Raw genomic sequence first — 57671 nt, 5'->3', positions numbered from 1 at the left:
ACTTACCAAACTTATCTTGAAAAAGCTGCTAAGCTAACAGAAGTAGAACAATAAAAAATAACAGAGTTGGATTTCAGTCCAGCTCTGTTTTTAAATAGCTTAGTGTTTCTTCAATATTTTCTAAAGGAACTTTTGCAAAGTGATAGGGACAAGACTCTATGTAGGATGATTCGAAAAAGTCGAGTCCTAGAGGACTGTGTTTAAGACTAGCGATGCTAGGATAGTTCCTGAGATCAAGCAAAAGCCCATCATGAAGTGGATAGCACGGTAGGGAAATGGGATAGCTTTGCAAGAGTTGTTGGATGTGCTTCTGACTTTTTTCCTGCAGTGCCAATCGTGCTAGTCTGTTTTTTTCAAAGAGTTGACTATCAATATAGAGTGATAGAGCCTTTTGCATGATAAGGTTGTTGTCATAGTCGAGAATGTTTTTATAGGTTACAAAAGCTTCCTTGATCGCATTAGGAAGAAGTAGGGCAGTAATCCGGAGGGCAGGAAATAGACTCGTAGAAAAGGACTTGATATAGATGACCAAATCATGTTGGTCTAAATAATGAAAGGTTTGTCCCATTTTAGGATCCAAGTCACCCAGGTAGTCATCCTCAACGATATAAATCTGATATTTTGCAGCTAGGTCAAGGATAGCAAGTTTTTCCTCTTCAGAATAAGAATGCCCCAGAGGATAGTGGAAACGGGGAATGGTATAGAAGAACTTAATCTTTCTACTTTTAAAATGCTCCTCAAGTTCTTTCAAGTCGATGCCGTCTACTCGACGTTCAATGGTTTGAAAGGGAAGATTTTGAGCTAGTAGCAGCTGGTTCATTCGATGATAGGTCGGTTGTTCGACCAGTATTTCCTGAGCTTGACCTGGAAAATCGATCTGAGAAAGAATAAACAGTGCCTGCTGGGTTCCAGACGTCATGACCAACTGGTCTGCCTTACTATAAATGGCTTGATCAAAGAGCAAAGTCTGAACAGACTCTCGTAATTCTTCTAAGCCTTCTTGGTGTTCATAGTAGTTGTAGAGATAGTTTTCTCGCCCAATCAAGCTCTCATTGACGCAAAGACGAAAATCATCATAGGCAGCTGCGTGTTCATCATTGACTGAGATAATTAGATCTTCATGACTGGTTTGTTGCTCCAATACATAATAACCACTTTGAGGTTTGGAGTAGATATATTTCTCGTATCGGAGTTCTAAGAGTGCGCGCTGTATGGTGTCTTTGCTACAGTGAAAATCTTGACTGAGTTTTCGGATAGATGGTAGGCGACTTCCAGTGGGAAATCTACCTGATTCTATCTCATTTTTTAGATAGTGAACGACTTGTTCATATTTGCTTTCTTGCTTCATCCCAGACCTCTCATGATTTTGTTACATTGTACCTTTTTTTTAGAAGTTTGGCAATGTTATACTCTTCGAAAATCTCTTCAAACCGCGTCAACGTCGCCTTGCCGTATGTGTAGGATACTGACTACGTCAGTTCCATCTACAACCTCAAAGCAGTGCTTTGAGCTGATTTCGTCAGTTCTATCCACAACCTCAAAACAGTGTTTTGAGCTGACTTCGTCAGTTCTATCCATAACCTCAAAGCAGTGCTTTGAGCTGACTTCGTCAGTTCTATCCATAACCTCAAAACAGTGTTTTGAGCTGACTACGTCAGTTCTATCCACAACCTCAAAACAGTGTTTTGAGCTGACTACGTCAGTTCCATCTACAACCTCAAAGCAGTGCTTTGAGCAACCTGCGGCTAGTTTCCTAGTTTGCTCTTTGATTTTCATTGAGTATTAAAAGGCAGTCTAGCATTCAATTCTAATCAGAAATGTGATATACTTAGTAAGTAAAATTTTCAAAGAAGAGTGAGATGATGAAGGTGCAAGAACCAGTTAAATTATTCCAATACAATACTTTGGGAGCCTTGATGGCGGGACTTTACGGTGGAACCATGACAGTTGGTGAATTGCTTGAACATGGTGATTTAGGATTAGGAACCCTGGATTCTATCGATGGAGAATTGATTGTCTTAGATGGGAAAGCTTATCAGGCCAAGGGTTCAGGTGAGAAACCTGAAATTGTGGAAGTTTCACCAGATGCCTTGATCCCCTATGCAGCAGTTGTACCCCACCAGGCAGAAGTTATTTTCCGCCAGCGTTTTGAAATGACTGATCAGGAACTTGAAAAACGTATTGAGTCCTATTATGATGGAGAGAATCTTTTCCGTTCCATCAAGATTCATGGTGATTTCAAGAACATGCATGTGCGCATGATTCCTAAGTCAACCTCTGAAACGAAGTTTGCAGAAGTAGCAACACATCAGCCAGAGTATAGTCGCGAAAATGTTTCAGGAACCATCGTCGGCTTTTGGACCCCAGAGATTTTCCATGGAGTTAGTGTTGCTGGTTACCATCTACACTTTATCTCAGATGACCTAACCTTTGGTGGTCACGTTATGGACTTTGTCATCAAGGAAGGTATTGTAGAAGTGGGTGCAGTTGACCAGTTGGATCAACGTTTTCCTGTTCAGGATCGTCAATATCTATTTGCTAAATTTAATGTTGACGAGATGAAAAAAGATATCGATAAGTCAGAATAAAAGGAGTCGAATATGAAAATTCATGTAATAATAACGATGCTGGCCTTGTTTGCCGTCCTCATTGCAGCAGTTTGGTACGCAAGAAAGAAATACAAGATTAATTTTGCAGTTTTGGGACTTGGTGCAGTTGCATTTTTTGCCTCATCACAGGTTTTAGAAAAAATCGTTCATTTGCTGGTTCTTCGACCTCAGAGAGATGGAACTATTACTCTCATGACAGAGAATCCCCTTCTCTATGTGATTTATGGAATCTGTATGGCTGCCTTATTCGAAGAAACAGCCCGACTAATCTTTTTCAAATGGTTGAACAAAAAAAGAGAGATGGAAGATTCAGATGCCCTCGCCTATGGTCTTGGTCATGGTGGGCTAGAAATGATTTATATCGGAATTGCTGGTTTACTCAATCTCTTTATCCTATTTTCAGCAGTTGAATCGCAAAATCCAGCTATCATGGAACTCTTACCTGAGAGTACACTTGCAACCATTCATAATTTAGCAGCTTGGCAGATTTATCTTTTGGGAGTCGAAAGAATTCTTGCCTTGATTCTTCAAGTTGGATTGACCTTCTGGGTTTTCCAAGCTGTTCGCCAAAAAAAATGGATTTATCTAGTAGCAGCTTACGGTCTGCATGCTTTATTTGATCTGGCACCGAGCCTTTCTCAAGTTGGCTGGATCTCAAATCCTCTGGTGGTAGAGGGAATCTTAGCAGTAGAAGTTTTGGCTTTCGTTTTCCTAACAAAATCAATCTTTTACAAGAAGTAGTAATATCAAGGAGGCCTAGCCTCTTTTTTGTATTGTCTCTGGTAAAAGGTGACATAATCATCGAAAAAAATCGCTAAAAATGGTATAATGGAATGAATTTCATAAAAGGATTAGAAAAATGACTGTATCAGATAAATTAAAAGAAACCTTAGAAGGAATCGATATTCGTTTCGACGAACCTTTAAAATCCTATACTTATACAAAAGTTGGAGGAAAGGCAGATTATTTAGTTTTTCCACGCAATCGCTATGAGATGGCTCGTGTGGTCAAGTTTGCCAATCAGGAAAACATTCCTTGGATGGTTCTTGGAAATGCAAGTAACATTATCGTCCGTGAAGGTGGAGTTCGTGGCTTTGTAATCATGTGTGACAAGCTCAATAATGTTTCGGTTGATGGTTATACCATTGAGGCAGAAGCTGGAGCTAACTTGATTGAAACCACTCGTATTGCCCTACGTCATAGTTTGACGGGCTTTGAGTTTGCTTGTGGTATTCCAGGAAGCGTCGGTGGTGCTGTCTTTATGAATGCTGGCGCTTATGGTGGTGAGATTGCTCATGTTCTCCAGTCTTGTCAAATCTTGACTAAGGAAGGTGCAATCGAAACCTTGTCTGCTAAAGACTTGACCTTTGGTTACCGTCATTCAGCTATTCAAGCATCAGGGGCAGTAGTCCTTTCTGCTAAGTTCGCCCTAGCTCCAGGTAATCACCAAGTCATCAAACAGGAGATGGACCGCTTGACTCACCTTCGTGAACTCAAGCAACCTTTAGAGTATCCTTCATGTGGATCAGTTTTTAAACGTCCAGTGGATCATTTTGCAGGTCAATTGATTGCAGAAGCAGGCTTGAAAGGTTATCGTATCGGTGGGGTCGAAGTCTCAGAAAAGCATGCAGGCTTTATGGTCAATATTGCTGATGGAACTGCTAGAGATTATGAAGACTTGATTGAATCTGTCATTGAAAAGGTTAAAGAACACTCAGGTGTTACTCTCGAGCGAGAAGTTCGTATCTTGGGTGAACATGAGTAAATAGTAGAAATAGCTTAGCTGCTACTAACTAGAATGTAAAGGGGGTGAAAGCCTATCGGTAGCGAAGATATATGCAGGTGGTCTAACTCCCTGCAAGAGGTAGTAGCGGCCTGACAGAGCCCTGATCTGTTAATCTATGAAAAAGAAGGAATTTATGCCAATTGAAAAAACCAATTATCGAATTCAGAAACGTTTCTAAAGTTTTTGAAGATAGCAACACCAAGGTTCTCAAGGATATTAACTTTGAGTTGGAAGAAGGAAAGTTCTACACACTTCTCGGTGCCTCAGGATCTGGTAAATCAACCATCCTCAATATCATTGCAGGTTTGCTGGATGCAACAACTGGTGATATCATGCTAGACGGTGTCCGTATCAATGACATCCCGACCAATAAACGTGATGTTCATACGGTCTTCCAGTCTTACGCCTTGTTCCCACATATGAATGTGTTTGAAAATGTTGCTTTTCCATTGCGATTACGTAAGGTCGATAAAAAAGAAATCGAAAAACGTGTATTAGAAGTTCTCAAGATGGTTCAGCTTGAAGGATATGAAAAGCGTTCTATCCGTAGGTTATCTGGAGGACAACGTCAGCGTGTAGCTATTGCGCGTGCGATTATCAATCAGCCTCGTGTGGTGCTCTTGGATGAGCCTTTATCAGCACTTGACTTGAAGTTGCGGACAGACATGCAGTATGAACTGCGTGAACTACAACAACGCTTGGGTATTACCTTTGTCTTTGTTACTCACGATCAGGAAGAAGCTCTCGCCATGAGTGACTGGATCTTCGTTATGAATGACGGTGAAATTGTTCAGTCAGGAACACCAGTTGACATCTACGACGAGCCAATCAACCACTTTGTTGCAACCTTCATCGGTGAATCAAACATCTTGCCAGGAACTATGATTGAGGACTACTTGGTTGAGTTCAATGGCAAACGCTTTGAAGCTGTTGACGGAGGTATGAAGCCAAATGAGCCAGTCGAAGTTGTGATTCGCCCAGAGGACTTGCGCATAACACTTCCAGAAGAAGGCAAGCTCCAAGTTAAGGTCGATACTCAGCTCTTTCGTGGAGTTCACTATGAGATTATAGCCTATGATGAACTTGGCAATGAATGGATGATTCACTCGACTCGCAAAGCTATTGTGGGCGAGGAAATCGGTCTGGACTTTGAACCAGAAGACATCCACATCATGCGTCTTAATGAAACAGAAGAAGAATTCGATGCTCGTATTGAGGAATATGTAGAAATCGAAGAGCAAGAAGCAGGTTTGATTAACGCTATTGAGGAGGAAAGAGATGAAGAAAACAACCTCTAAACTCTTTGTAGTGCCCTACATGCTTTGGATTGCACTCTTTGTATTGGCACCCTTGGTCTTGATTTTTGGACAATCCTTTTTCAACATCGAAGGCCAGTTCAGTTTAGAAAACTATAAATCCTATTTTGCGTCACAAAATTTGACCTATCTCAAAATGAGCTTCAACTCTGTTCTCTATGCTGGGATTGTGACTCTAGTGACGCTTCTTATCAGTTATCCAACAGCCCTCTTTTTGACTCGTCTCAAACACCGTCAACTATGGCTCATGCTAATCATTTTGCCAACCTGGATCAACCTTCTCCTTAAGGCCTATGCCTTTATCGGGATTTTTGGTCAAAATGGTTCTATCAACCAATTCCTAGAATTTATTGGGATCGGTTCTCAGCAGTTGCTCTTTACGGACTTCTCATTTATCTTTGTCGCAAGCTATATCGAGCTTCCATTTATGATTTTGCCCATCTTCAATGTTTTGGATGATATGGATAACAATCTCATCAATGCCAGCTATGACCTTGGTGCAACCAAGTGGGAAACCTTCCGTCATGTCATCTTCCCTCTGTCTATGAATGGGGTGCGAAGCGGCGTTCAATCTGTCTTTATCCCAAGTTTGAGTCTCTTCATGCTGACTCGTTTGATTGGTGGGAATCGAGTGATTACTTTGGGGACTGCTATCGAGCAAAACTTCCTGACCAATGACAACTACGGTATGGGTTCAACTATCGGTGTTGTTCTTATCCTGACCATGTTTATCACTATGTGGGTGACTAAGGAAAGGAGAGAACGATGAAAAAAATTGCCAATCTCTACCTAGCCTTTGTCTTTATTGTCCTTTATTTGCCAATCTTTTACTTGATCGGCTATGCCTTTAATGCAGGCGATGATATGAATAGCTTTACAGGCTTTAGCTGGACTCACTTTGAAACCATGTTTGGTGATGGGAGACTCATGCTGATTTTGGTTCAGACCTTTTTCTTAGCCTTCCTATCAGCCTTGATTGCGACTGTTATTGGGACTTTCGGTGCTATCTATATCTACCAATCACGCAAAAAATACCAAGAAGCCTTTTTATCGCTCAATAATATTTTGATGGTTGCGCCAGATGTTATGATTGGTGCCAGCTTCTTGATTCTCTTTACACAACTCAAGTTTTCTCTTGGCTTTCTGACTGTTCTGTCTAGTCACGTGGCCTTCTCCATTCCTATCGTAGTGCTTATGGTCTTGCCTCGATTAAAAGAGATGAATGGAGATATGATTCATGCGGCCTATGACCTTGGAGCTAGCCAGTTCCAAATGTTTAAGGAAATTATGCTTCCTTATTTAACGCCGTCTATCATCGCAGGTTACTTTATGGCTTTCACCTATTCCCTAGATGACTTTGCTGTGACCTTCTTTGTAACGGGAAATGGTTTTTCAACTCTCTCAGTTGAGATCTACTCTCGAGCTCGTAAGGGAATTTCGCTTGAAATCAATGCTCTTTCAGCCTTGGTCTTCCTCTTTAGTATTATCCTAGTTGTCGGATATTACTTCATTTCACGTGAGAAGGAGGAGCAAGCATGAAACGACTCTATTCATTTTTAGCAGGAATTCTAGCGATTATCCTTGTTTTGTGGGGAATTTCTTATCATCTTGACAGTAAAATCAATAGCCGTGATAGTCAAAAATTGGTTATCTACAACTGGGGAGACTATATCGCCCCTGAACTTCTCGAGAAATTTACAGAAGAAACAGGAATCCAAGTCCAGTATGAGACCTTTGACTCCAACGAAGCCATGTACACGAAAATCAAGCAGGGTGGGACAACCTATGATATTGCCATCCCAAGTGAGTACATGATAAACAAGATGAAGGATGAAGACCTTCTAGTTTCACTGGATTATAGCAAGATTGAGGGCATTGAGAATATCGGTTCTGAATTTCTCAACCAGTCCTTTGATCCCAACAACCAGTACTCTATCCCATACTTCTGGGGGACCTTGGGAATCGTCTACAATGAGACTATGGTGGAAGAAGCGCCTGAACATTGGGACGACCTCTGGAAGCCAGAGTATAAAAACTCCATCATGCTCTTTGATGGAGCGCGTGAGGTACTTGGACTAGGTCTTAACTCACTAGGCTATAGCCTCAACTCTAAAGATCCACAGCAGTTGGAGGAAACAGTAGACAAACTCTACAAGCTAACGCCTAACATCAAGGCCATCGTTGCCGATGAGATGAAGGGTTACATGATTCAGAACAATGCTGCCATCGGTGTGACTTTCTCAGGAGAAGCCAGCCAAATGCTGGAGAAAAATGAAAATCTCCGCTATGTCGTACCGACAGAGGCAAGTAATCTCTGGTTTGACAATATGGTCATTCCTAAGACTGTCAAAAACCAGGATGCTGCCTATGCCTTCATTAACTTTATGTTGAAACCTGACAATGCTCTTAAGAACGCAGAGTATGTCGGTTATTCAACACCAAATAATGCTGCTAAGGAAATGCTCCCTGAGGAGACAAAAGAGGACAAGTCCTTTTATCCAGATGCAGATACTATGAAACATCTAGAAGTTTATGAGAAATTTGACCATAAATGGACTGGAAAATATAGTGACCTCTTCCTACAATTCAAGATGTATCGTAAGTAGGAATAAACAAAAAGAACGAATCAGTCAAACTGGTTCGTTTTTTGAATAGTTGTATAGCTGTATATTTTTACTATCCTATTTGCTTATTTTATAGCCTAGTAGTATACTAAGTTTATAATAATAGAAAGCGGTAACAAATCATGAAAATGTCTACTTTTTTCAAAAAAAGTTATTGGCCAACCTTTTTGATTGTTAACGAAACAATTATACTATTCCATTTAAAGGATGGCTTGGATCGACAATACCTAACAACTGATTCCATACATTTGGTGATAGGTTACTTTATATTTGCAAATATTTTCGTATTTATGTATAGCAATTCGAAAACTTGGAATAAAAGTTGGGATAAAAAGAAAAATGGCAGTAAGAAAAAATATATCCTGAAAAATTAACCAGAGATATAGGGAGTTGGTTATTTAAATGAGGATTATTTCCAGTTGACGCAGACTTAAAAAAACGATATAATAAGAAAGTTGAGAATTGATTTTCTCTCCATCTTAGTTCAGAGAATTGGCGGTGCTGCGAGCCATCTAAGATAGAAAGTCATGCTACTCAATCCAACAATTGCATAAGAACGAAAGAATGACAAGTTCATTGAATGAAGGTGGTACCGCGGTTTTTCGCCCTTCGTGATATGGATTTGTCTTTTATTTTTGGAGGTGCTTATGAGAAGATTTCTTGTCAAACAAAAATTTCGCCTAGGTGGTGAACGCTTTGATATCAAGGATGAGTTGGGCAATGTTGCCTATCAGGTTGAAGGTTCTTTTTTTAAGATTCCTAAAACCTTTACCATCTATGATGTTGCTGGTGAACAGGTCAGTGAGATTAGTAAGGAAGTCTTAACTTTCCTACCTCGTTTTGAGATTCAACTCAGTAATGGAGATCATTTTTATATCCGAAAGAAGTTGACTTTCTTCAGAGATAAGTATGAGTTTGATAATCTCGGTCTTCGTATCGAAGGAAATGTCTGGGATTTGAATTTTAAATTGCTGGATGATCGTGACCAAGTGATTGCTGAGATTGCCAAGGAACTTTTCCATTTAACCTCTACCTATACCGTAACCGTCTATGACGAATCTTATGCAGACCTAGTCATTTCCCTCTGTGTCGCTATTGACTATGTGGAAATGCTAGAAAGCCAATCAAATTAGTAAAAAGGAGATACATATGAAACAATTATCCAGTGCACAAGTCCGCCAAATGTGGCTTGATTTCTGGGCTACAAAAGGCCACTCAGTAGAACCATCCGTTAGCTTGGTTCCAGTAAATGACCCAACACTTTTGTGGATCAACTCTGGGGTAGCAACCCTTAAGAAATACTTTGATGGAACTATTATCCCTGAAAATCCACGAATTACCAATGCCCAAAAAGCCATCCGTACCAACGATATCGAAAACGTAGGGAAGACTGCCCGTCACCATACTATGTTTGAAATGTTGGGAAACTTCTCAATCGGGGATTACTTCCGTGACGAAGCAATTACATGGGCATATGAGCTTTTGACAAGTCCTGAGTGGTTTGACTTCCCTAAAGACAAACTTTACATGACTTATTATCCAGATGACAAGGATTCATACAACCGCTGGATTGAAGTGGGAGTAGATCCAAGTCATTTGATCCCAATCGAAGACAACTTCTGGGAAATCGGTGCGGGACCTTCTGGACCTGATACAGAAATCTTCTTCGACCGTGGAGAAGCCTTTGACCCAGAAAATATCGGTCTTCGTCTTCTTGCAGAAGATATCGAAAACGACCGTTATATCGAAATCTGGAATATCGTATTGTCACAATTTAACGCAGACCCTGCTGTTCCTCGTAGCGAGTACAAAGAATTGCCACACAAAAACATTGATACGGGCGCTGGTTTAGAGCGTTTGGTAGCAGTGATCCAAGGTGCTAAGACAAACTTTGAAACTGACCTCTTCATGCCAATCATCCGTGAAGTTGAGAAATTATCTGGTAAGGTTTACGACCAAGATGGCGATAACATGAGCTTCAAGGTCATTGCCGACCATATCCGTTCTCTTTCATTCGCGATTGGAGATGGTGCCCTTCCTGGAAATGAAGGTCGTGGTTATGTCCTTCGTCGTCTCCTACGTCGTGCCTCTATGCATGGTCAAAAATTGGGTATCAATGAGCCTTTCCTTTACAAACTCGTTCCAACTGTTGGAAAAATCATGGAAAGCTACTACCCAGAAGTGCTTGAAAAACGTGACTTTATCGAAAAAATCGTTAAGAGCGAAGAAGAGTCATTTGCTCGTACTCTTCACTCAGGTCAACACTTTGCCCAAGGCATCGTAGCAGACTTGAAAGAAAAAGGACAATCTGTTATTGCTGGTCAAGATGTATTTAAACTCTATGATACATACGGATTCCCAGTAGAATTGACAGAAGAAATTGCTGAAGAAGCAGGAATGACTGTAGACCGTGAAGGTTTCGAAGCAGCCATGAAGGAACAACAAGAACGTGCGCGTGCATCTGCTGTCAAAGGTGGATCTATGGGTATGCAAAACGAAACCCTTCAAAACATCACTGTAGAAAGTGTCTTCAACTACAATGCTAGCCAATTGTCTTCTAAGTTGGTGGCTATCGTAGCTGACAATGCCGAAGTAGAAGCTGTATCAGAAGGAACTGCGTCACTTATCTTTGCAGAAACTCCATTCTACGCTGAAATGGGTGGACAAGTTGCGGACCATGGTCAAATCTTGGATGCTGCAGGAAATGTCGTAGCTACAGTAACAGACGTTCAAAAAGCACCAAACGGACAAGCTCTTCACACTGTTGAAGTCCTTGCACCGCTTGCCTTGAACCAAGAATATACCTTGGCAATCGATACTAATCGTCGCCACCGTGTTATGAAAAACCACACTGCGACTCACTTGCTTCACGCTGCCCTTCACAATATCCTTGGAAATCACGCAACGCAGGCAGGATCTCTTAACGAAGTCGAATTCCTTCGCTTTGACTTTACTCATTTCCAAGCAGTAACTGCAGAAGAATTGCGTGCTATTGAGCAACAAGTCAATGAAAAAATCTGGGAAGCTATCGCAGTAAAAACTGTTGAGACTGATATTGATACAGCCAAAGAAATGGGAGCTATGGCCCTCTTTGGTGAGAAATATGGTAAGGAAGTCCGTGTTGTCACTATTGGAGACTACTCAGTGGAACTGTGTGGTGGTACCCACGTTGGCAATACTTCTGAAATCGGTCTCTTCAAGATTGTCAAAGAAGAAGGAATTGGATCAGGAACTCGTCGTATTTTGGCAGTGACTGGTAAGGAAGCCTTTGAAGCTTATCGTGACCAAGAAGATGCACTGAAAGCAGTCGCAGCAACCTTGAAAGCTCCTCAACTCAAAGAAGTACCTCATAAAGTTGAAGGACTTCAAGAACAACTCCGTCAATTACAAAAAGAAAATGCAGAATTGAAGGAAAAAGCGGCAGCAGCGGCAGCTGGCGATGTCTTCAAGAATGTTCAAGAAGCAAACGGGCACCGTTACATTGCGAGTCAAGTTTCTGTATCAGATGCAGGTGCCCTTCGTACCTTTGCGGATAACTGGAAACAAAAAGATTACTCTGATGTGCTTGTTCTTGTCGCAGCAATCGGTGACAAGGTGAATGTCCTTGTAGCCAGCAAGACAAAAGAGGTACATGCAGGTAATGTGATCAAAGAATTAGCTCCAATCGTTGATGGACGTGGTGGTGGTAAACCAGACATGGCCATGGCAGGAGGAAGCAACCAAGCCAAGATCCAAGACTTGTTGGATGCAGTAGCAGGTAAATTGTAAGAAAATAAAGATCTATCCACTCGGATAGGTCTTTTTTAATATATAAGAAAAAACTCCTCACAGGAGATGTGAGGAGTTATATAGTTACTAGGAATTAAACAATACCTTGGGCAATCATAGCGTTTGCTACGTTTTCAAAGGCTGCAATGTTTGCACCTGCAAGGTAGTCAGTACCAAGACCGTAAGTTTCTGCAGTTGTTTTAGCTGTGTTAAAGATGTTAGTCATGATGTCTTTCAAGCGACCGTCAACTTCTTCACGTGTCCATGAAAGGCGAAGGCTGTTTTGGCTCATTTCAAGAGCTGATACAGCTACCCCACCAGCATTGGCAGCTTTGGCAGGTCCATAAAGGATTCCATTTTCCTTGTAGACTTTGATAGCTTTAAGGTCGCTAGGCATGTTAGCACCTTCAGATACACAGATAACTCCTTGAGCAACCAAGCGTTTCGCAGCTTCACCGTTGATCTCGTTTTGAGTCGCACATGGAAGAGCGATATCGTAGTTTCCAGTGTAAGTCCATACAGAACCTTCGTAGTAAGTAGCAGTTGGTTTTTCTGCAGCGTACTCAGTCAAACGAGCACGACGTTTTTCCTTAACATCTGTAAGAAGGTCAAAGTCGATACCATTTTCATCAATGACATAACCATTTGAGTCAGATACAGAGATAACAGTTGCACCAAGTTCAGTTGCTTTTTGAAGAGCGTATTGAGCTACGTTACCAGAACCTGAAATCACAACTTTCTTACCAGCAAAGCTGTTGTCGTTAGCTTTAAGCATTTCTTCAGTGTAGTAAACCAAACCGTAACCAGTTGCTTCTGGACGGATCAAGCTACCACCAAAACCAAGAGGTTTACCAGTCAAGACACCAGCATCAAATTGGTTGAGGCGTTTGTATTGTCCGTAAAGGTAACCAATCTCACGTCCACCAACACCGATATCACCAGCAGGTACGTCAAGAGATGGTCCGATGTATTTTTGCAATTCAGTCATGAAGCTTTGGCAGAAGCGCATCACTTCAGCATCAGTTTTGCCTTTAGGATCGAAGTCTGATCCACCTTTACCACCACCGATTGGAAGTCCAGTCAAAACGTTTTTAAAGATTTGTTCGAATCCGAGGAATTTCAAGATCCCTTGGTTTACAGTTGGGTGGAAACGAAGTCCGCCTTTATATGGTCCAACAGCTGAGTTGAATTGAACACGGTAACCACGGTTAACTTGAACTTTTCCATCACGGTCAACCCAAGGAACACGGAAAGAAATCACGCGCTCAGGTTCTGTGATACGTGCCAAGATATTTTCTTCAATATACTCAGGGTGTTTTTCAAAGACAGGCTCCAAAGTGCTGAAGAATTCTTCAACCGCCTGGAGAAATTCAGCCTCATGCCCGTTACGAGCTTTTACAGTTTCAAACACGCTTTGGATATATTCTTTAGCAGATGTCATATCGTTCTCCTTTTTGTTGTCATATTTTATTACATGAGACATTATAGCAGAAAAATTTTTCAGTGTAAAGAAAAAAACATAAATTTTCTAAAAATTCGTTCAATTTAAAATGACTGATTCAAAACATGCTAAAAAACGAACCTTTTCTATGGAAATGGTTTTATTGAAAAGCAAAAGTCAAAGTATGGTATAATAATAGACATAAAAAGGAATCTGGAGGAACAGAATCATGGTATCAACTAAAACACAGATTGCTGGTTTTAAGTTTGACAATTGCTTGATGAATGCAGCTGGTGTAGCTTGCATGACCATAGAGGAGTTGGAAGGAGTTAAAAACTCAGCAGCAGGAACCTTTGTCACCAAGACAGCAACCTTGGAGTTTCGTCAGGGGAATCCTGAACCACGCTATCAAGATGTTCCACTCGGTTCTATCAACTCAATGGGGCTCCCAAATAATGGTTTAGATTATTACCTTGATTATCTTCTGGAATTACAAGAAAAGGAACCAAATCGTACTTTCTTTCTCTCTTTAGTTGGAATGTCTCCAGAGGAAACTCATACCATCTTGAAAAAGGTTCAAGAGAGTGATTTTCGTGGTCTAACTGAACTCAATCTCTCATGTCCAAATGTTCCTGGTAAACCTCAGATTGCCTATGACTTTGAAACTACAGACCGTATCTTGTCAGAAGTCTTTGAGTATTTTACAAAACCATTAGGAATTAAGCTTCCACCTTATTTTGATATTGTTCATTTTGACCAGGCTGCAGCGATCTTTAACAAATATCCGCTCAAGTTTGTCAATTGTGTCAACTCTATTGGAAATGGTCTTTATATAGAAGATGAGTCAGTCGTGATTCGTCCCAAGAATGGCTTTGGTGGAATCGGTGGAGAATACATCAAACCAACAGCCCTTGCTAATGTCCATGCCTTTTATCAACGCTTGAATCCAGAAATTCAAATCATCGGAACAGGTGGAGTATTAACAGGACGTGATGCCTTTGAACATATCCTATGTGGTGCCAGCATGGTGCAGGTAGGAACTACCCTGCATAAAGAAGGTGTAGGTGCTTTTGATCGCATTACAAACGAACTCAAAGAAATTATGAAGGAAAAAGGTTATGAAAGCCTTGAAGATTTCCGTGGTAAATTGAATTATATTGATTAAATAAAAGCGAAACTAAAAAGAAAGGAGAAATGATGCTAGCAATAGAAGAAAGCCGAAAGCTATCCCTATCAAATTTACCTAGTTTGACCCTGTTTACAGGGGCTGATCAAGGACAGTATGAAGTCATGAAAACTCAGGTTCTAAAGCAAATCGGCTACGATCCTGCAGATTTGAATTTTGCTTATTTTGATATGAAAGAAGTAGACTACAAAAGCTTGGAACTAGAGCTGGTCAGTCTTCCTTTCTTTGCGGATGAAAAAATTGTTATTTTAGATCATTTTCTCGATATAACAACAGCTAAAAAACGCTATCTATCTGATGACGAGCTTAAGGCTTTTGAAGAATATTTGGAAAATCCATCTCCGACGAGTAAATTAGTTATTTTTGCTGAAGGGAAGCTGGATAGTAAGAGACGTTTAGTCAAATTACTCAAGAGGGATGCCAAGATTTTTGAAGCCCTTGAACCAAAAGAGCAAGAGATGCGAGCTTATTTTCAAAAGTGGTCTCAGGAACAAGGACTTTCCTTTGATGGAAAATCCTTCGAACAGTTACTTATCAAATCAGGTTTTCAATTCAGTGAAATTCAGAAAAACCTACTCTTCTTACAGTCTTATAAGGATGATGACCGGATTACCGAAGAAGACATTGTTGAAGCCATACCAAAGACTTTGCAGGATAATATCTTTGATTTAACTCAGTTAATATTGACTAAGAAGATTGATCAGGCACGTGATTTAGTGAAAGATTTGACTTTGCAGGGTGAAGACGAGATTAAACTGATTGCTATTATGCTGGGGCAGTTCAGACTCTATACACAAGTCAAGATTTTGGCAGAGTCAGGTCAAACAGAGGCCCAGATGGTCAGCAGTTTAGGGCACTATCTGGGTCGCAATCCTAATCCCTATCAAATCAAATTTGCTCTTCGTGATTCTCGAAGACTATCCCTTGATTTTCTCCAGAATTCTATTCGTCATCTCATCCAAGCTGATTACCAAATTAAGACAGGAGTTTATGAGAAAGGTTACCTGTTTGAGAAGGCCCTATTGCAGATTGCTAGCCAGTCAAATTGAGCAAATAACTTGAAAAAATAGGATGATTGCGTTATCATCTTTATATAGAAAGAAAAAGAGGTATTACAGATGGCTATTATCTTACCAGATCTTCCATACGCTTACGATGCATTGGAACCATACATCGATGCTGAAACAATGCACTTGCACCATGACAAACACCACCAAACTTACGTTAACAATGCAAATGCAGCTCTTGAAAAACACCCTGAAATCGGTGAAGACCTTGAAGCTTTGCTTGCTGATGTAGAATCTATCCCAGCTGATATCCGTCAAGCGCTTATCAACAACGGTGGTGGACACTTGAACCACGCTCTTTTCTGGGAATTGATGACTCCTGAAAAAACAGCTCCTTCAGCAGAACTTGCAGCAGCAATCGATGAAACTTTCGGTTCATTCGAAGAATTCCAAGCAGCCTTCACTGCAGCAGCAACAACTCGTTTTGGTTCTGGATGGGCATGGTTGGTTGTTAACAAAGAAGGTAAGCTTGAAGTGACTTCAACAGCAAACCAAGACACACCAATCTCAGAAGGTAAAAAACCAATCTTGGGCTTGGATGTTTGGGAACATGCTTACTACGTGAAATACCGTAACGTTCGTCCTGACTACATCAAAGCTTTCTTCTCAGTTATCAACTGGAATAAAGTAGACGAACTCTACGCAGCAGCTAAATAATCTTAATAACGACACCTTTTGGTTAGAATTTGCATCTAACTTGAAAGGTGTTTTTTGTTTGCTCTGATAAGAAGTATCTGTCTCATGATTTTCCTTTGTTGGATAGGCTTGATTTATGGTATAATGATAAGATAGAAATCGAAGGAGAAATCATGAATATTCAACAATTACGCTACGTTGTAGCTATTGCTAATAGTGGTACTTTTCGTGAAGCAGCTGAGAAGATGTACGTTAGCCAGCCGAGTCTATCTATTTCTGTAAGAGACTTGGAAAAAGAGCTTGGCTTCAAGATTTTCCGCAGAACCAGTTCAGGAACTTTTCTTACACGTCGTGGGATGGAATTTTATGAAAAGGCACAAGAATTGGTTAAAGGATTTGATGTTTTCCAAAATCAGTATGCCAATCCTGAAGAGGAGAAAGATGAGTTTTCAATAGCCAGCCAGCACTATGATTTCTTGCCACCAACCATTACAGCTTTTTCGCAACAATATCCTGACTATAAGAATTTCCGTATTTTTGAATCAACAACTGTTCAGATTTTGGATGAAGTAGCTCAAGGACATAGTGAGATTGGGATTATTTATCTCAACAATCAAAACCAAAAGGGAATCATGCAACGGGTTGAAAAGTTAGGACTTGAAGTGATTGAGTTGATTCCTTTCCAAACCCATATCTATCTGCGTGAAGGGCATCCTTTAGCCAAGAAAAAAGAGTTGGTTATGGAGGATTTGGCTGATTTACCAACAGTTCGATTCACGCAGGAAAAAGATGAATATCTCTATTACTCAGAAAACTTTGTGGATACAAGTGCCAGTTCTCAGATGTTTAACGTAACAGACCGCGCTACTTTAAATGGAATTCTTGAAAGAACTAATGCTTATGCGACTGGATCTGGATTCTTAGATAGCGATAGTGTGAACGGGATCACCGTTATTCCGCTAAATGATAATCTCAATAATCGCATGGTTTATGTCAAACGTGAAGAGGTAGACTTGAGTCAAGCTGGTAATCTATTTGTAGAAGTCATGCAAGAATATTTTGATCAGAAGAGGAAGTCATGAAAAAAAGAGGAATAGTAGCAGGAATCATAGCAGCCTTAATCGTGTTAGATCAATTGGTAAAGGCTTATGTCGTTCAGAATATTGCTCTTGGTGAAATTAAATCATGGATCCCTAATCTGGTTAGTTTAACCTATCTGCAAAATAGAGGGGCAGCCTTTTCTATCTTACAAGATCAGCAGTTGTTATTCGCTGTCATTACCCTGGTCGTCGTGGTAGGTGCCATTTGGTATCTCCATAAACACATGGAGGACTCATTCTGGATGGTCTTGGGCTTGACATTAATCATTGCAGGTGGTCTTGGAAACTTTATTGACAGGATCAGTCAGGGCTTTGTTGTGGATATGTTCCACCTTGACTTTATTAATTTTGCAATTTTCAATGTGGCGGATAGCTATCTGACGGTCGGAGTGATTATTTTATTGCTTGCAATGCTAAAAGAGGAAATGAATGGAAATTAAAATTGAAAGAGGCGGACTACGCTTAGACAAGGCTTTGTCAGATTTGACAGAATTGTCCCGTAGCCTCGCCAATGAACAAATCAAATCAGGCCAAGTCTTGGTCAATGGTCAGGTCAAAAAAGCCAAGTATACGGTCCAAGAGGGCGATGTCGTTACTTATCAGGTGCCAGAACCAGAAGTTTTGGAGTATGTAGCTGAAGATATTCCTCTAGAAATCATTTATCAAGATGAGGATGTAGCAGTAGTCAATAAACCTCAAGGAATGGTTGTTCATCCAAGTGCTGGTCATACCAGTGGTACCTTGGTGAACGCCCTTATGTATCATATCAAGGATCTCTCTGGAATCAACGGTGTGTTGCGTCCAGGGATTGTCCATCGTATTGATAAAGATACATCTGGACTCTTGATGATTGCTAAAAACGATGATGCCCATTTAGCACTAGCTCAAGAATTGAAGGACAAAAAGTCTCTTCGGAAATATTGGGCCATCGTTCATGGTAATCTTCCCAATGACCGTGGAGTCATTGAGGCACCGATTGGTCGTAGTGAAAAAGACCGTAAGAAGCAAGCTGTGACTGCAAAAGGCAAACCAGCAGTGACACGTTTCCAAGTCTTGGAACGTTTCGGTGACTATTCTTTATTAGAGTTGCAACTGGAAACAGGACGAACTCATCAAATCCGTGTGCACATGGCTTATATCGGCCATCCTGTAGCTGGTGATGAGGTTTATGGCCCTCGTAAAACCTTGAAAGGACATGGGCAATTTCTTCATGCCAAGACTCTTGGATTTACCCATCCAAGAACCGGTGAAACTATGGAATTTACTGCTGATATTCCAGAAATCTTTAAAGAGACTTTGGAAAAACTTCGAAATAACTAAAAAAGGACTCAAGCGAGTCCCTTTTATTTGCGTTTTTTCTTAGCTTTTTTCATTTTATTGGCCATGCGTTTCATGGATTGTTTCATAGCAAATTCCCCGATTTTGCCCTTGAGACCTCCACCAAACATTTGGCTCATATCTGGCATTCCTGCTCCACCAAGAGCTGATAAGTCAGGCATTCCACCTTGTCCCATCATACCTTCAAGGGCTGACATATCCATACCACCAGGCATATTTTTAGGAAGGTTGTTAGGGTTGATGCCCATCTGTTTCATCATCTTGTTCATGTCACCAGACATGACACCTTGCATGAGTTGTTTAGCTTGGTTGAAGTCCTTGATGAACTTGTTGACCTCGATAAAGGTATTACCAGAACCGGCAGCGATACGACGGCGGCGACTTGGAGTAAGCAAGTCTGGGTTTTCACGTTCTTCAGGAGTCATAGAAGAGACGATGGCACGTTTGCGAGCAATTTGTTTTTCATCTACCTTCATATTTTGAAGGGCTGGATTGTTGGCCATACCTGGAATCATCTTGAGCAAGTCTTCCATAGGCCCCATGTTTTGCACCTGATCTAATTGATCGATGAAATCATTAAAATCAAAGGTGTTCTCACGCATCTTCTCAGCCATTTCAAGGGCTTTTTGCTCATCGTATTCTTGAGATGCTTTCTCAATCAGAGTGAGCATATCCCCCATGCCAAGGATACGGCTAGACATACGGTCTGGGTGGAAGGTCTCAATGTCCGTAATCTTTTCACCTGTACCAGTGAACTTGATTGGTTTTCCAGTAATGTGACGAACAGAGAGAGCCGCACCACCACGAGTATCCCCATCAATCTTGGTAAGGATCACCCCAGTGACTTCTAACTGAGCATTGAACTCACGCGCAACATTGGCCGCTTCCTGACCAATCATGGCATCAACGACAAGCAGGATTTCATTTGGTTGAGCGAGGGCTTTAACGTCACGAAGCTCATTCATGAGAAGTTCGTCAATTTGCAAACGACCGGCCGTATCAATCAAGACATAGTCGTTATGGTTGGCTTTGGCTTGCTCCAAACCTTGGCGAACAATCTCAACTGCAGGAACTTCTGTACCAAGAGCAAAGACGGGAACATCAATTTGTTGTCCCAGTGTTTTCAACTGGTCAATAGCAGCAGGACGATAGATATCGGCTGCAATCATCAAAGGACGAGCATCCTCTTCCTTTTTAAGTTTGTTAGCAAGTTTACCTGCAAAAGTTGTTTTACCAGCCCCCTGCAAACCAACCATCATGATAATGGTTGGGATTTTTGGTGACTTGATAATCTCAGCTGTGTCTGAACCAAGAATTTCCGTCAATTCTTCATTAACAATCTTGATGATTTGTTGAGCTGGATTAAGGGTATCAATGACTTCATGCCCGATCGCACGTTCACGAACCTTCTTGATAAAGTCCTTAACAACTGGCAGAGCAACGTCAGCCTCTAAAAGAGCCAGACGAATTTCTTTGGTTGCTTCTTGGATATCGCTCTCTGTAATTTTTCCTTTTTTACGTAGGTTTTTAAAGACGTTCTGCAAACGTTCTGTTAAATTTTCAAATGCCATTATTTTCTCCTATTTTTTCAATTCAATGGAAATCGTCCGAAATGTTGCAAACACTCTAGTTCTTCGGGTGTGACTTCTTTCATGATTTCATTTGGATATCCCCAACAGCTAAAACCTATTTGCATAGCTTTGGAGATATGATTGGGCGAGATAATCTGTAGTCGACTAGGAAATGGTTCCTCTGCAGCTAATAATTTACAGGGTATTCCTTTATAAACGACAAGATTTTCCATGATTACTCCCGATTATCAATACTGGTCAAAATCTCAATTTGCTCTTGCAGAAAAGTATCCTCTGGATAACGCTCCAAAATCTGATCAAAAATCTGACTGCGAACAATGTAGTCAGAGTACATATGGAGCTTCATCTCATAATCTTCAAGAATCTTTTCAGTTCGTTTGATATTATCATAAACAGCCTGACGACTAACGCCGAACTATTCAGCGATTTCAGCCAAACTATAGTCATCAGCATAGTAGAGTTCGATATAGTTCATCTGCTTATCAGTCAAAAGGGCTGCATAAAACTCAAACAGAGCATTCATTCGATTGGTTTTTTCAATTTCCATAAGATTTATTATACCAAAAAAAAGCCCAATCCGCTAGCTGGGGGCTGATTTTAGCTAGAAGTTAGAAAATAAGCTTTTCACTGTTCTTTTCTGACTATGAAGGCTTTTTTTGATATAATGGATAGGATTATAATGATTTAGAAAGAGGTAATCATGAAAGAATTAGAATCAGTGTTACAAGACCGTTTTGATCTTGTTTTTATAGATAAAAGCTTACTTGAAACAGCTTTTACCCATACCAGTTATGCCAATGAGCACCGCCTCTTAAAAATTTCACACAATGAACGCTTGGAATTTTTAGGAGACGCTGTTCTTCAATTATTAATTTCAGAATATCTGTTTAAAAAATACCCTAAAAAACCAGAAGGGGACTTGTCAAAACTCCGTGCTATGATTGTCCGTGAGGAGAGTTTGGCTGGTTTTGCCCGTGATTGTCAGTTTGACCAGTTTATCAAGCTTGGTAAGGGTGAGGAAAAATCGGGAGGCCGTAACCGAGATACGATCTTGGGGGATGCCTTCGAAGCCTTTTTGGGTGCCCTGCTTTTAGATAAGGATATAAAAACTGTTAAAACCTTTATCTACCAAGTCATGATTCCTAAGGTTGAAGCTGGCGATTTTGAGATGATCAAGGATTATAAGACTCACCTGCAAGAATTGCTCCAAGTTAATGGAGATGTTGATATTCGTTATCAGGTGATTTCAGAGATTGGGCCAGCCCATGATAAGATGTTTGAGGTTGAAGTCCTTGTTGAGGGACAAAGTCTAGGTTCAGGTAAAGGACGCTCTAAAAAATTGGCCGAGCAGGAAGCCGCTAAAAATGCAGTTGAGAAAGGGCTGGATTCATGTATTTAAAGGAAATTGAGATCCAAGGGTTTAAGTCCTTTGCTGACAAGACCAAGGTTGTTTTTGACCAAGGGGTGACAGCGGTTGTAGGACCAAATGGCTCTGGGAAATCAAATATCACTGAAAGCCTCCGTTGGGCACTTGGTGAATCTAGTGTCAAGAGTCTGCGTGGTGGGAAGATGCCTGATGTCATCTTTGCAGGAACAGAAAGTCGGAAGCCTCTAAACTACGCTTCTGTTATTGTTACTTTGGATAACCAAGATGGCTTTATCAAGGATGCAGGCCAGGAAATCAAAGTTGAACGTCATATCTATCGGAGTGGAGATAGTGAGTACAAGATAGACGGAAAAAAAGTTCGTCTCCGTGATATCCATGACCTCTTCTTAGATACTGGACTTGGACGTGATTCCTTCTCTATTATTTCCCAAGGGAAGGTCGAAGAAATCTTCAATTCAAAACCTGAGGAACGCCGCGCTATCTTTGAAGAAGCGGCGGGAGTTTTGAAGTATAAAACTAGACGTAAGGAGACAGAAAGTAAACTGCAACAAACCCAAGACAACTTGGATCGTTTGGAAGATATCATCTATGAGCTGGACAATCAAATCAAGCCCTTGGAAAAACAAGCAGCAACAGCTCGTAAATTCATGGACTTGGACGGTCAGCGTAAAGCGATCTACTTGGACGTTTTGGTTGCTCAGATTCAAGCCAATAAGGCTGAATTGGATCTAACAGAAGAAGAATTAAACCAGGTTCAAGAACTTTTAACCAGTTATTATCAAAAACGTCAAAACTTAGAAGAAGAAAATCAAACTCTCAAGAAGAAACGGCATGATTTACAGGCTGAGATGGCAAAAGACCAGTCAAGCTTGATGGATTTGACTAGTTTAATAAGTGATTTAGAACGTAAGTTAGCTTTGTCTAAACTAGAAACTGAGCAGGTTGCTCTCAATCAACAAGAGGCACAGGCTCGTTTGGCTAGTTTGGACGAAAAGAGAAATGTTCTCATTCAAGAGAGGGAAGAAAAAGAAACAAATCTCAGTCAGTTAGAAGCAAATCTAGCAGTTAATACCAAGGAGCTCAATCGTTTAGAAGCTGAGTTGTTAGCTTTTTCTGATGATCCAGACCAAATGATTGAGCAATTGCGTGAACGTTTCGTAGCTTTCTTGCAGGAAGAAGCGGATGTGTCTAACCAGCTGACACGTATTGAAAATGACCTTGAAAATAGTCGCCAACAGACTCAAAAGCAAGAAGAACAATTGGAGTCCTTGAAGGAACAATTAGCTTCTGCTAAGTCTAAGGCAAGTGAACAAGAGGCTGATCTAAAATCAGCAAAAGAAAAAGTACAGACCTTGCTTGCTGACTATCATACGAATGCTAAACAGGAAGAAGAACAAAAGCAGGCTTATCAAAGTCAGCAAAATCAACTTTTTGACCGTCTAGATAGTCTGAAAAACAAGCAGGCCAGGGCGCAAAGTCTGGAAAACATTCTTAAAAATCATAGTAATTTCTATGCGGGTGTTAAGAGTGTTCTACAAGAAAAAAATCGCCTGGGCGGTATTGTCGGAGCGGTCAGTGAACATTTAACTTTTGATGTTCGTTATCAGACAGCCCTCGAAATTGCCCTTGGTGCAAGTAGCCAACATATCATCGTTGAAGATGAACAGGCTGCGACTAAGGCTATCGACTTCCTTAAACGAAATCGAGCTGGTCGTGCGACTTTCCTACCTTTGACAACTATTAAGGCTCGTAGCATTTCAGATCAGAACCAAGATGTGATTGCCTCAAGTCCAGGTTTTCTTGGAATGGCAGATGAATTGGTTACTTTTGATGCAAAGCATGAAGCTATTTTTAAAAACCTGCTAGCTACCACAGCAATCTTTGATACGGTAGAGCATGCGCGTGATGCGGCTCGTAAGGTGCGCTATCAAGTTCGGATGGTAACTCTCGATGGAACAGAGCTACGAACAGGTGGTTCTTATGCTGGTGGTGCTAATCGTCAAAATAACAGCATTTTCATCAAGCCTGAATTAGAGCAGTTGCAAAAAGAAATCGCTCAAGAAGAAAAACTTCTTCGTCAAGAGGAAGAAAATCTGAAATCTGTTCAAGAAGGCTTGACAGCCCTCAGTCAAACTTTGGAGACTATTAAGTCTCAAGGAGAGCAAGCTCGAATAGAGGAGCAAGGCTTATATCTGGCTTATCAACAAACTTGCCAACAAGTCGAAGAACTAGAAACACTTTTAGAACTTCAGGAGCAAGAGTTAACTAATCTAAGAGGTGGAGATTGGCAAACTGAAAAAGAAAAATGCCAAGAACGTCTCTCGATCATCGCAACTGAAAAGCAAAAGCTAGAATCAGAAATTGAAGAAATCAAGTCCAATAAAAATGCGATTCAGGAACGTTACCAAAGCTTGCAGGAAAAACTGTCCCAAGAACGTCTTCTCAAAACAGAAATGATAGAGCGAAAACGTTACGAAGTTGCAGATATTGAACGGATTAACAAAGAGCTTGAATACCTTGATATGGAGCAAGATGAAATCGAACGCCTTCTCCAAGAAAAGGTAGACAATCTTGAAAAAGTTGATACAGAACTTTTGGCCAAGCAGGAAAGAGAAGCCAAGAGTCAGAAGGAAGAACTTCAACAGGGGCTCATTCGTAAGCAGTTTGAACTGGATGATATTGAAGGACAATTGGATGATATTGCAAGTCATTTAGAACAAGCTCGTCAGCAAAATGAAGAATGGATTCGTAAGCAAACACGAGCGGAAGCAACCAAAGAAAAAATTACGGACCGACTTCGTTATCTTCAAAGCCAATTGACAGAAGAATATCAGATTAGCTATACGGAAGCCCTAGAACAAGCCAATCAGTTAGAAGATTTAGCTATGGCTGAACAAGAGGTCAAGGATTTGGAAAAATCTATCCGTTCACTTGGTCCAGTCAATCCGGATGCTATTGAACAATTTGATGAAGTACACGAACGCTTGGAATTCTTAAATAGTCAGCGAGATGATATTCTTTCTGCTAAAAACTTACTTCTTGAAACTATTACAGAGATGAACGATGAAGTGAAAGAACGCTTCAAGTCTACGTTTGAAGCGATTCGTGAATCCTTTAAAGTGACCTTCAAGCAGATGTTTGGTGGTGGTCAAGCAGACCTAATTTTGACAGAAGGTGATTTGTTGACAGCAGGTGTCGAAATCTCTGTGCAACCACCAGGCAAGAAAATCCAATCTCTCAACCTCATGAGTGGTGGAGAGAAGGCCTTGTCAGCTCTGGCTTTGCTCTTCTCAATCATTCGGGTTAAGACCATTCCATTTGTTATCTTGGATGAAGTAGAAGCTGCACTCGATGAAGCAAACGTTAAACGTTTTGGGGATTATCTCAACCGATTTGACAAGGATAGTCAGTTTATCGTTGTTACCCACCGTAAGGGAACTATGGCGGCAGCTGACTCAATCTATGGAGTTACTATGCAGGAATCTGGTGTATCTAAGATTGTCTCTGTAAAACTAAAAGATTTAGAGAATATGGATGCTTAGTTAGTGCTCGTTACAAATTTTTAAGCTAAGCATTTAAATAACCTTCAAGAAGTCGGAAGGGTTACAAAATAATTTGAGGAGCTTATATGGATTTTGATCTATTCCTAATGATCTGTAATTATATTGGGACTATAGCCTTTGCGGCGTCAGGAGCCATCAAAGGATTCGGTAAACGTTTAGATATTTTTGGAATCAGTTTATTGGCAATTGTAACTGCAGTAGGCGGAGGAATCCTAAGAGATTCCATTATTAGTCGCTTTCCAGCTTCTCTAGCAGATCCTAGCCCCATTTATGTCTCTATCCTAGTAGCTGTTATCATGTATGTCTTTGTAACTTCAAAACAGGCCAATGCTAGTCATGATAAAAAGTTCTATAAGTGGTTGAGAGAAGCCTATCTCATCTTTGACTCTATTGGGTTGATTATTTTCTCCTTGATTGGAGCGACAGCCTTAGTGGATAGTAAGCTAAATTTGATGTCTGCAGGGATTTTGGCTTGTCTAACAGGAGCCGGTGGAGGTATTATCCGAGACCTATTAATCAACGAAGTTCCGAGTGTTCTTAAAGAAGACATTTATGCCCTTCTATCTTTCGTAATCGGAGTTATTTATTACTGGTTGGCCTTTGTCCTTCACTTTCCAAGAATTACTGCCTTTATCATTCTCTCAATAGTTGGCTTTGTGATTCGACTTTGTATTATTAAGTTCAAGCTCTCTTTGCCAAATATGGATAAGAGAACCTTGAATTGATGAATAAGCGAGAGTTATTTTATCAACGTCTAATCTCATGTGGATTAGGCGTTATTTTTTTGCAAATACGGGAAATTAATGATGTAAAGATTAATTTTTGCTATTATATTTGTAATTTCGAATAAGGTAGGAATAGCAATGAGTAATTTGAAACATTCAATTGATTTTATTAAAGAAATAGAGAAATTAAAGGCAGTAAGAAGATTTAATAGAACTCTTGATGGCAGATTTGAAAATAGTGCCGAGCATTCCTGGCAGGGTGCCATAGCTGCGATGGTTCTTCAAGATTATTATCCTGAAAAATTGGATATGGAAAAAGTCACTTCTATGTTATTGATTCATGATTTAGGTGAGATTTATGCCGGAGATACTTGGGTGTTTGATGATGAAAAAAAGCTTCATTCTCATGATAGAGAACTAGCATCTATAGAAAAAACAATGAGTATCCTTCCAGAAGAAAAATATTTGAATATGAAAAATTTGTGGTTGGAATTTGAAAAAGGGCAGAGTGCTGAAGCAAGATATGCAAGAGTGATCGATGCATTGGTACCACTGATAAATCACTTGGAAGTGTCAGAAATCAATTATAACCCTGATAATATCAGTGCAGACATGGTATTAGAAAAGAAAAAGTTCATAAAAAGTGAATCAGAAGAATTATGGAAACTAACGGAAGATTTGATTCAGGAAAGTGTAGAAAGGGGGTTATATTTTTAATAACGACTGGCTCTATAGATACAATAGAATATAGAGAAAGCCTTGGAATAAGCTGTTTCCAAGGCTTTTTAGATATCAATAGATACAAGAAAAAATTGTCAGATTAGATGATTTTTATTAGATACCATTATTTTGTAAAACTCTAAACTATATGTTATTAAAGACAGATTGTATTGAGTACTGAATTATACAAAAATTACTAATGGATTGAGAATTTTGCATTTGATTATACCGTAGAGAATATTAGTCAAATAAAATTGTTTTGTTTTCACTAATGCATTTCTTATTATCATCCCAATAGTTAATAGTTTCAAAGCTTCCTTTTCTTAAATAAAGTGGTAGCCTTTTTCTTATTTCATCTTGCATTGGTATTTTATCAATATCTTTTAGATTCCACCATTTTGGCTCACCTTCAGCAGATGTACTTAGTTCACCAGTAAACTGAGTACATAAAAAGTCATAGAAGACAAATCTCTCATTACCAATTGAATTAGTAAAGCCTGAAATTCCTTTTAATTCAAGATTTAATGCAGTGAGTCCAGTTTCTTCCTTAAGTTCCCGTAATGCAGCTTCAAAAAAACTTTCAGGGAATTCAACTTTTCCTCCCGGTGGAATCCAGCCAGGAAAATTATCGTGCTGTCTATTAAGTAATAAAATTTCTTGATTTTTCAAAACGCAAATATTAACCCAGTTTTTGATTTTTTCAGTCATATTATTAACCTCCAACAAGTATTTTTTCATATGCAAGATTATATGTCAAGAACTATATGCTATTTATGATTGTGACAACTGTATCTCAGCCAAAGATTGATAATTTTTACGTAATAGCTGATGAACTCTCAGAATAGACTTCAATCAAGAACTTTGGAAGAAAAGAGTTGAGAGATTGGATATAAAAGAAAGTAAGCAAATCAGCCTGGCCTTTAAATTGGTCTTACGGATTAATTTTTAGAAGACAAAGACGTGTCAATTCAGCACGTCTTTTTTTACTTTTTCTATGGTATAATAGAAGGTAGATTTATTAATTGGAGTATGAAGAATTTATGATTAAATTAGTAGCAACGGATATGGACGGTACTTTTTTGGATGGTGCCGGTCAATTTGATATGGAGCGTCTGAAAAAGTTGCTCCATTCTTATCAAGAAAAAGGAATCTATTTTGCTGTAGCATCAGGTCGTGGGCTTTTGTCACTTGAAAAGCATTTTGCGGATGTTAAAGATGAGATTATTTTCATTGCTGAAAATGGGAGTCTCGTTCGTTTCCATGGAGAGGACCTCTATGAAGCAACCATGCCTCGAGATTTTTACCTATCAACATTTGAAAAACTAAAGACTTCACCTTATTTTGATGAGAAAAAGATGCTCTTGACTGGTAAAGAGGCTTGCTATGTCTTAGATACAGTAGATGAAACCTATCTTATGTTTAGTCATCATTACAATGAAAATATCAAAAAAGTAGCCAGCCTAGAAGATATTACCGATGAGATTTTCAAATTCACAACTAACTTCACTGAAGAGACAGTAGAAGCTGGAGAATCTTGGGTCAATGAACATGTTCCTGGGGTCAAGGCTATGACGACAGGCTTTGAATCCATTGACATCGTTTTAGACCATGTTGACAAGGGAGTCGCTATTGTCGAATTGGCTAAGAAATTAAATCTGGATATGGATCAAGTGATGGCTTTTGGTGATAATCTTAATGACCTGCACATGATGCAAGTTGTAGGGCACCCGGTAGCACCTGAAAATGCTCGTCCAGAGATTTTAGAACTAGCTGAAACAGTTATCGGACATCACAAAGACCAATCAGTTATTGCTTATATGGAGGGATTGTAATGGCGGATATTAAATTAATTGCCCTAGACTTAGATGGGACTTTGCTGACAACAGACAAGAAATTGACTGAACGTACCAAGTCGACGTTGAAGGCTGCGCGTGATCAGGGAGTCAAAGTGGTACTGACAACTGGACGTCCCCTCAAGGCCATGGATTTCTTCCTCAAAGAGCTTGGAACAGACGGTCATGATGATGAATATACCATTACCTTTAATGGAGGATTGGTTCAGAGAAATACAGGTGAGATTCTCGATAAAACAGTCTTTTCAATCGATGATGTGACACGCATTTATGAAGAAACTGAAAAACTAGGCATTCCTTTAGATGCTATTTCAGAAGGCACCGTTTACCAAATCCAATCAGATCAAGAGAGTCTGTATGCTAAATTTAATCCTGCTCTGACTTTCGTTCCAATTGACTTTGAAGATTTGTCTAGTCAAATGACTTATAATAAATGTGTGACAGCCTTTGCCCAAGAACCACTGGATGCAGCAATTGCTAACATTTCATCAGACTTGTTTAACAACTACGAAATTTTTAAATCTCGCGACATGCTTTTGGAATGGTCGCCAAAGAACGTTCATAAGGCTACGGGATTAGCTAAATTGATTGACCACCTAGGAATTGACCAAAGTCAGGTGATGGCATGTGGAGATGAGGCCAATGACCTTTCTATGATAGAATGGGCAGGTCTTGGTGTAGCCATGCAAAATGCTGTTCCTGAAGTTAAAGCAGTTGCAAATGTAGTCACCCCTATGACCAATGACGAGGAAGCTGTTGCCTGGGCCATTGAAAAATATGTACTAAAGGAGAACTAAAGTATGGGATTATTTGACCGTTTATTTGGTAGAAAAGAAGAACCAAAAATCGAAGAAGTCGTTAAAGAAGCTTTGGAAAACTTGGATCTGACAGAACCTGGCGACGAAGTTACAGAATCTGTAAGCAAGGAAGCTGAAGAGGAAAATACTGAAGAAATCGACCAAAGTTCAGAATTTGAGGAAACTTATTCTAAAGAAGCTAGTGAGTCGGAAGAACCAGTAGCAGAAACTACTACAGAAACAGTTGAACCAGAAACCGCCCCTCAGGAAGAAGAGACTCAGTTTGAAGAGGAAACTGAGTGTCATTGTTGTCAGGAAGAGTCAGAGTCAACAGAAGTTGAAGAAACTGAAGAAAGAGCTCAAGAGGTAGCAGAGTTTGTAGCAGAAGAACTTGAGTCACCAGTCGAAGAAGTACCTTCAAGTGATAGCGACGAGGAAGAAGCTAATCAAGCTCAATCAGACGAAACGGAAGCAGACACTTCTGAAAAAGTGGAAGAAGATCTAGTAATCGAAGAAATTCCTCAAGTTCAAGAGACTGTACAGGAAAAATATGACCGTAGTCTCAAGAAAACTCGTACGGGCTTTGGAGCTCGTTTGAATGCTTTCTTTGCTAACTTCCGCTCTGTTGATGAAGAATTCTTCGAAGAACTTGAAGAACTCTTAATCATGAGTGACGTTGGTGTACAGGTAGCTTCAAATCTCACTGAAGAATTGCGCTATGAAGCAAAACTTGAAAATGCCAAGAAACCAGATGTCCTCCGTCGTGTGATCATCGAAAAATTGGTAGAGCTTTACGAAAAAGATGGACAGTACAATGAAAGCATTAACTTCCAAGATGGTTTGACAGTCATGCTCTTTGTAGGTGTTAATGGTGTCGGGAAAACAACTTCAATCGGTAAATTAGCTCACCGCTACAAGCAAGCAGGCAAGAAAGTCATGCTTGTTGCTGCGGATACATTCCGTGCAGGTGCAGTAGCCCAGCTAGCAGAATGGGGTCGTCGTGTAGATGTTCCTGTGGTTACTGGACCTGAAAAAGCAGATCCAGCTAGTGTTGTCTTTGATGGGATGGAACGTGCAGTAGCAGAAGGTGTTGACATTTTGATGATTGATACAGCTGGCCGTTTACAAAACAAGGAAAACTTGATGGCAGAGTTGGAAAAAATTGGTCGTATCATTAAACGTGTTGTGCCAGAAGCTCCGCATGAAACCTTCCTAGCACTTGACGCCTCAACAGGACAAAACGCTCTTGTACAAGCCAAAGAGTTTTCAAAAATTACTCCTGTTACAGGAATTGTCTTAACCAAGATAGATGGGACTGCCCGAGGTGGTGTTGTTCTGGCTATCCGTGAGGAACTCAATATTCCTGTTAAGTTGATTGGTTTTGGTGAAAAAATCGATGATATCGGTGAATTCAATTCTGAGAACTTTATGAAGGGCCTTCTAGAAGGTTTGATATAAAAGAAAATCCTGCAAGAATTCTTGCAGGATATTTTTTCTATTCTAATCGACCATCTTTACGATAGGCGATATCTGGTTGCCAAGTCCACTCAGCACCGTATTTTTCAAGGAGTTCAAAGCTAGCTTGAGGTCCCATGCTACCAGCCTTGTAGTCATGGAGTGGAGCACCGTTTTCAGCCCAAAGCTTCTCAATACGGTCAATCAATTTCCATGATGCACTCACTTCATCCCAGTGGCTAAAGTTAGTTGAATTATTGTTCAAAACATCATAGATAAGTTTTTCATATGGATCTGGTGAAGCACCCGTTGCAGTTGCATCTGTTCTGTAATCAAGCGAATTAGGTGCAAGCTTAAACTCTTCACCGACCTTCTTACCGTTTAGGCTAAGTGAGAATCCTTCTGTTGGTTGGATGTAGATGGTAAGCACGTTTGGTGCTAGAGGCTCTCCGAAAATGGAATCCATTTGCTTGAAGACAATATTCACGTGTGTTCCTTTTTCAGTGAGGCGTTTCCCTGTACGGAAGAAGAAAGGTACATCACGGAAACGATCAGTGTCAACAAAGAAAGCACCTGATGCAAAGGTTTCTGTCATAGATTCAGGGTTAACATTTGGTTCACTACGGTAAGAGATGTATTTCATGCCATCAACTTTACCAGAACGATATTGACCACGGATGAATTGCTCTTTAAGTTCCTCATCTGTAGGGTGGTAAAGGTTCTTGAAGACCTTGATTTTCTCTGCGCGAATGTCATCCTTTGTAAAGCTTGCTGGCTTGTCCATAGCAAGGAGTGACAGAAGTTGGAGGGTATGGTTTTGAACCATATCACGAAGGGCACCAGATTCATCATAGTAGCCACCACGTTCTTCAACACCTAGACGCTCTGCAAAGGTAATCTGTACGTTATCGATGTGTTCACGATTCCAAACATTTTCAAAAATCATGTTGGCAAAACGAACCGCAAAGATACTCTGAATCATCTCTTTTCCAAGATAATGGTCGATACGATAGATTTGCTCTTCGTTAAAAGTAGCTAGGAGTTCTTCGTTTAGTTTGCTTGCAGTCTCATAGTCTGTTCCAAAAGGTTTCTCAACGATCAAACGTTCAAAGCCTTTACCGTCAACAATCTGCTCAGACTTGAGATGTTTGGCGATGGTACCAAAGAACTGAGGTGCCATTGAGAGGAAGAAGAGTTTGTTGTGCTCAGTCTGATATTTTTCGTTTAATTCAGCCTGAAGTTTACGTAATTCGATGTAGTGCTCAGTGTCATTAACATCGTGGCTTTGATAGTAAAAATGACTCGCAAATGCTTGAGCTTCTTCCACACTATCTGCCAAGTCTAAAATAGATTCGACAACGACAGATTCGAAATACTCCTTACTCCAAGGTCTACGAGCAGTTCCAATAACAGCAAAATGATCAGAAAGATTACCTGATTTATAAAGTCTAAAAAGTGAAGGGTAGAGCTTACGTTTGGCCAAATCCCCACTTGCACCGAAAATTGTAACAATAACTTTTGATGACATCTAGCTACCTAATTTCTATTTTGTTTCCTAGTTAAACTAGGCATGAGGAGTCCCCATTTTTCATATCCTTTATTTTATCATAATTTTCTAAAAAATCCAAAAATCCAATACGTCTATACTAAGAGGTTAGGCAAAACTCAATTTCATACTCTTCGAAAATCAAATTCAAACCACGTCAGCGTCGCCTTACCGTACTCAAGTACAGCTTTCGGCTAGCTTCCTAGTTTGCTCTTTGATTTTCATTGAGTATTAGGAGAAACCGAAGTAAATCTTTCCACAATAAAACGCATAATATCAAGCTTTTAACACCTGATACAATGCGTTTTTTTGATTATAAAGACTTTTAGCCCTATCTCTTCTAGGCGTTTAGAACCTTGTCTAAAAATTCTTTAAGACGCGGATGTTGTGGGTTATCAAAGATTTGGTCAGGTGTACCATCTTCTAGGAATTCACCGTCGGCAGTAAAGATCACACGATTGGCAACCTTGCGGGCGAATCCCATTTCGTGGGTTACGATGATCATAGTCATGCCTTGTTCAGCCAATTCCTTCATAACGTTAAGAACGTCGCCGACCATCTCAGGGTCAAGGGCAGAAGTGGGTTCGTCAAAGAGCATGATATCAGGGTTCATGGCTAGACCGCGAGCGATAGCCACACGTTGTTTTTGTCCACCTGATAGACTTTCAGGATTTGCATTAGCCTTATCAGCCAATCCAACTTTTTCAAGGAGTTCCATTCCCAATTTTTCAGCTTCGGCTTTAGTCATCAACTTATGCTCCACTGGAGCGAAAGTGATATTTTCTAATACCGTCATGTGTGGGAAAAGATTGAAGTGCTGGAAAACCATTCCGACATTTTCACGAACGTGGTCCACGTTGGTTGCTTTATCCGTCAAATCATAACCATTAACCGTGATATGACCTTTTGTACCTTCCTCGAGGAGATTCAAGCTACGCAAGAAAGTTGATTTACCTGAACCAGAAGGTCCAATGATACAAACAACATCTCCTTCGTAGAATTTTGCTGAGATTCCTTTAAGGACTTTGTTTTTACCATATTGTTTATGTAAATTATCAACATCGATTTTTAATTTAGCCATTATTGAATCCTCTTTTCTAAGCGTTTTGCAAGTCTAGTAAGAAGAGTGATAATCACAAGATAGAAGACTGCGAGAATTGCATACATTTTGAAACTTTGGTAGTTACGAGCAATGATAATCTTACCAGTCTGGAAGAGCTCTACCAAACCGATTGCAGATACGATAGTTGTATCTTTCAAAGCGATAACAAATTGGTTGACGAAGTTTGGAAGCATAAGTTTGGTTGCTTGTGGCAAGACAATCTTACGCATGGTTTTACTGTAAGAGATACCAAGGCTTCGACTAGCTTCCATTTGTCCGATAGGAACAGCCTTAATACCACCACGTACAATTTCAGCGATATAAGCGGCTGAGTTTAGGGAGAGGGCGATTGTACCAGCGACAAAGTCATTGATTGGACTCTGTTGGCCTGTAAGGGATTCGATAAAGTTAGGAACTCCCCAGAAGATAAAGGCAGCAAGAATCATCAGTGGAATACCACGAATCACATCGACAAAGATTTCTGAAATAATACGAAGTGATTTATAAGGACTAACGCTAAACATACCAAAGATAATCCCGATAACAATCGCAATTGCGAAGGAAATCAAAGCAAGAGAAAGGGTAATTCCAAGTCCACTTAGGAGTTGTTTGTAGTTGTTTTTCAACAAGCCCAAGATAGTAGTTTCGTCAACAGTTGATGATTCACTTGTTGAATCAGTTGCAAGGTATTTATCAAGAATCTTTTGGAACTCTCCACTTGCTTTAAGATTTGCAAGACCGTTGTTGAACATTTCAATCAATTCAGGATTGCTTCCCTTTTTAACGGCAAAGGCAGTTTCACCGATTGGAGTACCTTCGATTGGTGTTTTTAATTTTTGCCCTTGGCTAATAGAGTATTTAAGAACTGGTTCGTCATCCATCACAGCGTCAATTGAACCTGTGTTCAAGCTGTCATACATAGATGAACCGTCTGCAAAGGTTTTAATTTTATAACCATATTTACTTTGATTTTCAGTTAGGAAGGTTTGAGAAGCAGTACCGTTTTTTACACCAACGGTTTTACCATTCAAATCTTCATAAGAAGAAATGGTACTTGATTCCTTAACTCCAAGAATAGTATTAGCTGTATAGTAAGAATCAGAGAAATCAAAGGTTTCTTTACGAGCGTCTGTAACAGACATACCAGCAATCATACCATCGGCTTGACCAGATTGGACCGCGTTAATAGCAGCGTCAAAACCTGGGTTAGTAATTTCAATTTCAAAACCTTGGTCTTCGGCAATAGCCTTGATCAAGTCCATATCAATACCAGTGTACTGGTTGCTTGAGTTTTGGAAAACGAATGGTGCAAATGAAGAATCACTTGCGATAACGTATTTTGATTTGACTGGAGTAGCTTTTTGCCCTGCGCTTGTAGTAGAAGTAAGAGAAGTTACTTGTGAACTAGTTTTAGAAGAATTTGTCCATTTATTGATAATTTTGTCCAAGCTACCATCTTTTTTCATCTGAGCTAAAGCTTCGTTAAATTCTGTAACCAGGTATTCGTACTTGCTACCCTTTTTAACTCCAAAAGCAAAGCTTCCAACGGCTTCTCCGTCCATGTTGATACTGAGATCTTGCCCTTGGTTAATAGCGTACTCGATGACTGGTTTGTCATCCATGATGGCATTTACAGCACCTGTACTGAGACTGTTATTCATCAAATCACCAGTATCAAAGGTTTTGATAGTGAATCCATATTTATCTTTGATGCTTTCTAGGAAACGTTGTGCGGCAGTACCGTTTTTAACACCAACAGTTTTACCACTGAGTTCTTCATACTTAGTGATTTTGTTAGACTTAGTCGTTGCGATGACAACTTTTGTATCATAGTATGTATCAGACATGGTAAAGACGTTTTCACGTTCTTTGGTTTTTGTCATACCAGCCATGATCGCATCTGCTTGCCCTGCTTGGACCGCATTGACAGCAGCATCAAAGCCTGGATAAGACATTTGGATATTCCATCCTTTTATCTCAGCGACTTTATTGATAATGTCGACATCAATTCCTTTATAAGTCTGGTCTGTATCTTTAAACTCAAAGGGTGCATAAGCTGTATCACTAACAATCTTGATAGTGTCCGCATTAACATAGCCTAAAGAGAATAAGGGAAATAAAAATAATAAAAATGCAAGGATTTTTTTCTTCATGTTTAGTCTCCTTTTTAGAATATTTACCCATTATAGCAGAAAATAAAAAAGTTGGCAAATATTTAGTGTTTTTATGTAAGAAAATGTGACATAAGATACTAAGTGGCAAGAAGTTGAGAATCAGTAAGTCGATCCTTTTTATGGTAAAATAGAAGGATAGAAAATGTGTATGAGGCAATTATGATCAATAGAATTACAGACAACAAATTTAAACTTGTATCCAAATACCAACCATCTGGCGACCAACCGCAGGCTATTGAGCAGTTGGTAGATAACATCGAGGGTGGTGAAAAAGCTCAAATCTTGATGGGGGCGACTGGTACAGGGAAAACCTATACCATGAGTCAGGTGATTTCCAAAGTTAATAAACCAACTCTAGTCATCGCCCACAATAAGACCCTAGCAGGCCAGCTTTATGGGGAGTTCAAGGAATTTTTCCCAGAGAATGCGGTCGAGTACTTCGTATCCTACTATGATTACTATCAACCTGAAGCTTATGTTCCCTCTAGTGATACTTATATCGAAAAAGATAGTTCAGTCAACGATGAGATTGATAAACTTCGTCACTCCGCTACATCAGCACTCTTAGAGCGCAATGATGTTATAGTTGTAGCATCTGTATCTTGTATTTATGGTTTGGGTTCTCCTAAAGAATATGCTGATAGTGTAGTAAGTCTGCGACCGGGTCTTGAAATTTCTCGTGATAAACTGCTTAATGAATTGGTCGATATTCAATTTGAGCGTAATGACATTGATTTCCAGCGGGGAAGATTTCGTGTACGTGGAGATGTGGTGGAAATTTTCCCAGCATCTCGTGACGAGCATGCCTTTCGTGTTGAATTCTTCGGAGATGAGATTGATCGTATTCGTGAAGTCGAAGCTCTTACGGGGCAAGTTCTGGGAGAAGTGGATCATTTGGCGATTTTCCCAGCGACTCACTTTGTGACCAATGACGACCACATGGAAGTAGCGATTGCTAAGATTCAGGCTGAATTGGAGGAGCAGTTAGCTATCTTTGAAAAAGAAGGCAAACTCCTCGAAGCACAACGCTTGAAACAACGGACAGAGTACGATATCGAGATGCTACGTGAGATGGGCTATACCAATGGTGTTGAAAACTACTCACGTCACATGGATGGGCGAAGCGAAGGGGAGCCTCCGTACACCCTTCTTGACTTCTTCCCTGATGATTTTCTGATTATGATTGATGAGAGCCACATGACCATGGGGCAAATCAAAGGAATGTACAATGGAGACCGTTCGCGTAAGGAAATGTTGGTTAACTACGGTTTCCGTTTGCCGTCTGCCTTGGACAACCGTCCCCTCCGTCGTGAAGAGTTTGAAAGTCATGTCCACCAGATTGTCTACGTTTCAGCGACACCTGGTGATTACGAGATGGAACAAACGGACACCGTGATTGAACAAATCATCCGTCCAACAGGTCTTTTGGACCCAGAAGTGGAAGTTCGCCCAACAATGGGACAGATTGATGATCTTTTGGGTGAAATCAATGCCCGTGTTGAAAAGAATGAACGTACCTTTATTACTACTTTGACCAAGAAAATGGCAGAAGACTTGACGGATTACTTCAAGGAAATGGGCATCAAAGTCAAGTACATGCACTCGGATATCAAGACTTTAGAGCGGACAGAGATTATTCGAGATTTACGATTAGGAGTTTTTGATGTCTTAGTCGGGATTAACCTCCTTCGTGAAGGGATTGACGTTCCTGAGGTAAGCTTGGTTGCTATTCTCGATGCCGATAAGGAAGGCTTCCTCCGAAATGAACGTGGTCTTATCCAAACCATCGGTCGTGCAGCCCGTAATAGTGAAGGGCATGTCATCATGTATGCGGACACTATGACCCAGTCTATGCAAAAAGCCATCGATGAAACAGCTCGTCGTCGTAAAATTCAGATGGCCTATAATGAAGAACACGGCATTGTCCCACAAACTATTAAGAAGGAAATCCGTGATCTTATTTCTGTTACCAAAACTGTGGCTAAAGAAGAGGACAAGGAAGTCGATATCAATAGCCTCAATAAACAAGAACGCAAAGAACTCGTCAAAAAACTGGAAAAACAAATGCAAGAAGCCGTCGAAGTGCTTGACTTCGAGTTGGCTGCTCAGATTCGTGATATGATGCTGGAAGTCAAGGCGTTGGATTAGGGTGTTAGGAGGAGATGAAATGGCAAAGTTAAATTATTTTACAGATGAATTTAGTGAATTTGAATTAGAAGATCATTTTTATTCCCTGAATAAAGAAAAACTGAAATCCGAACTTGAAAATTTTATAAATCAATATTTAGATTTATCTGAAGAAGAACAATTGAAATATACTGAAACTGTTCTTTATGTCTGTAGAAATCTTTTAGAGAACATTGATAAAACTATCCAGAAGAAGATTTTAGAAACCATAAATAAAATACTATCAACAAAAACACAAATATATAGTTGGGGTGAAATATTTTATTATTTAGATGCTCTTTATTTATATTTATTTAAAACTGAAAGATATGAAGAATATTCTATATTGTTTGAAAATGATAGTTATTTCATTAAAATCCTTGATTTAATATTAAAAGAAAATCTAGAGGTCGTAGAATACCATATTTCGGAATTGCTTTCAGTTTTTGTTCAACTATTTAGACAAAATAGTTTACCAGAAGAAAGAAGAATCTATTTTCAGAGGAAATATGAATCATTTATCAACTTTTTATTCGAAAATAATTATTTTGAGGATACTCTATATTGGTATTTTCAATCAGATAAGCTTGTTTCACTTTTTCAATTTGAGCATTTAAAGTTAATAAATAACTATTTCATGGAGAATCCTCAATCTGGAGATGTTGATGACTACCTATATTTTGTATCCAGGCATTTCGATGATATAATTAAAGATTCAATAGAAGTTATTCGAAAGATAGCAGAAGAAAATGATTCCGATATTATCCGCAACCAAGCAATTAAGTTAATTGAGAAGTATGATAATGATTATTTAAATGAAAAAAGTGATCCAGAATCTATCTCGTCATTAGATGCTGAACAACTTTTAGAACAAGCGGATAAGATTATATACTATATACGTTCTAAATTGACTGTTGATGCAAATGAGTTGAAAGAAATAGGTTCCTTTGGACATTATACTAAGATTAACACTTTGACAAACTTCCTCATAAAAGCCGACTGGAAGAATGAGAATGATGACAATGATTCTAAAGTGAAATCTCCCTATTTACGACTTACTAATCTAAAACAGTTAAATGACCCGATGGAAGGAAGAGTAATATATGATTATTTGGGTATAGATAATACATTTTTCAAACAATATCAAACTTCCAATGTTTTTATATCTTCTCTAACCACGGTATCTGATAGTTTACCTATGTGGAAGGAATATGCAGATTCATCTCAAGGTGCCTTCCTTGAATATGATCTGTCTTATCTTGAAGATATAGTTGCTCATAAATCGATAGAGTTTGTTAAAGTTCATTATTTGGATTTAATGTCAGAGAATAAAGATGAAACAGATGTTGGTAAATCTCTTGATAATTTAAAACAGATATTTGAAAAATTACAGGATCTTAAAGCTGACAAAGAATTAAACAGTTTTGCTGAGAAATTGAAGAAGATTTCTTACCTTTTTAAAGTAAAAGATTATGAATATGAGATGGAGTATCGTATTCTAATCAATTTAGATGATACAGCTATACAAAATATTATTAAAAGAGGTGCTAATGATTCATCAAATGAGAAGTACTTTAAGAAAGAAGAAATTGGGTTAGAAGTTTTTGATAAGGTTAACTATAAAGATTTTAGGAAGTATATCGTATTAAGCTCGAAAGATAATGGCAGATATAATTTATTTGTATACATCAATCTGGCTCCTTTGAAGTACTCAAAAGTAATTCTAGGTCCAAAGGTTACGGATGCAGACTATATTGCTCCTTATCTCAAACTTGCCAATCCTGATATAGAGATAGAAAGTTCAAAAATCCCTTATCGGGGAGCTTAGAGATTTACATTTTTTAAAATTTTGTTGAAGAATGAGTAATTCCACTCTTGAGTAAAAAATGAAAAAGAATAAAAGAAATTCAAATACAAAAAAGAATCTCTCAATGAAAGAAAGTTTTCATCTTTGGCTAGATTCTCATAAATTTTTAGGCTTCTTCCTGGTCCTTGGTCTTTTTTTAGGAATAGGCTTAGGTGTGGCTCTAATTTTCAAAAGCCTTCCTATTCCTTCACCATACAGAGATATCAACTTTAGTTTTCCAATATATATAAATCTTTTCTGTCTGGTCTATAGATTATTTGACTATTGGTTCTTAGACTTGTCAAGGACAAGAATGACAATAAAAAGATATGCAGAATTATTTATCTATCTTAATAGTATTGGATTGATAGTTCATCTATTTTTAGGAGTTGGTGGGAAAAATAGTAAGGGCTTTCTGCCTTCTCTCTTATCCCTAGATCACCGCTACATCTGGTTTCCTATCACAACCTATCTAGTCTTTTTCTGTCTAGCAACCTTAGCCATTCTCATGATCAAATATGTAGAAAAGAAAAGGAGTAAATAATGTTCAAATACCTGAATGTGTTTAGAATTGTCTATCTTATCCTTCTGACCTTTGTTCTTGTTCATTGTTGTCTTGGATTGTTTGGTTTATCTTTTACTCCTGGTCCATGGAATTTTTGGTTCCTTTGTTTATGTCTTATTTTATTGATTCACCCCTGGGTTCTGTACTATAAAAAGCGAGGGTTTAAATGGTACCATATAATCTTTCAGTTATTGAGCATATATGTTGCTTTTCAAATTTTTATAATTACTTTCTTTTTATGCTCCGTGGATGATCATCCTATTATTCCGATAAATTTAGATTATAAAGTTGAAAATAATGAAATTCTCATTGATAAAGGATTCTTTACTCATCGCTATTATGAATACCATGATTTGGTAGTTCCATTAATTATGAAGACAGAAATTAAATATACGATAAATACAGAGTTTTAATCTCAAAAAAAGTTAAATCTCCCCTTCGACTCCTAAATAATACTGAAAAAGAGCTTAAATTATGATGAAATATCTAAACGTTTTTAGAATAATCTACCTTATGTTACTAATCTTTGTCCTAGTCCATTTTGTCATTGGCCTCTTTGGTTTAGCCTTTACACCGGTCTTGTGGAATTTCTGGTTCTTTGGTCTTTGTTTAACCCTATTTATCCATCCGTGGACTATCTTTTATAAATCTAGAATCTTTCAATGGCATCATCTGATTTTTCAAGCTCTCAGTGGATTCGTTGCTCTCATAATCTGGTTTATGATATTTTTATTTTTCTCCACGGTTCCAGATTCATCTATGCCTATCAATTTAGACTACTATGTGATTAGGGAAAAAAATGAAATAAGAATCATCAGAGGATTCTTACTCCATGAAATTCATGAATATCATGACTTAGTTAATCCTTTGATTATGAAATCTAAAGTTAAGTATGTAGAAAAAAATTAAACATTAGAAAGTGAGTTCTATGTCTAGAGCACAATTAACCATTTTAACTAATATTTGCCTGATTGAAGACCTTGAAAATCAGCGCGTGGTTATGCAGTATCGATCGCCTGAAACCAACCGCTGGTCTGGCTATGCTTTTCCAGGAGGTCATGTGGAAGATGGTGAGGCCTTTGCAGAATCTGTTATTCGTGAGATATACGAGGAAACAGGTCTGACGATTCAAAATCCTCAACTTGTCGGCATTAAAAATTGGCCACTAGATACAGGTGGTCGCTATATTGTCGTTTGTTATAAGGCGACTGAGTTCTTTGGTACCCTTCGCTCTTCAGATGAAGGAGAAGTTTCTTGGGTGCAAAAAGACCAGATTCCAAACTTGGATCTGGCCTATGATATGTTACCTTTAATGGAGATGATGGAAGATCCGGATAAGTCTGAATTTTTCTACCCTCGCCGTACAGAAGACGATTGGGAAAAGAAAATCTTCTAATCCTTTACCAAATAACCTAACTTGTCCAAGGCCTTTTCGATATAGAGGAGGTCTTGTTCGTTTTCAGCTTCGACTAGGTGATAATGGACGCCATCTGTTAATTCAGAAAGTGGTCTAAAGTCAGACCGTTCGACTTGCTCTAAAAAATGCTGAACGTCCCGGCGACAAGAGAGTTTGAGTAAGGTTTCAATTTCTCCGTAGACAGGATGATCAATTAAGGTATTCTGAACACGTCCCCCATTATCGACGATAGCTAGAAGTTCTTGACCAATTTCTTCCATCTCGTGCTTAACTTTAAACAGTTTGTGAACATAAGGATTGGTTTTATTCTCTTTATAAATATAGCCACGATTGGTTGATAAGATCGGAGCACCATCAGCACGTAGAACAGCAATGTCCTGAACGATAATCTGACGGGTTACATGAAAACGGTCTGCTAAAGTTTGACCATTTAGAGGTTTTTGAGACTCCTTTAACAGTTGTAAAAGTGCTTCTTTTCGATTTTTTGTCATATTCTTCTTTCTTAACGCTTAACGGCGTTTTTTTAATGCTTTATAAACAGCTAAGGCTAAATAATAGTCTACCATACTATGAATAATTGTACCAATACCGACCAAGACAAATAAGACATAGAACATATTTTCTACATTTGTTCCAGTTCCTGCATAAAAGATAATACATGCAAAAACTTCGGCGATGGCATGAACCAAACCTAGGATAAAGTTAAAAATCAATGAAGATTTCTTATTGTCCAAGGTTTGAGGATGTTTTTGAAGATAGAAAGCACCCAGACTTCCAAAAAAGATATGGGAAAATGCACGAAGTACGATAACAATTGGATATCCCGCCATGAGAAATCCTAAACTAGAAGCTATAATGACAAAGATAGCCATCCAGGGAGAAAGAAACATAGCGATAAAAATAGCAACGTGACTTCCTAGAGTGTAGGAAGCGGGAGGAATGACAATTTTAAAGGGCATCACCAAAGGAATCAAAATAGCGATAGCTGTCAGCAATGCGGTCAAGGTCATGAATTGTGTTTTCTTTTGTGTATTCATAATAACTCCTTTTTATCTGTATATACAGTTGTATAGTACAATAAAAAATCAAGCAAGTCAAGAAGCAAAATTGATTTTAGAGAAGATTTTTTTAAATGAGGAAAAAGAATGCTAAAAAGAATCAATAAAATTTAAAAAAAATAAGCAAAAGCTCTTGCACTAATCAAAATAGTGTGGTATACTTATAAACGGTTTGAAAAAACTGCCTAAGACAGTAGGGGAGCTCGACTCATAAATATCCTACCGAGGACAAAACGTATCATTTAAAAAGAAGCGTATTGTACTTTCGTGTCTAGGTTTGGGCGCGTTTTTCTTTTGGAAAAATTCCCCAAGCAAAATAATTACGGAGGTGAACACACTAATGAGTGAAGCAATTATTGCTAAAAAAGCGGAACTAGTTGACGTAGTAGCTGAGAAAATGAAAGCTGCTGCATCAATCGTCGTTGTAGACGCTCGTGGTTTGACAGTTGAACAAGATACAGTTCTTCGTCGTGAGCTTCGTGGAAGCGAAGTTGAGTACAAAGTTATCAAAAACTCAATCTTACGTCGTGCAGCTGAACAAGCTGGACTTGGAGAATTGGCATCTGTTTTTGTTGGACCATCTGCTGTAGCATTTTCTAACGAAGATGTTATCGCACCAGCGAAAATCTTGAACGACTTTGCTAAAACTGCTGACGCACTTGAAATCAAGGGTGGTGCAATCGAAGGCGCTGTCGCATCAAAAGAAGAAATCGTTGCTCTTGCAACTCTTCCAAACCGCGAAGGACTTCTTTCTATGCTCCTTTCTGTACTTCAAGCGCCAGTGCGCAACGTTGCTCTTGCAGTCAAAGCGGTTGCAGAAAGCAAAGAAGACGCAGCTTAATCTTAAGCTACGCAGCGTAGCCTAGCTACAAAAATATAAACATAAAATATAAACTTATTTGGAGGAAATAACAATGGCATTGAACATTGAAAACATTATTGCTGAAATTAAAGAAGCTTCAATCCTTGAATTGAACGACCTTGTAAAAGCTATCGAAGAAGAATTTGGTGTAACTGCAGCTGCTCCTGTAGCTGTAGCTGCTGCTGGTGGTGCTGAAGAAGCTGCTAAAGATTCATTTGACGTTGAATTGACAGCTGCAGGCGACAAGAAAGTCGGCGTTATCAAAGTTGTACGTGAAATCACAGGTCTTGGTCTTAAAGAAGCTAAAGAACTTGTTGATGGTGCACCAGGTGTCATCAAAGAAGGCGTTGCAGCTGCAGAAGCTGAAGAAATCAAAGCTAAATTGGAAGAAGCTGGAGCTTCAGTTACTCTTAAATAATAGAGTTTCCATGAAAAACAACCGAAGCTTAGGCTTCGGTTTTTTTATTGGTTGGGATATATAGTGAAATGAAATAGAATCTGAACAAATTTACCAGAGCAGTTAAGTCAATTTTTAGCATTTTTTAGAATTCACAGTGTACAGTTTTGTATAGTAGATTGAATTTAGAATAGTACGTTACGGATTCTAAACATTTTTAGAAATCAATTTGACTTTCCTAATCTCTTTGTTGACATCTTATTTCAATCCACTAGATAAAAGGTAATGGGTTTGAGTAGTTTGTCTTGTCTGATTCAAGTTAAGAACTAGCTAACATAAATAGAGGTTATAAATGTGAGTAATAAAGGAATGGGATTAGGTGCTTCAATAGTATCTAATAATATTTTAAAAAATAAGGCCAATATAAAATGGATATTACGTGAGAACAGTGTTAATGAGTTAGATAACGGATGGCGTTTTTTATCCGAAATAGATACAGAAGAATATCTATCACATGCTGAAAATATGTCGATATGTGACTGGAGTACAATTGTTGAAATAGAACCAGCAGTATTATCAATTTTTAACATGCCTATTGGAACAGAACTCATACTTATTTACGAAGGTGAGAAGAAGTATTTCATAGATTCAAGTAGTGGTCAAAAATTATCTTACTAGGGTATTGAAGCTGACTTCATCTACTTACGATTTCATAGGATGATGAGTGCTATGAAGCGAAAATAGATACTATATAGATTTTGTCTAATCTATTTGAGAAATATTCCTACTAAAGGACAAGTTTGAAAGAAAGCTGAACTTGACAATTGAAGCACAAGCTATTATGATAGTCAGGGAACGGATTTAAATATTAAAATATTAGATAAATTAGCAGGAATGATGATTGGAATATAAAAATTAGAGTTGTGATGATAGTTAATCTTAAAGATAAACAAGTATAATTTTTTCCAATCCCAATTGCAAATCTACCAAGCCGCTAGCCAGTGTTTTTTTGACATAAAAGGAACAACACAATTTTAAAATAGAGTTTCAATGGTCCTTCTTATAGCTCTTAGTTTCCAATGATTATGTTCTTTAGCATTGAAGTAAAGGTATCTAAAGATGGTAACTTTTCTGCTTAAACTAATTTCCGAGTACATAACTAAAACTCATTTAAAATTAAAAAGAGCAGAAATGTTTACTTTGACAACAAATATATTCTAGTTCTTTGTTAGAAATTCTTTCTTTACTTTCCTAAAATACTGTAAGATTCATTGATTAGTTGGTAATTTCTAAGTTAATAACTGTATTAGGATATTTATTAAGTAGCCTGTCAACAAAAAATGTACTTTGATTTTAATGGAGTGTTAATAGGAAATCCAATTGGTAACTCAAATAAATTGAATAAGATCAACAGCATGAGTCCAAAAAATACATTTCATGATGAGGCTATTATGTAGGCTTAAAATAATAGAAAGGTGGAGATTATGATTTTTAATAACTTGATGAAAGAAGAGATAAAAAAATTAATAGTCTTCCAAACGAAATACAAAGAAAATTAAAAAAGTTTGAAGAGCTTGATTCGAGCGATTATCAACTCCAAGTAATAAAACCTAGTAATGAGTTGCCTAAAGAAGGGGATATATTTGTTTTATCACCCAAAAAAGGATATTATTTTTTGGGGAAAGTCATGGAATCAAACATTGAATCAAGCAATAGCCTGATGAGTGGAAGCCATGTTGTCGTAATATTTTCAACATGTTTCAATACTATGGATATCGAAATATTTAACCCTAACTATCATGAATTGTTGACGGATCCTTTTATTGTTAGTAATCAATATTGGGAAAAAGGTTACTTTTACGTAATTAAACATTCTCCTCTCAATGAAGAAGAGAAAAAACTGGAGATAGGATTCTATAAGATTCATCCTTTAGGAGATTCATTTTGTACCTCAAGTGGAGAGCGTTTAGAACATGAACCTCAAATTTTAGGAATGTACGGACTTTGTACAATTACAGGAGTAGCTGCTGAAATTAACCGTTCATTAATTATGAATCCATCTATCATTGCTAATTTTTTATTAAAGAATGATAATCTGTCTACAAAAAATTGATAGTTTCATAAAAAATGATGAAGGTATAATTACGATAGATATTGGAGACAAATTGGTTAGAGAAATTTCAAATTATATTGAAGTACATTTTGGAATTTACATGAATGGTTATAATTGGGAAAAATTTTTAGATTCTTACTTCCGTAAAAGTAAGATGAAGAAATTTGAAGATTTAGAGATGAATACGGATGCTGGAACCATTTAGTTACACTTTTTAGACGGGGATTTTGTCATGAATAAAGATCTATATGACCAGATTGTTTATTTATTTATGAATCCACAAATAATCTATTCTTTTATAAGTAAATATAATAACGAAATTATGTGGGAATGACACTGTCTCGTTAAACTCTTTAGCTTCTACTTTTTGTGAGCTGTTTTTTACACATTACGTAAATACAGATGGAATTTTAATTATACTGAAGAACCAATAGTTGTTTTTTATAAAACCGAATTAGGAACTTGACGTGAAGAATAATGTATCAACTAATTTTCAAATATCTCACATCATATTGTTGATTACATGGAGTAATGATGAAATAGTGGAGTGGACAAATGATTTGAGAAACATTATATATTTTAAAAAAGGATTACTGACTGAATAAGTAGTACAAAAGACGGTGCAGAGTATCTTAGAATGTTGTTACCTTTTCAGAGAATACTAAAAGTAGTTAACATTTCATTCTACAATGGAGTGATACAGTAGGTGAAACAATAAGTGATGCGACTCAAAAGGAATTCATTATAAAAGAGAATGGGGTAAGAAATGGTGGGGGAGTTCGTTCAGACTTACCTGTAGAAATTTTATATAAACCTCAAAAAGCTGGTAAACATAACGAGTGGCAAATAGATCATATTATTCCTAAAACCAAAGGTGGTTCTAATAGCTATGCTAATGCACAGTTTTTTCCTAGATTTGAGAATAGAATGAAATCTGATGATGATTCAGGAGGTGATTGAGATGTCTTATGATGTAAATGTAAAGACTTTATATGAAGGATGTTATTTAGCAAGTATTTCTTGCGCAGTTATGTCTGCTAAATTTCCAGAACTATCTTTTGAGCACTCTTGGGACGGGGCTAGTTATTCTGTTCAGGATGGTTTTGGCAGTCGAGGAACTGTTACGTTTCAAAATGATGTTTGTGTATGTGCTATTCGGTCTGATAATAGTGAACGTTTAAGCCATTTCCTTCCTTATACATACTATTTTGAAAATTGTCCAGTTCAAAATTTTCGATTGGCTGAGGAAGAGACCTTGCAATATCTATTGGATGAAAGGAATGGAGAGATTCTCCCAGTTATTACAGCTTGTTTCTGGAATAACGGGAATGAGTTAGAATCTAATGATAGTTGGAAGGATATATTCTCTAACGGTGGGGATATTTTGATTCCTCAACTCTCTTCTTTTAAAATTGGTTTAGAGCATTGGAAAAATTACTATGGTATGAATACCGCGGAGTTGAATTTAGTTGTAAAGTTATTCAAAGAAAAAGTGTCTAATCCGCAACAAGATATCAGACTGGCTGATGATGTAGAAATCTTATCTAAATATGGATTAGAGGGCTTTAAGGAAGCTAAGGGATTATTAGAAGGCATGTGCATTTATGTGGATTAGTAGACAATCTGTTAATTAAAATCAATAAATCTCTTGAAGATTTTCTTCAGGAGATTTTACTTATGGTTCACTATAAAGTTTACTGCTAGCTGACTATGTTGCTATAAACATCGCTTTTGAGAAGAACTCAGAAAAGCTAGACTACATCTACGACACCGAGAACTGCCTGCTTGCGATCAAGAACAAGAAGGGTCTTCTCATGGCTGTACTTTACGACGGAGATGAGAATCGTGTTTTCACTGCTAGCCGCAAGGAAGGCAAGTACACCTATCAACTCTTCCAACGCAAAGCCGAGGATACTCAATCTGGGGATCAGGTAACGCATGCAGGTAGAGATAAGTCAGGTCGCAAGTCGCCATATACAGCTCCAAGTGGGGAAGAAAACTCCCTCTTCTGGTATGGCTTTAGCCAGAATGTCCTCCAATCCCTATCCACCCTACCACAGACAGTAGGAAGCATCTGGCACAGCATCTTTGACAATGTGTTGAGAGCCTACCACCAGAAAGTGGCTAAGGGTCGAGAAACTAAGGAAGGAATCGTCGTCAATCCACCAGAACTTGGGAACCTACCTGGACAGGGAGAAGTAACCTATGCCAGTCAGGTTCAGAATGTCCTCATCCCTTATACCATACGAGAGGATACCTACAACTACTACGAGGAACGCAACTATGTCAATGATATCAATCGTGAACATACAGAATTCCTTGAAACCTATGACCATGATGGCAAGGCACGAGAGATCTATAGTTATGGCAAAGGTCGAGCTAGCTACCTCAACAACCAAACAGGTGACAGCTACAACTACTTGGAAAACAGTCGGGCTCTGTGACAGGTTTGACCAAGGATGGAAAAGCCGTCGCATCAATTATCTATAATCTCTCTGGGGCAAGAAAGACAAGCACAGACCCAACAGCTCAGCCGTTTGCCTATAACGGCGAGGATTGTGATGATACTGGACTTGACTATTTACGAGCAAGATATTATGATAGTCAGGGAGGTACTTTCTTAACTGAGGATAGTTACTCAGATGAGGAAACAGATCCCTTCTCAGCCAGAACCGTTACAGTTATGTGCAGAATAACCCCGTCAACTACACCGACCCGAGTGGGTACTTCTGGAACAGTATCAAAAAAGGTTGGAACTATGTTAAAAAGACAGCCTCTAATGCATGGAATGGTGAAAAATATCTTAATGGAGGAAATTAATAATGAATACAAATCTAATAGCTTTAAGAAGAAAAGAACGTTATGAAAGTTTAAATTTAGAAATTCAGAAGGAGTTAGATAACTTTTATGACACAAAGGCAGCTACTCATCAACTAAAAGTGATTAAAAAAAGTAGGTCAATTCCAAAAGTGGGAGATGTATTTCTTGTGTCTCCTAGGGAGGGAATCTACTTTTATGGTAAAGTGCTGGTTTCTAATATAGTTAGAAAAGTTCGGGATACTTTTGTGGAAGGGAAACATGTTGTATTTATCTTTAAAGGAAATACTCATGAAAAAAATATTGATAAATACAAGCCAGATTATTCTAACTTGTTAATTCCACCTGCTATTGTAGGTGATGCATATTGGAAAAAAGGATATTTCCATACTATCGCTAATATTCCCTTAACAGAGGAAGAGAAAAAGCTGGATTTTGGATTCTATAGTATTCATTGTAAAGGGAACTTTTTCTGTAAAGAGACTGGAGAATTATTGGATAAAGAGCCTAAATTATTAGGGATACATGGAATAACAACCATCAGTGGAATCGGAATGGCAATTGAAAGAGAATTAATTATTAATCCTTCCTTATTAGAAGAAACTGAGTAGCTTGAACTTTGCGATAATCATTAAAAACTACAGACACGACAGGGAATCCATTCGCCTAATGAATCTTCTCTTGATATAACAAATCGTATTGTAAATCATGGTGAAAATTAGGAGGAAGCTAATGAAATATTATAGAACTTATTGGGAGCAGTCATCTCTCGAATATGCAACATGGATATTTTCGGAAGTTGATAATCAGGGGTATGAGATTAGAAAACTAGAAATTTTTTTAGATGGAAAAATTAGTTATTATGATGCTAATATTCTCTTTGAGTTGGGTGAATTTCCTACCGATGAAGATTTAGAATCTATCAACGACAGTGAGGAAATTACCGTAATAGAAATTTCAAAAAATGATTTTGAAAAAACATTACAACTTTTTAATGATAAAAATCAGACGGGGGGCCAATAATGGAATACTATCGAACTTATTGGCAACATGATGATTATCCTGTTTGGATTTATTCTGAAATTGATAATCATAGATACGATACTAGAAGAATTGAAATATTTGGGAATGGAAGTGCCAAATATTTTGATAATAGAACTCCATAGAACGCTTTGACATATATATGTGATTATGAGAGTGAGACTGTCGGGTAATGGTCACTAGTGGAGTAGTAATAGTTAAATAGTTGAAGCTCCTTAGGCTGATGTGGTGATGACGAAGCCCACGGTTGAACGTCTACCAATGACAGTAGAAAATTTCCAAATGTTTGCGGTTAAATCGGGTACTTTAATATCTAAAGTACGATATTGGAAAAATAAATTATCTGCTGCAGAATATAGAATTTAGAGATAATGCTCCTCCATATCAGATCTTTGAATGAGAGTCAATGAAGGGATTAGTCTGCCGATGCATGATTTTGCAATACCAGGAAATGTCATTACCAAGAAAATAGAATCTGATCATATATTCTCAAAGAAAAAATTTGTTACTTTGGAGGGATTTGATAAGAAAAGAAGTAATCTTAGAAAGGAAACTTCAGAGCATGATAGATAACTTTATCTATGATAAATAAATTGGAGGTAGTTTATGAATGAAAAATTAAATTTTTTAAAGAAATATGTGCCATTTGGAGAGATGGTCGAGATTTTATCTAATTTTGAAAATCTGTCCAATCATCCTATTCCACAATATTGGCGGGATGCCTTTCAAACATCAGATTTTTCTAAAAGAAAACAAATCATCCTAGGAGAATGGAAAAAATATCTAGCTGAGGAACTCAGCAATACAATCTCATATCTAGAGGAATTTTCAGAAAATATAGATCTTATCAAAATTGGAAACAATTACTCATTGCTTTATTCGATTAGAACGTATCAAAGCAATAGCTTGGTTTTTTATGAGGGCAAAATGCCGATTTCGGACCAAGAGTTTACAGATCACTTTAATCAGTCCAAACTAGAACTTGACGGAAGTATCCGTGATTTCTATACACACATTCATGCAGGTTTTAATGATTTTACCAGTAAAAGCATGGGCTTAGACGATCTAGATATGATTGAACCAATAGCTGATTATGATTGGGAATTTGAGGATCAGTTAACAAATGACATTTCCAGTTATTACAATTTTTTTAGCAATGGTATGGGAACGTATCTCGTATTAGACTTGTCTAAACCAATAGATGAAGGAGGTGTATTTTGGTCAAAGGATGAGTTGCCAGAATATCCGATACCTTTTTGGGATTATGTAGATGAATGGATAATTATCGGTTTAGATTTTTGATGACATAGGATTATGAGTTAAATCAATCTAAAATCTCTTGAGGAATTTATTCTTCAGGAGATTTTTTTACTTATGGTGTCATATAAAGTTTACTTATAGCTCAGAAAGAATATGTTTGCGTGAAAGCTGAACTTGACAATTGATGCACAAGCTATTATGATAGTCAGAGAACCGATTTAGGTTTTAAAGCATCAGATAAAATAGCAAAATTTACGATTGAGATATAAAAAAGAGATATTGAGGTATGAAAGTGTGTAGAGTAATAAAATTATTTTCGGATCCGATTTCTTCAGAGCACTTGGATTTTTCTTTTCAGATTGCTCATGAAACTCAAGAGGCAGATATAGTTCAGGTATATGATGGAATCCAGATATTCAATTTATCAGTTAATTATATTAAGTATCTATCGTTTGTTAGTAAAAAGTATAGTGAACTATATAATAAAGAATATGAACTTGATGGCTATGGAATCTACCAAGTTTTTGATAGTAAATTATCGAAAGAAGTTAGCTATCGGTCTTGTGGTATATGGTCAGCTGATGATTTTAATCATTATGTTTTTCTTTCTAATAAAGGTATGATGGAAATACTCATAAATGTTTCCTTGACATTTAAATTTGAAAAAACAGCTACTGAACTGCAAAAAATATCGGGCGTCCCCTTGAAAATAAGTGAAGTAGGGAACATCGAGGAAGGTTTATATTATGTAGAAACTAGTTTAACCAATAATGGTGAGCTCTATTTGAAAATCAGTGATAAACTTATAAAATGTGACGATTTTGTTGCTTTTAGATTGATTGATGAAGGACTGGATTTACGTTCAATTGAATCGGAATATGAGTTAGATATAGCTACTATTCATCCCGAAAATCATTTTGTTTATCAAGTTTTAAATGGTGGATTTATGGGGCTTGCCCAATCTATTTTATCGAGTTATAAGGTTATAAATACTTTGAATTACAATGCCTATTTATTAGCTTATGAACGCGATGCTCAAGACTAACCAAAATGTTAAAAAGCAGAGATTCTGGTAAAGGACTTGCCTACTTTAGAAAATTCATCCAATACCCCAACAAATCCTAACAGCCAAAAACTTTATCGATATACATATTAATAAGCATATCAAGGTTGATGAAGGTATTAGTAAGAGTTTAAGAATGGCTAAGTTATTGCTAGATGCTCATTCTTTTAACAAATGTAAACCATTAGATTATACCCAAAAATGTATAAAGTAATGCTTGAATGGGTATGGAGAAAGGCCAACAAGAACTACTAGAGTTGCGGAGTGCTGGATAAAAAAGTGATACTAGTATGAATTTGAAAAATTTTTTTAAACAGTTTATGAGGAGAACTTTAAGTGAATATTTATAGAAGAATAACAAAGTTAGAGAAAAACTATTTAATGGTTAAGTGCTCTAATGATTTCAATCTAAATATTGATGGGAAAAAAGTACAAAGTGAAGGAGACGCGATAGAGATATTAGCGAACAGTTTTAATATTAATGATCTCCAAGATGGTAATTGGGATGCATTATCTGATAGACTCCAGCGTTCTAATTATATACATCCAGAGAGGATTAATATTTTTCTTAACAATTCAAATGATCTTTTTATCAAGAATGCAAACTCTAAAAATACTTTTTTAGAAATATTATCTGATACAGTTTCATGGTGGGAAGAAGATGTTGAAAGATATATAGTTGATGGAAAAAGAAAAACATTCAATGTATATCTGCTAGATTAATACTAATTGTTTGATATGATAGAAATATAAACATTTCTGTGAAGAAGATAATAGCTAGACAAGTTGGACAAACGCTAATAGTTCAAAAAATTTAAATAAATATAGGTGGATTATGATTGATGAACTGAAAAAGAAGATTGCTTCTACCAAGGGTGTGGACTTTGGACCATTTGGAGAGGGGATTTCTGATGAATGGATTACAAAAGCTGAGGAAAGATTACATTTTATTTTTCCTGAAAGCTATAAATGGTGGCTTAAAAACTACATGGGTGGAGAAATTTATGGAGAAGAAATTTTCAGTATCTATGGATTAGATTTTGATAGAGTTGTAGGTGGGGATATTGTTTACATAAATGAACTGAACCGAAAAGAAGGGTTTAGTAATTCTGAACAATTAGTCATCTGTGAAGGGGAAGATGGCATGTTTTATTTTCAAAAACAGGGAAGTTTGACCAATGAGTTAGCAGTTTTTAGAGATGGAGAATATTATGCTAGCGATTTTATTGAATTTCTCATAAAAAGAATAGACGGCTAGTATATTTTAAAGAATCTATTGGGCTAAAAAAGTAGGGATTATGCTCAGCAATGATAGATAGGAATCCTAAAGAACATCAGTCGATAAGATTTTGTTTTGGCTATGATAGATGATGTGGTAACTATTGTAAAATATAATCACAATATTGCTTGCCTTGATGACGGACTTGATTGTCTGGGAAGTAAAATAGATAATGGGACTGCCTCATTATTTGATCCTAAAAAGCGCTTAGGACGGAGGTAAAAGTGCAGTTGGTAATTATAAACAGCTTGTATAAAAATGTAAGATATCGTGTTTTTGAATGGAATAGCAAGTACTACTTATTGGATTGTGATGCTAGTATTTTATTGCTTTTCTTTCCATTGTTTGCTTTTTTTAGAGCTCATAAATGTTATTGTATAGAGCCTGAAGAATACAAGACATTGCTTTCTTAAACTTATTCTGACATAAAACCATATCAGTTTGTAGGAGCAACTTTATGTATTATTTTCGGTACGACACTATTAAGGAGGCATTTAGTTAAGGTTTTATTACCTGAACTTCCAAATGTAGCAGCAGTATCGAAATTCGGTTTATTATTTATAAGCTTATTCTTCGTGTTGGGGTTTAGGTTTCAATATTCTCATAAAAAAAGACTTTCACTCGACTATGAAGGTCGACACTATGTGTTTGTCAAAATGTCCTCTGCTAACTGGAAAATAGCAGTTGGTAAAATAATGAGCTATTTCATCCTCTTATTTCTACTCTTGTGGTGTGTTTATACTATTGTGGTAACAGATGAAGTTGATTCTTTTATTATATTAGGAATAACTCCGTTTTTATTATTTTTAGTGATGTTCGCCAATATCTCATTATGGGATTTAAAGGAATATCAGATAGTTTTAAAATCTAAGTAAAAATTCCATATAATCGTTAAAATTACTAGTACGATGCCATTGGTTACAGTTGAAAATATTAGAGGAAGTTTAAGAGATAAATTAGTCAGACACGGCTAAAGTAATCAACAATATTATTTATCTGTAAACATGCTTTCCTAGGAAATCAAAGGAAATTAAAGATTGAATAGGATATTGACAATTAAAGCATAGATGTATAAAAGTTTGATCTCGACCATAAACATTGGAAAGACAATTTGCTAGAGATAGTGCATAATAGATAGAAAAAAGGGGATAGCATTTGCTAACATGCAGTAGACAGATGATTTTATTAACAATAATGGGATTTCTGTTGATGTAGACGTAATATATAAGAATAATTTGGAGGTGGATTTTATGTCTGTAGGCTTAATGGTAGGTTATAATTGGTGGACAGTAGGAGAAGGGAGCTTTTTTAATTCATTCTTTTCGACTATATATGTTCAGTTGGAGAATAAAGACTGGGGAAGTAAGTATCCCGTTATCATGAATAAACTTTATTTTGGAGATATTCCTTTGGAAGATATTGAGAGTGGAATAGCAGAGTTGTTATCTATTCAAGAAGAGTTGAAAAAATTTCCACCTCACGACATCATATGGGATTTTGAAGATTTGTCAGTCACTCCTCCTTGGGGTAATCATATTGCTTCCCATATCACAAATTTATCTCAATATTTCATAACTAGTTCAGGCAGTGATTTATTTGAAGTTATGTTAACTTGTTTTAGATTCGCACTCGAGGAAGGTCAAAATGTAGTTGTAAAAAGTATTTGAAGATGGATTTTCTAAAATTTTTAAAGTCCACTTAACCATTAAAATTATTGAAACACCGATTTTTATTATTTCATATAACTCTAAGGTGTAAAAAAATAAACTGATTTTGTAGATTTTTGAAATGTCATCATTTTGACTACAGCCGTAAATAAAATCTGACTTATTAAAACTATCATGGAAACTATTTGTTTAAATGCTAAACGCTAAATCACCTATCTATGGTCATATTTTTATTGTTAAATTTTATAATATAGAGCGATTTATTATATGTAATTATGTAGAGGAGGGAAGAAATTGGATAATATAGTACTACGAAGTGAGTGGTTCGATGAATCGGAAAATTTTTGCGAAGTTAGGCTTACTTGTGAAACAAAGTTTCTAACAATTTATCAAGTATGCTATCTCTTTGAGGATGAGATGACGAAGGTATTACTGACCATGGATGACTATATAGAAAATCCTAATCTAGCAAGAAAGATCATTTTTGGAGATGATAGGGTTGGTGGAAGTGGTTATTTTGTTTTTACTTTTGCACCTATTAATGAAAAAGAAGAGTTAAATATTGAAGTGGATATGGAAGTAGCAGATAATGACGAGGGGCTCCATCGATGTCAATTTTATGTCAAAACTCAATTGGAAAATCTAAAGCATTTTAGAAATCATTTGCCTAGAATTTTTTCAAAAGACTATAAAAGGGCAGTAACATTACATGATGAACAAACTAGAAATGTAATGATTTAGCAAGCGTTTCTCGTTTATTCTATAGATGTATACATTTTTTAGATTTTAATTAAAAAATTGAAGGGGAGAGACTAGTGGACATTTTAAAACTAGAGGAAGAGATTGAGGGTACGAACTACTGGGACGCCTATGCATTAGACTTTAGAGCTTCATTTTTTGGAGATGAATGTAGACTTTATATCGAGGTTGAAAATGGACAATCGGATCAGTATTGCTGGGAGATTGTTTTCTACCGTTGCTTTAAGGTAAACTATGAGACAGATGCTGGTTGGACATGTTTGGAAAGTGAGACTGGTACAAGAAATTTCAATATGAAAGATATTCCTTTTGAAAATCTCATGTCTCACACTGTGCATGATATTAGACTTATCGCCGAGAAAAACAATATGATACAAGCTACAATTACTTTATCAAGTATGTTAATTGAGATTGTATGCCACGATATTTAAGTCTCTAAGGTCCTAGTGAGTGAACAGAACTTCTTTTGGAAGGTTTAGTTTTGATAATGATTAATGGTTGAACTAGGAAATTCTCTCATTTTTTGAAATGATTTAGTTAGGACTTAGTGAGAATCTGACTTGAAGGTTGACGATCAAACAATGATGTCAGCTGGATTCTAAAAGGCTTTGAAATTGCTTTAATATGTGAATAGACATAGAATGAATGGCAATATAATATTGAGACTATAAGTTTTGATAGGATAACTAAAAAATGGAAATATAGCTACGCTTAAAAGGGAATTCTAAGGGACTGATTCTTCAGTCAAAATCGACATATGACGAAAACTGGATAGATAGAATTGAAATCGTTCAAGAAGAGGAGCCTTATCATCTACGTACAAGTGATAAAGAAATTTTTTATTGAGAAAACTCGAATCCATTTCAAAAAAGAAAAGAATTGTCGCCCAAGGACCATATCATGACTCGATTTATGATGAAGAAGAAAGGTGTAACCATTTGTGGAAACCAACATATTGGCAGGGAATCTTTCAATACAATTTTAATAATTATGAAATGACAACTATTGGCTCAGGTACTAAAGGAGATATCTTGCCAGTCACAAAAACGGATATCCGATTACTGTCTATGCAAGTAATTTCTCAGTAGCAGGGAAGAGAAATTTTTCCCTCTGTACTGGAAATACTGAAAAAATCGATATTTTACTGCTCTTTTATGCAATCCAGTATATTAGTGGATTTAACTTTTTAGACATCAATTCCTTATCTGCAAGATTTCATCTCTCTTACCAATTTAATACTCGTTCTGCAATAAGGAAGAAGTATTTAGAAATGCTTCTAGAAAGTAGAAAACCATTTCGTCAATAAATTATCATTGTGTATTTTTATCAGCTCTTCTTATAGAAATGTGTCATTGAAGTTTGTACTTTTAGTTTCAGGAATACGATCGGTGAATGTGATTGATAATATTCTAAAGAATTGGAAAGATTAGTAAGAATTAATACTGAGAAAAAGCTAAATTCGCAAACTAAGTTCCACCGCTATTAGAAGTGGAAGTTAATCTGATAAAAATCCTAAAAACCAGTGGAAATCCGTGTCAGGGTAAGTTCCACTGGTTTTAATAATGCTTGATTTCAT

At 37.7% G+C, this 57671-nt stretch carries 62 protein-coding genes, 2 pseudogenes and 1 other annotated feature (1 of these 65 running past the window's edge); of the genes and pseudogenes, 51 read left to right on the top strand and 13 right to left on the bottom strand.

Translation table 11 applies throughout. The features are described 5' to 3' along the window. Positions 1 to 54: the 3' end of an ABC transporter substrate-binding protein gene (locus tag QM406_RS06060; protein ID WP_414273716.1), read on the top strand. Its footprint begins 762 nt before the window's first position; the window shows 54 of its 816 coding nt (coding positions 763-816); the start codon falls outside the window, past its left edge; the stop codon is at positions 52 to 54. Between the two features lie 19 nt (positions 55 to 73). On the opposite strand, the gene QM406_RS06055 is transcribed toward QM406_RS06060, so the two are convergent. Both QM406_RS06055 and QM406_RS06050 read right to left on the bottom strand, forming a co-directional pair. Continuing rightward, a complete protein-coding gene (locus QM406_RS06055) occupies positions 74 to 1348 on the bottom strand; it encodes a PLP-dependent aminotransferase family protein (protein WP_414273715.1) in 1275 nt (424 codons plus the stop codon). A 77-nt stretch (positions 1349 to 1425) separates the two neighbouring features. Continuing rightward, positions 1426 to 1623, bottom strand: a complete 198-nt coding sequence (locus QM406_RS06050; protein WP_414273714.1) for a hypothetical protein — start codon at positions 1621 to 1623, stop codon at positions 1426 to 1428. A 236-nt stretch (positions 1624 to 1859) separates the two neighbouring features. Here QM406_RS06050 and budA point away from each other — a divergent pair, with 236 nt between their 5' ends. From budA to alaS, 10 genes are all read left to right on the top strand, one after another. Further along, complete coding sequence (gene budA, locus QM406_RS06045; RefSeq protein ID WP_049548245.1) at positions 1860 to 2588, top strand: acetolactate decarboxylase; 729 nt, start codon at positions 1860 to 1862, stop codon at positions 2586 to 2588. 12 nt (positions 2589 to 2600) lie between these two features. Next, on the top strand, positions 2601 to 3350 hold the full coding sequence (locus QM406_RS06040) for a YhfC family intramembrane metalloprotease (RefSeq protein WP_315639305.1): 750 nt from the start codon (positions 2601 to 2603) through the stop codon (positions 3348 to 3350). Positions 3351 to 3468: 118 nt separating this feature from the next. After that, positions 3469 to 4374 carry a UDP-N-acetylmuramate dehydrogenase gene (murB, locus tag QM406_RS06035; RefSeq protein WP_414273713.1) on the top strand — a complete coding sequence of 302 codons (906 nt, stop codon included), beginning with the start codon at positions 3469 to 3471 and terminating at the stop codon, positions 4372 to 4374. 161 nt (positions 4375 to 4535) lie between these two features. Next, positions 4536 to 5693 carry an ABC transporter ATP-binding protein gene (locus QM406_RS06030; protein ID WP_049548242.1) on the top strand — a complete coding sequence of 386 codons (1158 nt, stop codon included), beginning with the start codon at positions 4536 to 4538 and terminating at the stop codon, positions 5691 to 5693. Next, positions 5674 to 6480: an ABC transporter permease gene (locus QM406_RS06025; RefSeq protein WP_000754116.1), complete on the top strand. Its 807-nt coding sequence runs from the start codon at positions 5674 to 5676 to the stop codon at positions 6478 to 6480. The genes QM406_RS06030 and QM406_RS06025 overlap by 20 nt, the downstream gene beginning before the upstream one ends. Next, entirely contained in the window at positions 6477 to 7250 is a 774-nt protein-coding gene (locus QM406_RS06020) for an ABC transporter permease (protein ID WP_371560328.1), read from the top strand. The genes QM406_RS06025 and QM406_RS06020 overlap by 4 nt, the downstream gene beginning before the upstream one ends. After that, positions 7247 to 8317 (top strand): ABC transporter substrate-binding protein, encoded by a 1071-nt coding sequence (locus tag QM406_RS06015; protein ID WP_414273712.1) that lies wholly within the window; start codon positions 7247 to 7249, stop codon positions 8315 to 8317. The genes QM406_RS06020 and QM406_RS06015 overlap by 4 nt, the downstream gene beginning before the upstream one ends. 140 nt (positions 8318 to 8457) lie before the next feature. Beyond that, complete coding sequence (locus QM406_RS06010; protein ID WP_371607640.1) at positions 8458 to 8709, top strand: hypothetical protein; 252 nt, start codon at positions 8458 to 8460, stop codon at positions 8707 to 8709. A gap of 273 nt (positions 8710 to 8982) precedes the next feature. After that, complete coding sequence (locus tag QM406_RS06005; RefSeq protein WP_060955565.1) at positions 8983 to 9468, top strand: LURP-one-related/scramblase family protein; 486 nt, start codon at positions 8983 to 8985, stop codon at positions 9466 to 9468. 16 nt (positions 9469 to 9484) lie between these two features. After that, entirely contained in the window at positions 9485 to 12103 is a 2619-nt protein-coding gene (gene alaS, locus QM406_RS06000; RefSeq protein ID WP_414273711.1) for an alanine--tRNA ligase, read from the top strand. Between the two features lie 94 nt (positions 12104 to 12197). On the opposite strand, the gene gdhA is transcribed toward alaS, so the two are convergent. After that, positions 12198 to 13544: an NADP-specific glutamate dehydrogenase gene (gene gdhA, locus QM406_RS05995; RefSeq protein WP_075230690.1), complete on the bottom strand. Its 1347-nt coding sequence runs from the start codon at positions 13542 to 13544 to the stop codon at positions 12198 to 12200. A gap of 229 nt (positions 13545 to 13773) precedes the next feature. Here gdhA and QM406_RS05990 point away from each other — a divergent pair, with 229 nt between their 5' ends. The 6 genes from QM406_RS05990 (at position 13774) to QM406_RS05965 (ending at position 18853) form a co-directional block, all read left to right on the top strand. Then, a complete protein-coding gene (locus tag QM406_RS05990) occupies positions 13774 to 14709 on the top strand; it encodes a dihydroorotate oxidase (protein WP_414273710.1) in 936 nt (311 codons plus the stop codon). 32 nt (positions 14710 to 14741) lie between these two features. Beyond that, on the top strand, positions 14742 to 15779 hold the full coding sequence (gene holA, locus QM406_RS05985; protein WP_414273709.1) for a DNA polymerase III subunit delta: 1038 nt from the start codon (positions 14742 to 14744) through the stop codon (positions 15777 to 15779). A gap of 69 nt (positions 15780 to 15848) precedes the next feature. Then, positions 15849 to 16454, top strand: coding sequence for a superoxide dismutase SodA (gene sodA / locus QM406_RS05980; protein ID WP_006150800.1), 606 nt, complete (start codon positions 15849 to 15851; stop codon positions 16452 to 16454). Between the two features lie 152 nt (positions 16455 to 16606). Further along, entirely contained in the window at positions 16607 to 17515 is a 909-nt protein-coding gene (locus QM406_RS05975) for a LysR family transcriptional regulator (RefSeq protein ID WP_414273708.1), read from the top strand. Further along, positions 17512 to 17973, top strand: coding sequence for a signal peptidase II (gene lspA, locus QM406_RS05970; protein WP_414273707.1), 462 nt, complete (start codon positions 17512 to 17514; stop codon positions 17971 to 17973). The genes QM406_RS05975 and lspA overlap by 4 nt, the downstream gene beginning before the upstream one ends. After that, the gene (locus tag QM406_RS05965) at positions 17963 to 18853 is read left to right on the top strand and encodes an RluA family pseudouridine synthase (protein WP_414273706.1); all 891 of its coding nucleotides are present in this window, start codon (positions 17963 to 17965) and stop codon (positions 18851 to 18853) included. Before lspA ends, QM406_RS05965 begins: the two co-directional genes overlap by 11 nt. A gap of 23 nt (positions 18854 to 18876) precedes the next feature. On the opposite strand, the gene ffh is transcribed toward QM406_RS05965, so the two are convergent. The 3 genes and pseudogenes from ffh to QM406_RS05950 all read right to left on the bottom strand — a co-directional run bounded on the left by ffh (position 18877) and on the right by QM406_RS05950 (position 21010). Further along, positions 18877 to 20442, bottom strand: coding sequence for a signal recognition particle protein (gene ffh, locus QM406_RS05960; protein ID WP_414273705.1), 1566 nt, complete (start codon positions 20440 to 20442; stop codon positions 18877 to 18879). A gap of 17 nt (positions 20443 to 20459) precedes the next feature. Further along, positions 20460 to 20675, bottom strand: coding sequence for a 2-oxoglutarate:acceptor oxidoreductase (locus QM406_RS05955; protein WP_311523697.1), 216 nt, complete (start codon positions 20673 to 20675; stop codon positions 20460 to 20462). Between the two features lie 2 nt (positions 20676 to 20677). Next, a pseudogene (locus QM406_RS05950) lies at positions 20678 to 21010 on the bottom strand (putative DNA-binding protein). 153 nt (positions 21011 to 21163) lie between these two features. On the opposite strand from QM406_RS05950, the gene rnc reads away from it, so the two are divergent. The 4 genes from rnc (at position 21164) to QM406_RS05930 (ending at position 26855) form a co-directional block, all read left to right on the top strand. Continuing rightward, on the top strand, positions 21164 to 21862 hold the full coding sequence (gene rnc, locus QM406_RS05945; protein ID WP_414273704.1) for a ribonuclease III: 699 nt from the start codon (positions 21164 to 21166) through the stop codon (positions 21860 to 21862). After that, a complete protein-coding gene (gene smc, locus QM406_RS05940; protein ID WP_414273703.1) occupies positions 21853 to 25392 on the top strand; it encodes a chromosome segregation protein SMC in 3540 nt (1179 codons plus the stop codon). Before rnc ends, smc begins: the two co-directional genes overlap by 10 nt. Before the next feature lie 86 nt (positions 25393 to 25478). Then, entirely contained in the window at positions 25479 to 26138 is a 660-nt protein-coding gene (locus QM406_RS05935) for a trimeric intracellular cation channel family protein (protein ID WP_000344917.1), read from the top strand. Between the two features lie 138 nt (positions 26139 to 26276). Next, positions 26277 to 26855: an HD domain-containing protein gene (locus QM406_RS05930; RefSeq protein WP_414273702.1), complete on the top strand. Its 579-nt coding sequence runs from the start codon at positions 26277 to 26279 to the stop codon at positions 26853 to 26855. Between the two features lie 243 nt (positions 26856 to 27098). Here the strand turns inward: QM406_RS05930 and QM406_RS05925 are convergent, their stop codons facing one another. Continuing rightward, positions 27099 to 27566 carry an 8-oxo-dGTP diphosphatase gene (locus tag QM406_RS05925; RefSeq protein WP_049548291.1) on the bottom strand — a complete coding sequence of 156 codons (468 nt, stop codon included), beginning with the start codon at positions 27564 to 27566 and terminating at the stop codon, positions 27099 to 27101. Between the two features lie 332 nt (positions 27567 to 27898). On the opposite strand from QM406_RS05925, the gene QM406_RS05920 reads away from it, so the two are divergent. The 3 genes from QM406_RS05920 to ftsY are packed head-to-tail and all read left to right on the top strand — an operon-like array spanning position 27899 to position 30966. Next, entirely contained in the window at positions 27899 to 28690 is a 792-nt protein-coding gene (locus tag QM406_RS05920) for a Cof-type HAD-IIB family hydrolase (RefSeq protein WP_075231679.1), read from the top strand. After that, on the top strand, positions 28690 to 29508 hold the full coding sequence (locus tag QM406_RS05915; protein WP_414273701.1) for a Cof-type HAD-IIB family hydrolase: 819 nt from the start codon (positions 28690 to 28692) through the stop codon (positions 29506 to 29508). Before QM406_RS05920 ends, QM406_RS05915 begins: the two co-directional genes overlap by 1 nt. A gap of 3 nt (positions 29509 to 29511) precedes the next feature. Continuing rightward, positions 29512 to 30966 carry a signal recognition particle-docking protein FtsY gene (ftsY, locus tag QM406_RS05910; RefSeq protein WP_414273700.1) on the top strand — a complete coding sequence of 485 codons (1455 nt, stop codon included), beginning with the start codon at positions 29512 to 29514 and terminating at the stop codon, positions 30964 to 30966. Positions 30967 to 31003: 37 nt separating this feature from the next. On the opposite strand, the gene zwf is transcribed toward ftsY, so the two are convergent. The 3 genes from zwf to QM406_RS05895 form a co-directional block, all read right to left on the bottom strand. Then, entirely contained in the window at positions 31004 to 32491 is a 1488-nt protein-coding gene (zwf, locus tag QM406_RS05905; protein ID WP_414273699.1) for a glucose-6-phosphate dehydrogenase, read from the bottom strand. Positions 32492 to 32849: 358 nt separating this feature from the next. Next, positions 32850 to 33590 carry an amino acid ABC transporter ATP-binding protein gene (locus QM406_RS05900; RefSeq protein WP_049503260.1) on the bottom strand — a complete coding sequence of 247 codons (741 nt, stop codon included), beginning with the start codon at positions 33588 to 33590 and terminating at the stop codon, positions 32850 to 32852. Continuing rightward, positions 33590 to 35764 carry an ABC transporter substrate-binding protein/permease gene (locus tag QM406_RS05895; protein WP_414273698.1) on the bottom strand — a complete coding sequence of 725 codons (2175 nt, stop codon included), beginning with the start codon at positions 35762 to 35764 and terminating at the stop codon, positions 33590 to 33592. Before QM406_RS05895 ends, QM406_RS05900 begins: the two co-directional genes overlap by 1 nt. A gap of 180 nt (positions 35765 to 35944) precedes the next feature. Here QM406_RS05895 and uvrB point away from each other — a divergent pair, with 180 nt between their 5' ends. From uvrB to QM406_RS05870, 5 genes are all read left to right on the top strand, one after another. Then, a complete protein-coding gene (gene uvrB / locus QM406_RS05890; RefSeq protein ID WP_049525975.1) occupies positions 35945 to 37933 on the top strand; it encodes an excinuclease ABC subunit UvrB in 1989 nt (662 codons plus the stop codon). Positions 37934 to 37952: 19 nt separating this feature from the next. Further along, the gene (locus QM406_RS05885; protein ID WP_414273697.1) at positions 37953 to 39779 is read left to right on the top strand and encodes a DUF2971 domain-containing protein; all 1827 of its coding nucleotides are present in this window, start codon (positions 37953 to 37955) and stop codon (positions 39777 to 39779) included. 58 nt (positions 39780 to 39837) lie between these two features. Beyond that, positions 39838 to 40341: a hypothetical protein gene (locus QM406_RS05880; protein ID WP_414273696.1), complete on the top strand. Its 504-nt coding sequence runs from the start codon at positions 39838 to 39840 to the stop codon at positions 40339 to 40341. A 495-nt stretch (positions 40342 to 40836) separates the two neighbouring features. Then, positions 40837 to 41271, top strand: coding sequence for a hypothetical protein (locus QM406_RS05875; protein ID WP_414273695.1), 435 nt, complete (start codon positions 40837 to 40839; stop codon positions 41269 to 41271). 19 nt (positions 41272 to 41290) lie between these two features. Then, complete coding sequence (locus QM406_RS05870) at positions 41291 to 41758, top strand: 8-oxo-dGTP diphosphatase (protein WP_311523747.1); 468 nt, start codon at positions 41291 to 41293, stop codon at positions 41756 to 41758. On the opposite strand, the gene QM406_RS05865 is transcribed toward QM406_RS05870, so the two are convergent. Then, complete coding sequence (locus QM406_RS05865; protein WP_075228334.1) at positions 41755 to 42270, bottom strand: transcription repressor NadR; 516 nt, start codon at positions 42268 to 42270, stop codon at positions 41755 to 41757. The two genes, QM406_RS05870 and QM406_RS05865, sit on opposite strands and share 4 nt — an antisense overlap. 18 nt (positions 42271 to 42288) lie before the next feature. After that, on the bottom strand, positions 42289 to 42816 hold the full coding sequence (locus QM406_RS05860) for an ECF transporter S component (RefSeq protein WP_414273694.1): 528 nt from the start codon (positions 42814 to 42816) through the stop codon (positions 42289 to 42291). A gap of 187 nt (positions 42817 to 43003) precedes the next feature. Next, positions 43004 to 43139 (top strand) — a sequence feature (ribosomal protein L10 leader region). A gap of 38 nt (positions 43140 to 43177) precedes the next feature. Between QM406_RS05860 and rplJ the strand changes: the two genes are divergently transcribed. The 3 genes from rplJ (at position 43178) to QM406_RS05845 (ending at position 44774) form a co-directional block, all read left to right on the top strand. Beyond that, positions 43178 to 43678: a 50S ribosomal protein L10 gene (gene rplJ, locus QM406_RS05855; protein ID WP_049503273.1), complete on the top strand. Its 501-nt coding sequence runs from the start codon at positions 43178 to 43180 to the stop codon at positions 43676 to 43678. A 73-nt stretch (positions 43679 to 43751) separates the two neighbouring features. After that, on the top strand, positions 43752 to 44117 hold the full coding sequence (rplL, locus tag QM406_RS05850) for a 50S ribosomal protein L7/L12 (protein WP_001196968.1): 366 nt from the start codon (positions 43752 to 43754) through the stop codon (positions 44115 to 44117). 333 nt (positions 44118 to 44450) lie between these two features. Next, a complete protein-coding gene (locus QM406_RS05845; RefSeq protein WP_315639264.1) occupies positions 44451 to 44774 on the top strand; it encodes a DUF2185 domain-containing protein in 324 nt (107 codons plus the stop codon). A 261-nt stretch (positions 44775 to 45035) separates the two neighbouring features. Here the strand turns inward: QM406_RS05845 and QM406_RS05840 are convergent. Beyond that, a pseudogene (locus QM406_RS05840) lies at positions 45036 to 45193 on the bottom strand (IS982 family transposase); the annotation flags it as partial. 524 nt (positions 45194 to 45717) lie between these two features. Between QM406_RS05840 and QM406_RS05835 the strand changes: the two are divergent. The 19 genes from QM406_RS05835 to QM406_RS05745 all read left to right on the top strand — a co-directional run bounded on the left by QM406_RS05835 (position 45718) and on the right by QM406_RS05745 (position 57183). After that, positions 45718 to 46209, top strand: a complete 492-nt coding sequence (locus QM406_RS05835; RefSeq protein ID WP_414273693.1) for an Imm26 family immunity protein — start codon at positions 45718 to 45720, stop codon at positions 46207 to 46209. A gap of 52 nt (positions 46210 to 46261) precedes the next feature. Beyond that, on the top strand, positions 46262 to 46414 hold the full coding sequence (locus QM406_RS05830) for a hypothetical protein (protein WP_414273692.1): 153 nt from the start codon (positions 46262 to 46264) through the stop codon (positions 46412 to 46414). 476 nt (positions 46415 to 46890) lie between these two features. Beyond that, positions 46891 to 47169: an HNH endonuclease signature motif containing protein gene (locus QM406_RS05825; RefSeq protein ID WP_414273722.1), complete on the top strand. Its 279-nt coding sequence runs from the start codon at positions 46891 to 46893 to the stop codon at positions 47167 to 47169. A 1-nt stretch (position 47170) separates the two neighbouring features. Next, entirely contained in the window at positions 47171 to 47824 is a 654-nt protein-coding gene (locus tag QM406_RS05820) for a hypothetical protein (RefSeq protein WP_414273691.1), read from the top strand. A 199-nt stretch (positions 47825 to 48023) separates the two neighbouring features. After that, positions 48024 to 48653 (top strand): hypothetical protein, encoded by a 630-nt coding sequence (locus QM406_RS05815; RefSeq protein WP_414273690.1) that lies wholly within the window; start codon positions 48024 to 48026, stop codon positions 48651 to 48653. Further along, the gene (locus QM406_RS05810; protein WP_414273689.1) at positions 48650 to 49075 is read left to right on the top strand and encodes an RHS repeat-associated core domain-containing protein; all 426 of its coding nucleotides are present in this window, start codon (positions 48650 to 48652) and stop codon (positions 49073 to 49075) included. Before QM406_RS05815 ends, QM406_RS05810 begins: the two co-directional genes overlap by 4 nt. Beyond that, entirely contained in the window at positions 49032 to 49637 is a 606-nt protein-coding gene (locus tag QM406_RS05805; RefSeq protein WP_414273688.1) for an immunity 26/phosphotriesterase HocA family protein, read from the top strand. Before QM406_RS05810 ends, QM406_RS05805 begins: the two co-directional genes overlap by 44 nt. A 121-nt stretch (positions 49638 to 49758) precedes the next feature. Next, complete coding sequence (locus QM406_RS05800; protein WP_414273687.1) at positions 49759 to 50049, top strand: DUF6881 domain-containing protein; 291 nt, start codon at positions 49759 to 49761, stop codon at positions 50047 to 50049. Then, the gene (locus QM406_RS05795) at positions 50049 to 50192 is read left to right on the top strand and encodes a DUF6881 domain-containing protein (protein ID WP_414273686.1); all 144 of its coding nucleotides are present in this window, start codon (positions 50049 to 50051) and stop codon (positions 50190 to 50192) included. Before QM406_RS05800 ends, QM406_RS05795 begins: the two co-directional genes overlap by 1 nt. A gap of 271 nt (positions 50193 to 50463) precedes the next feature. After that, positions 50464 to 50640 carry a hypothetical protein gene (locus QM406_RS05790; RefSeq protein WP_414273685.1) on the top strand — a complete coding sequence of 59 codons (177 nt, stop codon included), beginning with the start codon at positions 50464 to 50466 and terminating at the stop codon, positions 50638 to 50640. A 33-nt stretch (positions 50641 to 50673) separates the two neighbouring features. Continuing rightward, positions 50674 to 51369 carry a hypothetical protein gene (locus QM406_RS05785; protein WP_414273684.1) on the top strand — a complete coding sequence of 232 codons (696 nt, stop codon included), beginning with the start codon at positions 50674 to 50676 and terminating at the stop codon, positions 51367 to 51369. A 244-nt stretch (positions 51370 to 51613) separates the two neighbouring features. After that, positions 51614 to 52372 carry a hypothetical protein gene (locus QM406_RS05780; protein ID WP_414273683.1) on the top strand — a complete coding sequence of 253 codons (759 nt, stop codon included), beginning with the start codon at positions 51614 to 51616 and terminating at the stop codon, positions 52370 to 52372. Positions 52373 to 52726: 354 nt separating this feature from the next. Beyond that, the gene (locus QM406_RS05775) at positions 52727 to 53113 is read left to right on the top strand and encodes a barstar family protein (protein ID WP_414273682.1); all 387 of its coding nucleotides are present in this window, start codon (positions 52727 to 52729) and stop codon (positions 53111 to 53113) included. A 112-nt stretch (positions 53114 to 53225) separates the two neighbouring features. Then, positions 53226 to 53648, top strand: coding sequence for an SMI1/KNR4 family protein (locus QM406_RS05770; RefSeq protein WP_414273681.1), 423 nt, complete (start codon positions 53226 to 53228; stop codon positions 53646 to 53648). 245 nt (positions 53649 to 53893) lie between these two features. Continuing rightward, positions 53894 to 54082 carry a DUF443 family protein gene (locus QM406_RS05765; RefSeq protein WP_414273680.1) on the top strand — a complete coding sequence of 63 codons (189 nt, stop codon included), beginning with the start codon at positions 53894 to 53896 and terminating at the stop codon, positions 54080 to 54082. Between the two features lie 837 nt (positions 54083 to 54919). Then, positions 54920 to 55336, top strand: coding sequence for an immunity 70 family protein (locus QM406_RS05760; RefSeq protein ID WP_414273679.1), 417 nt, complete (start codon positions 54920 to 54922; stop codon positions 55334 to 55336). A gap of 294 nt (positions 55337 to 55630) precedes the next feature. Then, positions 55631 to 56077, top strand: coding sequence for a hypothetical protein (locus QM406_RS05755; RefSeq protein ID WP_083312412.1), 447 nt, complete (start codon positions 55631 to 55633; stop codon positions 56075 to 56077). Positions 56078 to 56151: 74 nt separating this feature from the next. Further along, complete coding sequence (locus QM406_RS05750) at positions 56152 to 56526, top strand: hypothetical protein (RefSeq protein ID WP_414273678.1); 375 nt, start codon at positions 56152 to 56154, stop codon at positions 56524 to 56526. A 507-nt stretch (positions 56527 to 57033) separates the two neighbouring features. After that, complete coding sequence (locus QM406_RS05745) at positions 57034 to 57183, top strand: hypothetical protein (RefSeq protein WP_414273677.1); 150 nt, start codon at positions 57034 to 57036, stop codon at positions 57181 to 57183. The last annotated feature ends 488 nt before the right edge of the window (positions 57184 to 57671 follow it).

The sequence above is a fragment of the Streptococcus infantis genome, assembly GCF_047465035.1.
GTDB classification, from domain to species: Bacteria; Bacillota; Bacilli; order Lactobacillales; family Streptococcaceae; genus Streptococcus; species Streptococcus infantis_T.
This window is presented reverse-complemented; position numbering and strand designations above follow the sequence as displayed.

Coding starts and splice junctions, on each gene's coding strand:
- ffh (WP_414273705.1), bottom strand. CDS start 20,442: ATGGCATTTGAAAATTTAACAGAACGTTTGCAGAACGTCTTTAAAAAC.
- QM406_RS05860 (WP_414273694.1), bottom strand. CDS start 42,816: ATGAATACACAAAAGAAAACACAATTCATGACCTTGACCGCATTGCTG.
- QM406_RS05920 (WP_075231679.1), top strand. CDS start 27,899: ATGATTAAATTAGTAGCAACGGATATGGACGGTACTTTTTTGGATGGT.
- QM406_RS05870 (WP_311523747.1), top strand. CDS start 41,291: ATGTCTAGAGCACAATTAACCATTTTAACTAATATTTGCCTGATTGAA.
- QM406_RS05955 (WP_311523697.1), bottom strand. CDS start 20,675: ATGGAAAATCTTGTCGTTTATAAAGGAATACCCTGTAAATTATTAGCT.
- QM406_RS05975 (WP_414273708.1), top strand. CDS start 16,607: ATGAATATTCAACAATTACGCTACGTTGTAGCTATTGCTAATAGTGGT.
- lspA (WP_414273707.1), top strand. CDS start 17,512: ATGAAAAAAAGAGGAATAGTAGCAGGAATCATAGCAGCCTTAATCGTG.
- smc (WP_414273703.1), top strand. CDS start 21,853: ATGTATTTAAAGGAAATTGAGATCCAAGGGTTTAAGTCCTTTGCTGAC.
- sodA (WP_006150800.1), top strand. CDS start 15,849: ATGGCTATTATCTTACCAGATCTTCCATACGCTTACGATGCATTGGAA.
- alaS (WP_414273711.1), top strand. CDS start 9,485: ATGAAACAATTATCCAGTGCACAAGTCCGCCAAATGTGGCTTGATTTC.
- QM406_RS05935 (WP_000344917.1), top strand. CDS start 25,479: ATGGATTTTGATCTATTCCTAATGATCTGTAATTATATTGGGACTATA.
- rplL (WP_001196968.1), top strand. CDS start 43,752: ATGGCATTGAACATTGAAAACATTATTGCTGAAATTAAAGAAGCTTCA.
- QM406_RS05930 (WP_414273702.1), top strand. CDS start 26,277: ATGAGTAATTTGAAACATTCAATTGATTTTATTAAAGAAATAGAGAAA.
- QM406_RS05770 (WP_414273681.1), top strand. CDS start 53,226: ATGATTGATGAACTGAAAAAGAAGATTGCTTCTACCAAGGGTGTGGAC.
- gdhA (WP_075230690.1), bottom strand. CDS start 13,544: ATGACATCTGCTAAAGAATATATCCAAAGCGTGTTTGAAACTGTAAAA.
- holA (WP_414273709.1), top strand. CDS start 14,742: ATGCTAGCAATAGAAGAAAGCCGAAAGCTATCCCTATCAAATTTACCT.
- QM406_RS06050 (WP_414273714.1), bottom strand. CDS start 1,623: ATGGATAGAACTGACGAAGTCAGCTCAAAGCACTGCTTTGAGGTTATG.
- QM406_RS05820 (WP_414273691.1), top strand. CDS start 47,171: ATGTCTTATGATGTAAATGTAAAGACTTTATATGAAGGATGTTATTTA.
- QM406_RS05865 (WP_075228334.1), bottom strand. CDS start 42,270: ATGACAAAAAATCGAAAAGAAGCACTTTTACAACTGTTAAAGGAGTCT.
- QM406_RS05880 (WP_414273696.1), top strand. CDS start 39,838: ATGAAAAAGAATAAAAGAAATTCAAATACAAAAAAGAATCTCTCAATG.
- zwf (WP_414273699.1), bottom strand. CDS start 32,491: ATGTCATCAAAAGTTATTGTTACAATTTTCGGTGCAAGTGGGGATTTG.
- QM406_RS05805 (WP_414273688.1), top strand. CDS start 49,032: ATGAATACAAATCTAATAGCTTTAAGAAGAAAAGAACGTTATGAAAGT.
- QM406_RS05915 (WP_414273701.1), top strand. CDS start 28,690: ATGGCGGATATTAAATTAATTGCCCTAGACTTAGATGGGACTTTGCTG.
- QM406_RS06010 (WP_371607640.1), top strand. CDS start 8,458: ATGAAAATGTCTACTTTTTTCAAAAAAAGTTATTGGCCAACCTTTTTG.
- uvrB (WP_049525975.1), top strand. CDS start 35,945: ATGATCAATAGAATTACAGACAACAAATTTAAACTTGTATCCAAATAC.
- QM406_RS05925 (WP_049548291.1), bottom strand. CDS start 27,566: ATGACTGAAAAAATCAAAAACTGGGTTAATATTTGCGTTTTGAAAAAT.
- QM406_RS05875 (WP_414273695.1), top strand. CDS start 40,837: ATGATGAAATATCTAAACGTTTTTAGAATAATCTACCTTATGTTACTA.
- rnc (WP_414273704.1), top strand. CDS start 21,164: ATGAAAGAATTAGAATCAGTGTTACAAGACCGTTTTGATCTTGTTTTT.
- QM406_RS06025 (WP_000754116.1), top strand. CDS start 5,674: ATGAAGAAAACAACCTCTAAACTCTTTGTAGTGCCCTACATGCTTTGG.
- QM406_RS05785 (WP_414273684.1), top strand. CDS start 50,674: ATGAATGAAAAATTAAATTTTTTAAAGAAATATGTGCCATTTGGAGAG.
- QM406_RS06020 (WP_371560328.1), top strand. CDS start 6,477: ATGAAAAAAATTGCCAATCTCTACCTAGCCTTTGTCTTTATTGTCCTT.
- QM406_RS06055 (WP_414273715.1), bottom strand. CDS start 1,348: ATGAAGCAAGAAAGCAAATATGAACAAGTCGTTCACTATCTAAAAAAT.
- QM406_RS05795 (WP_414273686.1), top strand. CDS start 50,049: ATGGAATACTATCGAACTTATTGGCAACATGATGATTATCCTGTTTGG.
- ftsY (WP_414273700.1), top strand. CDS start 29,512: ATGGGATTATTTGACCGTTTATTTGGTAGAAAAGAAGAACCAAAAATC.
- QM406_RS05900 (WP_049503260.1), bottom strand. CDS start 33,590: ATGGCTAAATTAAAAATCGATGTTGATAATTTACATAAACAATATGGT.
- QM406_RS05990 (WP_414273710.1), top strand. CDS start 13,774: ATGGTATCAACTAAAACACAGATTGCTGGTTTTAAGTTTGACAATTGC.
- murB (WP_414273713.1), top strand. CDS start 3,469: ATGACTGTATCAGATAAATTAAAAGAAACCTTAGAAGGAATCGATATT.
- QM406_RS05790 (WP_414273685.1), top strand. CDS start 50,464: ATGAGAGTCAATGAAGGGATTAGTCTGCCGATGCATGATTTTGCAATA.
- QM406_RS05760 (WP_414273679.1), top strand. CDS start 54,920: ATGTCTGTAGGCTTAATGGTAGGTTATAATTGGTGGACAGTAGGAGAA.
- QM406_RS05895 (WP_414273698.1), bottom strand. CDS start 35,764: ATGAAGAAAAAAATCCTTGCATTTTTATTATTTTTATTTCCCTTATTC.
- QM406_RS05815 (WP_414273690.1), top strand. CDS start 48,024: ATGGCTGTACTTTACGACGGAGATGAGAATCGTGTTTTCACTGCTAGC.
- QM406_RS05965 (WP_414273706.1), top strand. CDS start 17,963: ATGGAAATTAAAATTGAAAGAGGCGGACTACGCTTAGACAAGGCTTTG.
- QM406_RS05885 (WP_414273697.1), top strand. CDS start 37,953: ATGGCAAAGTTAAATTATTTTACAGATGAATTTAGTGAATTTGAATTA.
- QM406_RS06015 (WP_414273712.1), top strand. CDS start 7,247: ATGAAACGACTCTATTCATTTTTAGCAGGAATTCTAGCGATTATCCTT.
- QM406_RS06040 (WP_315639305.1), top strand. CDS start 2,601: ATGAAAATTCATGTAATAATAACGATGCTGGCCTTGTTTGCCGTCCTC.
- rplJ (WP_049503273.1), top strand. CDS start 43,178: ATGAGTGAAGCAATTATTGCTAAAAAAGCGGAACTAGTTGACGTAGTA.
- QM406_RS05800 (WP_414273687.1), top strand. CDS start 49,759: ATGAAATATTATAGAACTTATTGGGAGCAGTCATCTCTCGAATATGCA.
- budA (WP_049548245.1), top strand. CDS start 1,860: ATGATGAAGGTGCAAGAACCAGTTAAATTATTCCAATACAATACTTTG.
- QM406_RS05780 (WP_414273683.1), top strand. CDS start 51,614: ATGAAAGTGTGTAGAGTAATAAAATTATTTTCGGATCCGATTTCTTCA.
- QM406_RS06005 (WP_060955565.1), top strand. CDS start 8,983: ATGAGAAGATTTCTTGTCAAACAAAAATTTCGCCTAGGTGGTGAACGC.